We start from the raw sequence: 56143 nt of genomic DNA, 5'->3' as shown, positions 1-56143 counted from the left end.
AAAACCTGTTCCGTGGCCGCAGTCAGGACCTGGGTTTTCGTCAGTTGTTCGGCGGTCAGGTGATCGGTCAGTCCCTGTCGGCGGCCAGTCAGACGGTCGAAGCCGCGCGCCATGTGCATTCGATGCACGGTTATTTCCTGCGTCCCGGCGATTCCGCGTTGCCCGTGGTGTATCAGGTGGACCGGGTGCGCGACGGCGGCAGTTTCAGCACGCGCCGGGTGACGGCCATCCAGAAGGGCAATCCGATCTTCACCTGCAGCGCCTCGTTCCAGTACGACGAAAAAGGCTTCGAACACCAGGCCGAGATGCCGGTGGTGGTCGGCCCGGAAAACCTGCCGTCGGAGCTGGAACTGACTCAGCAGCGCGCCCACCTGATTCCCGAGCACATGCGTGAAAAACTGCTGTGCCCGAAACCGATCGAATTCCGACCGGTCACCGAGAAAGATCCCTACAACCCGCAGCCGTCCGATCCGATCAAGTACGTCTGGTTTCGTGCAGACGGTGCCTTGGCCGATACTCCGGCGCTGCACAAATACCTGCTGGCCTACGCCTCGGATTTCGGTCTGCTGACCACGTCGATGCAGCCTCACGGCAAATCGGTCTGGCAGAAAGATATGCAAGTCGCCAGCCTCGATCACGCCCTGTGGTTCCACGCGGACCTGCGTGCCGATGACTGGTTGCTCTACGCAATGGACAGCCCGTGGGCCGGCAATTCCCGTGGGTTCAGCCGTGGCAGCGTGTTCAACCGCGCCGGGCAACTGGTGGCGTCGGTCACCCAGGAAGGCCTGATTCGTCACCGCAAGGATTGGGCATGAGCCTGGCCGAGGTGCGGCACTGGGTGTTCGACATGGACGGCACCTTGACGGTGGCTGTGCATGATTTCGCGGCGATTCGCGTGGCATTGGCGATCCCGGCCGAAGACGACATTCTGACCCACCTCGCCACGCTGCCGGCCGATGAAGCCGCGGCCAAGCATGCGTGGTTGCTGGAGCATGAACGGGATCTGGCGCTGGGTTCGAAACCGGCGCCGGGTGCCGTCGAGTTGGTGCGTGAGTTGGCAGGGCGCGGTTATCGGCTGGGCATTCTCACGCGCAATGCGCGGGAACTGGCGCATGTGACGCTGGAGGCCATCGGCCTGGCGGACTGCTTCGCGGTGGAGGATGTGCTGGGGCGTGACGAAGCACCGCCCAAGCCGCATCCCGGTGGTTTGTTGAAACTGGCCGAGGCCTGGAAGGTGCCGGCGAGCGAGATGGTGATGGTCGGTGATTACCGGTTTGATCTGGATTGCGGTCGGGCGGCGGGCGCGCGGACGGTGTTGGTCAATCTGCCGGATAACCCGTGGCCGGAGTTGACCGATTGGCATGCGGCGGATTGTGGGGTGTTGCGGGAAATGTTGTTGGCTTGAGGGCCCTTTCGCAGGCAAGCCTCGCTCCTACAGGACGCGGGCATCTTTTGTAGGAGCGAGGCTTGCCCGCGAAGGCGTCCTTACTGACCAAACAGCACCTTCTGCCCCTCTGGCGACGTAAACATCCCATCCCCGTTATGCCCAACCCCGGGCACTTCGATCAGTTGCTGATTCAACTCTTTCGGATGGCTGCGCTTTAAAAAATCAAAAAAATTGCGCCCGCGAATCAACCGATAAGCACCCTGGGCTTGCGCTTCACAGCTTTTATCCAGCGCCGGGTGATTCGGGTCGATGTCCTGCTGCCCCAGTAGATAAACGATGTCACGCTGGACGTAGTTTTCCTCCAGCTGCGCGGGCGTTTGTCCTTCGGCATAAGCCGGCAGATCGGTCAGACCATACTTCCAGCGATTGAAGTCCGGGCAACGGGCGTGATTGAAAGCCACCGGCCGTCGCTCATCGAAATACGTGTAGGAAGACGGGTTGGCGATGACATAACGCACGTGCACGCCGGCGGCCTTGAGCTCCGGTTGACCGTGACTCAACAAGGCATAGCGCTGAACCACCTGAGCGCCGCCGGAGTGGCCGGCGATGACGACGTCCTTTACGTCCGGAAACTGTCGACGATCGCCGAGCCGGGCGATGATCTGGTCGAGGGCCGCGTACGAACTCAGCGCAAACGGAGCGATGGATACGCCGCCGGCCATCCAGTCATTGCCCTGCCAGCGCAACACGGTGTCGGCCACTGGATGGAGCGCCACGTCGGTTTCATTGAGAAATTGCGGAGCAATCACCAGCGTGTTTGCGCTTTGCCCGGCTTGCTCCGCCGCGCGTTCGGCGCTCTGGCGGTAAGTTTCAGCATTGCGCAACCGTCCATGGATGATAATCAGCACGCGTTCGATTTTCGCTGGCGCCGGGCTAATGCCCACCGCCATCTCACCTTCTTTCAACAACAGCCGTCCGGGGCTGATTTCCTTGACCCCATGCTCGGCAGCCTGGGTACTTGCACAGGTGAACAACAGAACCAACAGCCACTTATTCATCTATAGGGTTTTCGCCGCAAAGGTATCGCACTGGCCCACCTGGCCCTGCGCAAATCCGGTTTTGAACCAGCGCACCCTTTGCGCCGACGTGCCATGGGTAAACGAGTCCGGCACCACGCGACCCTGACCTTGCTGTTGCAAGCGGTCGTCGCCGATGGCGTTGGCGGCATTCAAGGCCTCTTCGATGTCGCCCGGTTCCAGCCAGTTCAGGCGCTGCTGCGCGTTGTTGGCCCATACACCGGCGAGGCAATCCGCCTGCAGTTCCTGGCGCACCAGCAAACCGCCGTCGCCTTCCATTTGCCGACCTTGCTGGCGGGCGGTCTGAATTTTCGCCGAGACACCGAGCAAGGTCTGAACATGGTGTCCGACTTCGTGAGCGATCACGTAGGCCTGAGCGAAATCACCTGCGGCAGAAAAGCGTTGCGACATCTCCTGGAAGAAAGCCATGTCCAGGTAGACCTTCTGGTCCGCCGGGCAATAGAACGGACCGGTCGCCGAAGTCGCCAGACCGCACGCCGAGTTCACCCGGTTGCTGAACAGCACCAGGGTCGGGTTCTTGTACTGCCGACCGGCCTGCTGAAAAATCTGGCCCCAGGTGTCTTCGGTGTCGCCGAGGATCGAGCGTACGAATTCCGCCCCTTCATCATTGGCCGGCGGTGCCTTGCGGGTTTGCGTCGAGGCCGGTGCCGATTGCTCGGTCATTTGACCGGTCAGCTGCCCGAGGATCTGCAACGGGTCCTGGCCGGTGATCCAGCCGATCCCGACAATCAGGATGATCGCCGTCAGGCTCAGGCCCTTGCCGCCACCAAAGCGCATCCCGCCGCCACCGCCGGCATCATCACCACGGGCATCGACCACGTTGTCGCTGCGTCGGCCTTTTTTCCATAGCATGTGGGAATCCTCTGATTGTCCGTGGGGATGAGTGTTGCTGGTGAGTGGGAGCGGCGCCAGTCCGATCGTCCGGCATTTCGCTTGCTGGCCGGTAGCTTGCAGGCAGTAGGAACATGGATACCCCATCGAATTCCCTCAGGGGACGGGTTTTTATCAAACAGTCGAGTGTCTGCGTCGCTCGAGCCGCGGGTTCCAGATTTCGCATTAACCGGTTCGTCTTCTAGAATCAGGGCAAATCGAATTCGGAACCTCCCATGGCCGGCAGTCAGATCGAACGTGTCTTCAATGTGCTCGAAAGCCTCACCCGTGATCCTCGCGGTCTGCCCATGCAGATGCTCGCGGAGCAACTGGACATCCCTAAAAGCGCCACCCACCGTTTGCTCGCGGAGCTGATTCGGCTGGGTTATGTGCGGCAGAATCCGGAGAATCAGCGGTATCACTTGTCAACCAAACTGGTGGCGATGGGTTTTCGTTACCTGGCGGGAAGCGGCGCCGATATCGTTCAGCCGGTGCTGGATCGTCTGGCCCGGGAAACCGGGGAACTGGTGCGTCTTGGGGTCATCGAAGGTGAGCGGCAGATCTGGATCGCCAAATCCCAGGGCGCCCGTTCGGGGTTGCGTTACGACCCGGACATGGGCCGGGACGCGCCGCTGTTTTATACGGCTTCGGGTCATGCGTGGCTGGCCTGCATGAGCGACGCCGAAGCCTTGTCGCTGGTGGAGCGCCAGGGGGGCGACCGGCCGAAAGACCTGGGACCGAACGCTCCGCGGTCCAACATTGAATTACTGGAGCGGCTGCGGCTGGCGCGGGAGCAGGGCTACGCCTGGGTCGAGGAAAGTTCGGCGGTGGGCACTTCAGCGATTGCGGCAGTGGTACGGCACCCCACCGATGGGCGAGTGATTGGCGTACTGAGCATTGCCGGTCCAAGCGCGCGGATGCCTGGGGCGCGACTTCATGAGTTGGCCCCGCTGTTGCTGAAATTTACCGACGAGTTGTCTGCAGCAAGCCTGGCGTCCGAGTTCTTCAATTAACGGTCATTGCAGTCAAGCAGCACGGCTGAAAATTGTGTTCGCTGTTCGCCCGGTTTTACGCTGTGGCTATGTCAGAATCTGGAACCAGGTTCTAAATTTAGATTGAATTCGCGAGGCACAAGGGCAATCCATGACCGTCAGCACTCCGCTCTCCGGCGTAAACCAACCCTTCAAAGGGATTTTGCTGATCGTCGTCGCGACCTTCCTGTTTTCCAGTCACGATGCCTTGTCGAAGTACCTCTCGGGGTTTTATCCGATCGTGATGGTGGTGTGGGCCCGCTACGTGGTTCACACCTTGTTGATGGCCGGGATTTTTCTGCCGCAGTCAGGGCTGCGCGTCCTACGCACTAAACGGCCGTGGCTGCAGTTGCTGAGGGCGTTGTGCCTGCTGGGCACCAGTCTGTTTTTTACCACCGGCTTGCAGTACATCCCGTTGGCCGAAGCCACGGCGGTCAACTTTCTTGCGCCGGTTCTGGTCACTGCATTGTCTGTGCCGCTGCTGCGTGAGCGCGTCACTCGTGGCCAATGGATCGCGGTGATTTGCGGATTTGTCGGTGTGTTGATCATCGTCCATCCCGGCGGCGATCTGTTTACGCCAGCGGTTCTGCTGCCGCTCTGCTCGGCGCTGTTTTTCTGCTTTTATCAATTACTCACCCGCAAGCTCAGTGAGATCGACAGCCCGACCACCAGTAACTTCTTTGCCGGCCTGTGCAACACCTTGGTGATGAGTGCGCTGGTACCGTTCTTCTGGCAAGTACCAAGCGTTGGGCATGGCTTGATGATGGTGGCGCTGGGGGCCTGCGGGATGACGGCGCATTTGTTTCTGACCCAGGCATTCCGCCACGCAGCCCCCGCGTTGCTGGCGCCGTTCGGCTACTGCCAGATTGTGTTTGCCGGTTTGTTGGGCTGGTTGCTGTTTTCTCACACGCCGACGTTGACCACGGTGATCGGGATCGCGGTGATTTGCTGCAGTGGGTTGGCAGCGGCGTGGCAACAGAGCCGTAAGTAGGAGGGCATAAAAAACTGTGGGAGCGAGCCTGCTCGCGATGGCGATGTATCAGTCAACATCAATGTTGAATGACAGTCCGCCATCGCGAGCAGGCTCGCTCCCACAGGGGTATTGCGTCAGAACTTTACTCGGTAACGGTCGGAATCTTGCGCGGCGCCATGAAGTACATCCAGATCAGTGCGATGAAGTACATCGCCGGAATCATCGTGAACAGCACGGTGTAGTTGTTGTTGGTGACCGTCAGAATATGGCCGACCAACTGGGTCATGAACATCCCGCCGATGGCGGCGCACATGCCGCCGAAACCGAACACCGTACTCATCATGTGTTTAGGCGTGTAGTCCATCACCAGGCTCCAGATGTTCGCGGTCCAGGCTTGATGCGCGCCGATGGCCAGGGAGATGGCAAACACCGCGACCCACAGACTGCTCGAACCGGCCGCCATGATCACGCCGATGATGCAGCAGGCGAACAGGAACATGGACATCAGTCGCGCCTTGATCGGGTTGATCCCGCGACCGATCAGGAACGAGGAAAGGATGCCGCCGCCGACGCTGCCGAAGTCGGCGGTGAGGTAGATGATGATCAGCGGAATACCCATCTGGGTCACGTTGATCCCCAGGTTGTATTGCTGATTGAGGAATGGTGGCAGCCAGTACAGGTAGAACCAGAACACCGGCGCCGTCATCGAGTAGGCGAGGGCGAAGGCCCAGGTGCCGCGCATGCGCAGGATTCGGGTGAACGGTACGCGTGCCTGTTCCGGTTCGACTTCCTTCTGGATGTAGTCCAGCTCCGACTGTTTAACGCTCGGGTGATCTTCCGGGTTGAAATACTTCAAGCCCCAGAACAGCAACCAGATACCACCCAGTGCCGACATGCACAGAAACGCGGCTTGCCAGCCCCACACGTGCAGGATCAGCGGCAGCAGCATCGGCGTGAACATCGCCCCGACGTTGGTGCCGGCGTTGAAGATGCCGGTCGCCACGGCGCGTTCGCCGGCCGGGAACCACAACCGCGTGGTTTTCACGCAGGCCGGGTAGTTGGCGGCTTCGGTCAGCCCGAGGATAAATCGGCAGACCATGAAACCGACCGCCGAAGTAGCCAGGCCATGGGCACCGGTCGCCAGGCTCCAGAGCAGCACCGCGCAGAAGAACACGCGCTTCACGCCGACCCTGTCGATCAACCGGCCTTGCAGCACGAAACCGATGGCGTAGCCCACCTGAAACCAGAAGTTGATGTTGGCGTAGTCCATCGCCGTCCAGCTCATTTCCTTGGCGAGGATGGGCTGCATGACGCCCAGTGCGGCGCGGTCGATGTAGTTCAGGGTGGTGGCGAAAAACACCAGCGCCAGCATGCCCCAACGGGTTTTACCGACGGCCATGGCGCCGCGGATCTTGTCGCCGATGCCGCCAGTGGCAGGAGTCATGGAGGAACGCTCCACGGGAGAGCTTTGGGAAGGAGTCATGTAGGCCACCGATTATTTTTATGTGGTGTTCTGGGTCTTGGGTCACCGAGACCGATGTGTGTGACCGGGCTCAATGTGTGGTCGATGGTGCGCAGTGGACGAAAAATCGTCAATTCGCCAAGGGCCATAGTGTTCGATAATCGCACGCAAAACTAACCGGATAGTACACTTTGAATTGCTGTGCAGGATCTTGCAGCCAATAATTCACGTCAAGAAAAACGTGGTCCCTGTAGGAGCAGAGCTTGCTCGCGAAGGCGATCTTCAGGACGCCATCGCCGGCAAGCCGTGCTCCTACAAAGAAGCGTGCGATGCCTCTAACAAGACAGCCTCCACCACCGGGAGTCGAAATATGCAGCGTTCCATTGCCACCGTGTCCTTGAGCGGTACCCTGCCGGAAAAACTCGAAGCCATTGCCGCCGCCGGTTTCGACGGGGTGGAGATTTTCGAAAACGACCTTCTCTACTACGACGGTAGCCCACGGGAAATCCGGCAGATGTGCGCCGATCTCGGGATCGCCATCACACTGTTTCAGCCGTTCCGGGATTTCGAAGGCTGCCGCCGCGACCGCCTGCCACGCAACCTGGAACGGGCCGAGCGCAAATTCGACCTGATGCAGGAGCTGGGCACCGATCTGGTGCTGGTGTGCAGCAACGCCTCGGCCGACGCCATCGGTGATGAACACATCCTCGTCGACGACTTGCGCCTGCTGGCCGAACACGCCGGTGCGCGCGGCCTGCGAATCGGTTACGAAGCGTTGGCCTGGGGTCGGCATGTGAACACGTATCAACAGGTGTGGAACATCGTTCGACAGGCTGACCACCCGAGCCTCGGTGTGTTGCTGGACAGTTTCCACACGCTGTCGCTCAAGGGCGATCCGAGTGCCATCGCCGAGATTCCCGGCGACAAGATCTTCTTCGTGCAAATGGCCGACGCGCCGATCCTGGCCATGGACGTGCTGGAGTGGAGCCGGCATTTCCGCTGTTTTCCGGGACAGGGCGAATTCGACTTGCCCGGGTTTCTCGCGCCGATCATCAAGAGTGGCTACACCGGGCCGTTGTCGCTGGAAATATTCAACGATGGCTTCCGCGCCGCGCCGCCACGGGCCAACGCCGCCGACGGTTTGCGTTCGTTGCTGTACCTGGAAGAGAAAACCCGCGAACGGCTGGCGCAGGAAACCCAACCAACGGCTTGCGCCGACATTTTGTTCGAGACACCCAAGGCCAGCGAATACAACGGCATCGAGTTTCTCGAATTCGCCGTGGACGAAAGCCTCGGCGCCAAGCTTTCTCATTGGCTGGAGCGGCTGGGTTTCGTCAAGGCCGGCCAGCACCGCTCCAAAAGCGTGAGCCTGATGCGTCAGGGCGATATCAACCTGATCCTCAACTCCGAGCCCTACTCGTTTGGTCACAGTTTTTTCGAGGCACACGGCCCGTCGCTGTGCGCCACCGCCGTGCGGGTCAAGGACAGCGCCAGCGCGCTGGCCCGGGCGGTGGCTTACAAAGGTCAGCCGTATCGCGGACTGGTCGGCCCCAATGAACTGGAACTGGCGGCGGTACGTGCGCCGGATGGCAGCCTGATTTATCTGGTGGACCAGGACGCCGACGTCTATGGCACCGACTTCAACCTGCAACCGGCCGCCGTGGCCAGCGGTGGACTCAAGCGCATCGACCACATGGCCATGGCATTGCCGGCCGACAGCCTCGACAGTTGGGTGCTGTTCTACAAGAGCCTGCTGGATTTCGAAGCCGACGACGAAGTGGTGCTGCCGGACCCCTACGGTCTGGTGAAGAGTCGGGCGCTGCGCAGTCGCGACAGTTCTATCCGCTTGCCGCTGAACATTTCCGAGAACCGCAACACCGCGATCTCACACGCACTGTCGAGTTATCGCGGCTCTGGCGTGCATCACATTGCGTTTGACTGCGACGATATCTTTGCCGAAGTCAGTCGCGCCAAGGAGGCGGGTGTTCCGCTGCTGGATATCCCGCTCAATTATTACGACGACCTGGCCGCGCGGTTCGATTTCGATGATGAATTCCTCAGTGAGCTCGCCTATTACAACGTGCTCTACGACCGTGATGCCCAGGGTGGCGAGCTGTTCCACGTTTATACGGAGCCGTTCGAAGGGAGGTTTTTCTTTGAAATCATCCAGCGCAAGAATGGCTACGCCGGTTACGGTGCGGCCAACGTGGCGGTGCGACTGGCGGCCATGGCCAAATCCCGCAGCGGTGCCATTCGTCAGGCCAAGTTGTAGGAATTTGGTAAACGCGAGGTTAAACCGCTGCCACGCGGCTTCCTTCACTGTGCGGCGCGGCTCATAATCGCCAGCCTGTGCAGTGATGGCCGTGAGCCCGCAATGACAATAACCCCAGAACTCTCCGTAGCGCCCGACGAACCCATGGCCGAGCCTCGCAAGAGTCGCAAGAACAACCCGGAAAAGACCCGCGAGAACATTCTGCAAGAAGCCATTGTCGAGTTCGTCCAGCAGGGGCTTTCCGGTGCTCGCGTCGATGCGATCGCCGAGCGCATTCACACCTCCAAACGCATGATCTATTACTACTTCGGCAGTAAGGAACAACTCTACATCGAGGTGCTGGAGAAACTCTACGGCGATATTCGCAGCACCGAAAACCGCTTGCACCTGGCCGAACTGGCGCCGGTGGAGGCGATTCGGCGGCTGGTGGAGTTCACCTTCGATCACCATGATCGCAATGTCGATTTTGTGCGTATCGTCAGCATCGAGAACATTCACAACGCGGAGTTCGTGAAGCGCTCCGATGCGATCAAGGCCATGAACAACACCATTCTTGATTCACTGGGTGTGATTTTGCGTCGGGGGGCTGAAGAAGGTGTGTTCCGGGCGGGGCTTGATCCGTTGGATGTGCATCTGCTGATCAGCTCGTTCTGCTTCTATCGCGTCTCGAACCGCCACACTTTCGGTGAGATTTTTCAGATCGACTTGCCGGACGAAAGCATCAAGCAGCGTCATCGGGAGATGATTTGCGAGTCGGTGTTGCGATACCTGCAGGCCTGACGCCTTCGCGGGCAAGCCTCGCTCCTACGGTTCACCAAAACCTGTAGGAGCGAGGCTTGCCCGCGAAGCTTTTCAACCATTCATGCTCTGAAAATGCGCCAGCATCCGCTGTGCATCCGGCACCACGCCGCTGAACAATTCAAACGCCTTCACCGCCTGAAACACCGCCATGTTGCCGCCATCCAGTGTCCGGCAACCCAGGGCGCGGGCGTTGCGCAGCAGTTCGGTTTCCAGCGGAAAGTAAACGATCTCTGCCACCCACAACTGTGCCCTAAGCAACTCCACCGGCACCGGCATTCCTGGCAGCTTTTTCATGCCCATGGGCGTGGTGTTGACCAGTCCGTCGGCCTGAGCCAGCGTGCTCTGCAGATCATGACCCGCCACCGCTCGGCCAGCGCCGAAATGCTGATTAAGGTTGTTTGCCAGCGCCTGAGCGCGACTGTTATCCACATCGAAAATGCTCAGCAGGCGTACGCCTTCGCTCAATAACGCGTGGGCCACGGCCGCACCGGCCCCGCCAGCGCCCATTTGTACGACACGCTCGACGGCAACGCCCTGCAAACCACGCCGAAAACCTTCGGCAAAGCCCAGGCAATCGGTGTTGTGGCCGATGCGTTTACCGTCCTTCAACACCACCGTATTCACCGCACCGATGCCGCGGGCTTCCGGTGACAATTCGTCGAGCAAAGGGATGATCGTCTGCTTGCACGGAAAGGTGATATTCAGGCCAGTGAAATTCATCTGCTCGGCCGCCATCAACAAGTCGGGCAAAGCATTGCTGTCGAGTTTGAGCTGGTCGAGGTCAATCAGCCGGTAGAGATAACGCAAACCCTGGGCATCGCCTTCATGCTCATGCAGTGCGGGCGTACGGGACGCCTGAATGCCGGCGCCGATCAGCCCGGCCAGTACAGCGTTGTTCTGAGTCACGGCGTTCACCCCTTCAAGCGCAGGCTGAAATGTTCAAGCGCCAGGCGATACCCGTGGCTGCCGAAACCGGCCATCACCGCGGTGGCGATGGCTGAAACGAAGGAGTGGTGGCGAAAGGGTTCGCGAGCGTGGACGTTCGACAGGTGGACTTCGATCACCGGCAGTTCGCAGGCGACCAGGGCATCGCGAATGGCGACCGAGGTGTGGGTCCAGGCGGCCGGGTTGATGACGATCCCGGCGCAACGGCCACGGGCGGCGTGAATCCAGTCGAGCAATTCGCCTTCATGGTTGGTCTGGCGAAATTCCACCGCCAGGCCGAACTCTTCGGCGGCACGTCCGCACAACGCTGAAATGTCTGCCAGGGTTTCGTGACCGTAAGTCGCCGGCTCACGGGTGCCCAGCAGGTTCAGGTTCGGGCCGTTGAGCACCAGAACGATAGGGGGCATCGGGGTCTCTCCACTTATTATTTTTGGCATGGGCTGAGGTTCAGCCTGTGGAGATAAATTGTACTAGATGGTTAATTTGGTCAATTGAAGTGGCGCTCAGTCGGGCTGTTGTGTGCGGTGATCGGACGGTTTCTTTTTTTTAGCGTGGTAAATGCTCAACCAGAAAATCGATAAACGCCCGTAGCCGAAGCGGTATATGGCGACTTTGCGGATAGAGCAGGGTGAACGGCCGCGAGCGTCCGCCATAAGGCTTGAGGATTTCCACCAGCGAGCCATCGGCCAGTTCATTTTCGACAATAAAACGATAGGTCTGGAAAAGGCCCGCGCCGTGTCTGGCCAGCGTCACGCCGCCCAGAACGTCGTCAGAACAACTGAAATTGCCCTCGGCCTGAATCTCGCGTTGCTCGCCATGATCGTTGAATAACCAGGCAATCCGCCGACCGCTGCTGGGCAAATCGTACTGGATGCATTCGTGCTGTTTGAGGTCGTCCAGGGTTTGCGGAGTGCCCGCCCGCTTCAGGTAATCAGGACTGGCAATCATCACCAGTTCCGCATCCTCAAGCTGGCGGGCGATCAGGCCGGAATCCGGAATCGCCCGCACGCGAATGGCCAGGTCATAGCCTTCGCCGACGAAATCAATATTGCGATTGCTGATGTGCGACTCGACTTTCACCTGCGGAAAGCGCTCCCGAAACGCCGGGAGCAACGGCAGGATCCGGTGATGGGCATACGTTGTGGGAATACTGATGCGCAAGGTGCCGGAAGGCTCCTGCTGCTGGCCCATCACTTCGCGTTGGGCCTCGACCAATTGCGCCAGCGCCTGACGACATTCTTCGTAATAGCGACGCCCGCTATCAGTCAGTTTGACGCTGCGAGTGGTGCGCGCGAACAACCGCACGCCCAGGCGTTCTTCCATGCGCGACACCGAACGGCTCACCGCTGCGGGTGTTACGCCAGCCACGAGTGCCGCGGCGGTAAAGCTGCCTGCTTCGGCGGCGAGGCAAAACAACTCAATGCTGCCGAGCTGAAGATCGTCGAATGTTCGCTGCATGATTGATTACACCGGGGATCAAATGAAGGGGTTGATGCAGTGTTTATCAAATTGGTGAAAGGATTGCTTACCATTTTTGCCCCTGATTGCCACTCCCGGGACGACTGCAAGCGCTAGCCTCAATTTCGGATGACTGAATGCAGGCCAGCACCGGTTATCGGATTGATCAAGGAATGACGAGTCATGAGACTCAATAACCTAACGGATGGGTTAGTATGAAATTGTTCAGCTACAAAGGGCTTTCAATGGTGATCATGCTGCGCGATGAACACTGCCCTCCGCACGCGCATGTGGACGCCGGAGCGTGGAGCGCACGCTTCAAGTTCTGCTTTTGGCACAACGGTGTAGAGCTGTGGGACGTGGTTCCTCATTCGAACCGGCCGCCTGTAGCCGTGCTGGAAGGTTTGCGTCACGCACTCCGACAGCCTGTTCATTTGCGTCGCGCCCGCACGATCTGGTGGGAAAAGCTGCAGACGGTCTGCCTCGATCATCAGATATGGGACTGGCGGACCAGCGAAGTCCTGGTGGTGAAAAGGATTGCGAGTACGACTGACATGATTTGCTCGGCTTGCTATGAGCCCGAGACGAACAAGACCTTGCTGGCGCTGTTTGGCGCTTCGGAGGGCGTGGAGATAAAACTATGAAAACGATAGAGGCAGGAGTACTGGCCGATCGGCCCGTGAGTGAGGCCGTGCTGGATGAAGCCATCCGGCGAGGGCAAGTGCGCCACAAAAGCGGTTTGCAGGCGACGGCCGTGACTTTTTTGGAACCGTGTCTGGCAGTCAGTTTCATTGATGGCAGTGGCGTACTGCTCCCCGTGGAGCACTATCCGGAATTCGATGATTTCGACGTCGAGGATTTCGCCGGCCTGAAAGTCGGCTTTTCCGGAACCGCCCTTTGCCATGAGGGCAAGGATCTGCAGGTTTCCATCGCCGGGATGATTTCTGCGAGCAAGCCGCTGATGGACATGGCCGCCTCGGTCATCGCTTCGCGCAATGGTCGCCAAAGCAGCGCCGCCAAGGCTGAGGCAGCGCGGGCCAATGGTCGCAAGGGTGGGCGTCCGCGTAAGCCGGATGTCCCCGTTTGAGCGCGCACAAAAAAGCCGTCGTTTTGACGGCTGTTTTTGTATCGGACGATTGCAATCAACGCCGGGTCAACAACACCCCGGACTCCATGTGGTGGGTCCACGGGAACTGGTCGAACATCGCGCATTGAGTAATGCGGTGGGTGTCGTGCAGTTGGGCGATGTTGGCCGCCAGGGTTTCCGGGTTGCAGGAAATGTACAGGATATTGTCGAAACGCCGGGTCAGCTCGCAGGTGTCCGGGTCCATGCCGGCGCGAGGTGGGTCGACGAAGACGCTACCGAACTCGTAGCTCTTGAGGTCGATGCCGTGCAGGCGACGGAACGGGCGTACTTCGTTCAGGGCTTCGGTCAGCTCTTCGGCGGACAGACGCACCAGCGTGACGTTATCCACCGCATTTTCGCTGAGGTTGCTCAGCGCCGCGTTGACCGAGGTCTTGCTGATCTCGGTGGCCAGCACTTTACGCACGCGGGTCGCGAGCGGCAGGGTGAAGTTACCGTTGCCGCAATACAGCTCCAGCAAATCGTCCGGGCGGTCGCCGAGGGCGTCGTAAGCCCAGTTGAGCATCTTCTGGTTCACGGTGCCGTTGGGCTGGGTGAACGCGCCTTCCGGCTGGCGGTAGCTGAAGGTGCGGCCGCCGACTTCGAGTTTTTCGACCACGTAATCATGGCCGATCACTTCGCGTTTGCCTTTCGAACGGCCGATCACGCTGACGTTCAGGTCTGCTGCCAGTTTCGTGGCAGCCGCGTGCCAGTGTTCGTCCAGCGGGCGGTGATAGCACAGGGTAATCATCGCATCGCCGGCCAGGGTGGTCAGGAACTCCACCTGAAACAGTTTGTGGCTCAGGGCTGCGCTCGCTTGCCACGCTGCTTTCAGCTTTGGCATCAACTCATTGATGCGCAGGCTGGCAATCGGAAACGCTTCGATCAGGATCGGCGTGCGTTTGTCATCCTGGGAAAACATCGCGTAATGACGCTCGCCGGCTTCACGCCACAGGCGGAATTCGGCACGCAGGCGGAAGTTTTTCAGCGGCGAATCGAACACGGCTGGCTCAGGTGCATCGAACGGGGCCAGCAGGTCACGCAGGCGCGAGACCTTTTCTTCGAGCTGAACGGTGTAAGCCTGGGAATCAAAAGTCATGCGTTGAACCAACCCAACTTGATCACGAACAGAATCGACAGAATCACTAGTGCCGGGTTCAGCTCACGGCCGCGACCGGACAGCAACTTGATTGCGGTCCAGGAAATGAAACCGAAGGCGATGCCGTTGGCGATGGAATAAGTGAACGGCATGGCCAGCGCAGTGATCACGACCGGTGCGGCAACGGTGATGTCGTCCCAGTCTATTTCGGCCAGGCCGGAAGTCATCAGTACCGCGACGAACAGCAGTGCCGGTGCCGTGGCGAACGCCGGAACGCTGGCGGCCAGCGGCGAGAAGAACAGCGCCAGCAGGAACAGAAACGCCACCACAATGGCCGTCAGGCCGGTGCGGCCACCGGCGCTCACGCCGGCTGCGGACTCGATGTAGCTGGTGGTCGTCGACGTACCCAGCAACGAACCGGCCATCGCCGCGGTGCTGTCGGCGATCAGGGCGCGGCCCATTTTCGGCATGTGGCCGTCCTTGCCCATCAGGCCGGCGCGCTTGGCGACGCCAATCAGGGTGCCGGAGTTGTCGAACAGGTCGACGAACAGGAAGGCGAAGATCACGCTGACCAGACCGATGTCCAGTGCACCCTTGATGTCCAGTTGCAGGAAGGTCGGCGCCAGCGATGGCGGCATCGACATCACGCCGCCGAACGGGGTGAAACCCAGGGCAATCGACGCGATCGTCACGACCAGAATCCCGATCAATACGGCACCGCGTACCGCAAGTGCTTCAAGGGCAACGATCAGGGCAAAACCAAGGGTGGCGAGGATCGGCGCCGGTTGTTTCAGGTCACCGAGGCCGACCATGGTCGCCGGATTGCTGACCACGATGCCGGCGTTGTGCAGGGCAATCAGCGCCAGGAACAGGCCGATACCGGCAGCAATCGCCGAACGCAGCGGCAGCGGGATGCTGTTGATGATCCATTCCCTGATGCGGAAGATCGACAGCAGGAAGAAGCACACTGCCGAGATGAACACCGCGCCCAGCGCCACTTGCCAGGTATGGCCCATGTGCAGGACCACGGTGTAGGTGAAGAACGCGTTCAGGCCCATGCCCGGCGCGAGGGCGATCGGATAGTTGGCGATCAGGCCCATGGTCGTGGAGCCGATGGCGGCTGCCAGGCAGGTCGCGACAAACACCGCGCCCTTGTCCATGCCGGTCTCGCCGAGGATGCTCGGGTTGACGAACAGAATGTAGGCCATGGCCAGGAAGGTCGTGACGCCCGCAAGAATCTCGGTCCGCACGTTGGTGTTGTGTGCCTTGAGTTGAAACAGCCTTTCCAGCATGTCTGCTCCCCGTGGCGCGCCCGGCGCCGTGAATGTATTGACCTCAACAGCAAAGCACAGACCGCTGCAGGCGCCTGGTAATTTTCTGTGGGTCGGAAAAAGCCGCGCATCATACCAGCCGCGTGGGGTTGTGGCTGCTTATGGTGGTGATCGTCGTCGATGTTTTGCGTTAAAGCCAAGTGCGCCATACTGCGCGCTGGTTTTTGGGGGACATGGGGATTGCATGAAAAAGCGTCTGGTTACCGTATTTGGAGCATTGATTGCCTTGTTGCTGGGGGCGCAAACCGCTTCGGCTGCCTCGGCAGCGCCGTTGAGCCAGGTCAAGGTGCTCAAGGTCGAGTCGCCGGCTTGTGGTTTTGAAGACATTGGCGAAGGGCAGGAGAAAACCCGCTGCGATCACAGCGGGCCGAACATCAAAATCTACGTGCTGGAAGTCGGCTACGGCCGCAGGGCGCAAGTCGGGCTGGACGGTTTTGAGGTGAACGGCACCCGGACCCCGGTGTGTGCGTTCGATAACGGCAACCTGACCGATTGCACCGTTGGCAGAAAAACTGTCGGCTATCTGTATGTCTTCGATCTGGCCGGCAAGCAGGAAGGCACCTTCACCTTCAGCAACACGTCCATCAACGCGCCGGGCAACACGATGTCGACGCAGCTTTACATCAAGTAACGGCCGGCTCGAACAAGTGTCAGGAAAGCTGACTACGCTTTAAAGATCATCCTGCGGAACGCGCCCATGACCTTTAGAGCTCTGATTACCCTCGCCGAGGGCATCGATGACCTGCAAACAGTGACGCTGATCGATGTGCTGCGCCGCGCCAAGGTTGAAGTGGTGGTGGCCAGCATCGAGGGGCGGCGCATGCTCACCTGTGCCCGCGGCACCCGAGTGACGGCCGATGCGATGCTGGTGGATTTGCTGGCCCAGCCGTTTGATTTGATCGCACTGCCCGGCGGTGCAGTCGGTGCGCAGCATCTGGCGGCCCATCAACCCTTGCAACAATTGATCAAGGATCAGGCGGCGGCAGGTCGTCTGTTCGCCGCCATCGCCGAAGCCCCGGCCGTGGCACTGCAAGCCTTTGGCGTCCTGCGTCAGCGGCGAATGACCTGCCTGCCTTCGGCCAGTCATCAGCTGTCTGGCTGCAACTTTGTCGATCAACCGGTGGTGGTCGATGGCAACTGCGTTACCGCTCAAGGTTCAGGGGGCGCTTTGGAGTTTGCCCTGACGCTGGTGGAACAACTTTGCGGCAAGGCGACTCGGGCGACGGTGGCGGGGGAATTGGTCGTTTAAACGGTGTCAAACCCTGGCTTCTTCCGCCGGCACATGCATGCGATCACGGTTGGCCAGCGACGGGAATAGCTTGATCCACACCCCCGTCACCACCAGCGTGCCGATGCCGCCCATGACCACCGCCGGCACGGTGCCAAACCAGTGGGCGGTGAGGCCGGATTCGAACTCGCCCAACTGATTCGAAGCGCCGATGAACAGGCCGTTCACCGCGCTGACCCGGCCGCGCATTTCATCCGGTGTTTCCAGCTGAACGAAGGACGCGCGGATCACCATGCTGATCATGTCTGCCGCGCCCAACACCACCAGCACGGCCAGTGAGAACCAGAACGAGGTCGAAAGACCGAACGCGATGGTCGCGACGCCAAACACGCCCACAGCGGTAAACATCACTCGACCGACCTTGCGATCCACCGAGAATCGCGCCAGCCAAAGCGACATCAGCAACGCACCGACTGCTGGAGCGGAACGCAGCAGGCCCAGCCCCCACGGCCCGGTCAGCAGAATGTCCTTGGCGAACACCGGCAGCAACGCCGTCGCGCCACCCAGCAGGACGGCAAACAGATCGAGGGAAATCGCGCCGAGAATGTCCGGACGGCTGCGAATGAAACGGATACCTGCCAGCAGCGAATCCAGGGTCGCCTTGCCTTTGTTCAGGGGCGTTTGCCGTGCGGGCAGGTTGAGCATCAACAGGCAGGCGATCACATAAAGGATCACGGTCGGCCCGTAGACCCACACGCTGCCGAAGGCATACAGCAAACCACCGAGGGCCGGGGCGACGATGGTTGCCGATTGTTGCGCCGACTGTGCGGCGGCGACAGCGCGGGGGAACAACGCAGAGGGAACGATGCTCGGCAGCAGCGCCTGGGTGGTCGGCATCTCGAAGGAGCGCGCGGCGCCGAGCAGAAACGCCAGGATGAAGATCATTTCCCGGGTGACGTGGCCGGTGGCGCCGCCAATCGCCAACGTCAGAGCAATCAACGCCTGCAGTGACTGACAGATGGCCGCGACTTTGCGGCGGTCATAGCGATCGGCGACATGCCCGGTGTGCAACATGAACAGCACCCGGGGGGCAAATTCCACCAGGCCGACCAGGCCCAGATCCAGCACGTTGCCGGTCAGCTGATAGAGGTTCCAGCCGATGGCGACAGTGAGCATCTGAAAGCCGCTGGCGGTAAACACCCGAGCCAGCCAGAACGCAATGAAAGGGCGGTGATGACGTAACAGCAAGGGCGCTTGGCTGGGCATCTGAGGCAGATCTTGAGCGAGGGAAGGCCCGAGATTATCACCAACCTGTAACCAGAAGTTGCAGGGTCGGGAAATTTAGTTAGCTAGACACCGATGTAGGCAATACACGGAGCCATTGTGGCGAGGGAGCTTGCTCCCGCTGGGCTGCGGAGCGGCCCTGACATCCGCTACCTCGATTGACAGTCACAACACTTAAGCCGTTTTTACGACTACTGCGTCCGGGCGCGGATCGGCCGGCGGGAGCAAGCTCCCTCGCCACATTGGATTGTTACAGTTCATGACCAAAGCCGTGAGGCAACCTGTCACGCGGCAAAAGACCACACCGTCCATCACCCAAAACCGGACTACTCTTTCAGCCATGCTTGATCCAGATCAAAACCTTTCTGGAATTGATCCGGCGGCCAGATGGCCAGATTCCCTACGTGTGATGTTGGTAAAAGAAGAACGAATTCAAATTCGCCACACTCCATATCCGTGGGGGCAGTGGGTGCAGGCCGCAAGCCTTCAGCCGGTATTACCTGACAGAGGAAGACTTATGTTCGGTTTGGAGGCGCTTGATCTCGCCCGAATTCAGTTCGCGTTCACCATCTCGTTCCACATCCTGTTCCCGGCCATCACCATCGGTCTGGCAAGTTACCTGGCGGTACTCGAAGGCCTGTGGCTGAAAACCCATAACGATACCTACCGCGACCTGTACCACTTCTGGTCGAAGATATTTGCCGTCAACTTCGGCATGGGCGTGGTCTCCGGGCTGGTCATGGCCTATCAGTTCGGCACCAACTGGAGCCGATTCTCGGACTTCGCCGGCTCCGTGACCGGGCCATTGCTGACCTACGAAGTACTGACGGCCTTCTTCCTCGAAGCCGGGTTCCTTGGGGTCATGCTGTTCGGCTGGAACAAGGTCGGGCGCAACCTGCACTTTTTCGCCACGGTCATGGTCGCCATCGGCACGCTGATCTCGACCTTCTGGATTCTCGCCTCCAACAGCTGGATGCAAACCCCGCAGGGTTACGAAATCATCAACGGCCAGGTCATTCCAACCGACTGGCTGGCCGTGATCTTCAACCCGTCGTTCCCGTACCGCTTGATGCACATGGCAACGGCTGCGTTCGTGGCGACGGCGTTCTTCGTCGGTTCTTCGGCGGCCTGGCATCTGCTGCGCGGCAAGGACAACCCGGCGATCCGCACCATGCTCTCGATGGCCATGTGGATGGCCCTGATCGTGGCGCCGATTCAGGCGGTCATCGGTGACTTCCACGGCCTCAACACGTTGAAGCACCAACCGGCGAAAATCGCGGCGATCGAAGGTCACTGGGAAAACCACGGCGATGAACCGACTCCGCTGATCCTCTTTGGCTGGCCGGACATGAAAGCCGAGAAGACTAAATTTGCCGTTGAAATCCCGTACCTGGGCAGCCTGATCCTCACGCACTCGCTCGACAAACAGCTGCCCGCGCTCAAGGAGTTCCCGCCTGAAGACCGGCCGAATTCGACCATCGTTTTCTGGTCGTTCCGGGTCATGGTCGGCCTGGGCATGCTGATGATCTTTACCGGTCTGTGGAGCCTGTGGCTGCGCAAGCGCGACAGGTTGTATACCTCGCGACCGTTCCTGTACCTGGCGTTGTGGATGGGCCCGTCCGGCCTGATCGCGATCCTCGCCGGTTGGTTTACCACTGAAATCGGCCGCCAGCCGTGGGTGGTCTACGGTTTGATGCGCACGGCAGACGCGTCGTCCAATCACAGCTTCATGCAGATGAGCATTACGCTGGTCCTGTTCGTCGTGGTCTATTTCGCGCTGTTCGGGGCCGGCTTGGGGTACATGATGCGTCTGGTGCGCAAAGGGCCGAAGATCGACGAAGGCGCGGAAACGCCCGATGGCGGTCCAGGCAAGAAACGTACGCCGGCCCGTCCGCTGTCCGCAGCCGACGATTCCGCCGATGCCGACCACGACCCCAGCCTGCAAAAGGAGATTTGAATCATGGGTATTGATCTTCCGCTGATCTGGGCCGTGATCATCATCTTCGGCATCATGATGTACGTGGTCATGGACGGTTTCGACCTGGGGATCGGGATTCTCTTTCCGTTCATCCCGGGCAAGACCGACCGTGACGTGATGATGAACACCGTCGCACCGGTGTGGGACGGCAATGAAACCTGGCTGGTACTGGGGGGCGCGGCGTTGTTCGGCGCCTTCCCGCTGGCGTATTCAGTGGTGCTCTCGGCGCTGTACCTGCCGCTGATTTTCATGCTGATCGGGCTGATCTTTCGCGGCGTGGCGTTCGAGTTCCGCTTCAAGGCCAAGGACGACAAGCGTCACCTTTGGGATAAAGCGTTCATCGGTGGCTCGATCGCCGCGACGTTCTTTCAGGGGGTGGCCCTGGGGGCGTTCATTGATGGATTGCCGGTGGTCAACCGTCAGTTCGCCGGTGGTTCACTGGACTGGCTGACGCCCTTTACGATGTTCTGCGGCGTCGCGCTGGTGGTGGCTTATGCGCTGCTCGGTTGCACCTGGCTGATCATGAAAACCGAAGGCAAGTTGCAGGAGCAGATGCATGACCTGGCGCGGCCGCTGGCCTTCGTGGTGTTGGCAGTGATCGGCATCGTCAGCATCTGGACGCCGCTGGCTCACCCCGAGATCGCCGCTCGCTGGTTCACGCTGCCGAATCTGTTCTGGTTCCTGCCGGTGCCGATTCTGGTGCTGGTGACCATGTACGGCCTGATTCGCGCCGTGGCCCGTAATGCGAACTACACGCCGTTCCTGCTGACCCTGGTGCTGATCTTCCTCGGCTACAGCGGACTGGGCATCAGCCTGTGGCCGAACATCGTGCCACCGTCGATCTCGATCTGGGACGCCGCCGCACCGCCGCAGAGTCAGGGTTTCATGCTGGTGGGAACGCTGTTCATCATTCCGTTTATCCTGGGTTACACCTTCTGGAGCTACTACGTGTTCCGCGGCAAGGTTACCCACGAAGATGGCTACCACTAGCGCACACGGCAATGGCGCAGGGCTGAGACCTGCGCCGTTTCAGAGGAGATCACGATGATGGCTGGCAAACATTCCTTGCAGGAAATCGAAGCCGCAGAGAAAAAACCGCTGTGGCAACGACTCGGCTGGCTGGCGATGATCTGGACCGGCAGCGTGGTGGCGCTGTTCATCGTCGCGAGCCTGATGCGCATGTTCATGAATGCAGCAGGCCTGTCGACGCACTGATTCGCAAGATCCCATCCCGATGCCTTGTGGCACGGATTTACAACCCTCCTGCGCTGGAGGGTTTTTTTTTGTCCGCAATTATTTTCGGGCTTTAAGGATCACGAACTTCGGCGTGGCCGCCACTTGTTCAACGCCGCGGAACAACCGCGCCAGCTTGCTGTGATACCCCAGATGACGATTGCCGACGATATACAGCGCGCCGCCCACCACCAGCGCTTCCCGGGCTTGCTGGAACATCCGCCAGGCCAGAAAGTCACCCACCACTTGCTGCTGATGAAACGGCGGGTTGCACAGCACCACGTCCAATGACTGTGGTTCCTGCCCGGCCAAACCGTCACCGGCACGCACAATCACGTCCCGATCACCCAGCGCTGCGCGCCAGTTTTCGGCGGCCGATTGCACAGCCATAAAAGACTCGTCCACCAGCGTGTAGTGCGCTTCGGGATTTTGCAGGGCACTGGCGATGGCCAGCACGCCGTTGCCGCAACCGAGGTCGGCGACCCGCGCCGCGCCAAGGTTCGTCGGCAAGTGCGGCAGAAACGCCCGCGTGCCGATGTCCAGGCCTTCCCGGCAAAACACGTTGGCGTGGTTGAGCAATTCGATGGGCGGCGTGTCGAGTCGATAACGGGTCGGGTAGGGGGACGTCGCGGGAGCCTTGTCTTCAGCCGTAGCGGTCAGCAGTCGAGCCTTCTTCACCGCCAATGATGCCTGCACCGGACCAATGTAGCGTTCCAGCAAATCCCCGGCGGCACGCGGCAGATGCTTGATCATGGCACCGGCAATCACTTGGGCGCCGGGTGCCAGCTGGTTTTGCAGGCGGATCAGTTGCTCCTCCAGCAAGGCCAGAGTTTTCGGTACCCGGATCAGCACCCGATCAAACGGGCCGGTGACTGCTTCGCTGGCAGGTACGCTCGGCACGGCATCAAATGCCTGGCCGTTGCGGATCAGATTCTTTTCCAGCCCCTGGAAGGCCAGGAACGAATCGCCGCTCGTGGTTACCTGAACCTTGCCGGCCAGGCTGGCGGCCAATGCGCCGAAGCTGTCATTGAGCACCAGCACACGGGTGTTCGCGGTCGGTTGCTGTTCGGCCAGATGATTGAGCAGGTATTCGTCGGCGGCATCAAACGCTTGCAGCGGTTCGTTCTGCTGTTCGGGCTGGCGGATCAGGTCGAGGCGGGCTAAGGGTGTTTCGAGCAAAGGCATGGGGCGGGCTCTGGGTAATCAACGGGTTTCCCGCGGCCAGGGGCGTTGTAGCGGGCGAGACCGTCCGAGTGTACTGCGTCGTGAAGATTCACACGTCAACACTCTGGAGGCGTCGCAGATGGTACGTTTTTTTCTTTTGGATTACTCGCAGGTTTTAATGATCAACGGATCGAAGCGCTGTCCAGGTAGCCGGCCTTGATGGCGGCGATGATTGCCGAGATCTTGTTGCAGACCCCGAGTTTCTCGATGCAGCTTTGCGTGTGGAAATGGACGGTACGGGCACTGAGGTTAAGAATCCTGGCGCTTTCCTCTGCTGTCTTGCCCGTTGCTGCGAGTTCCAATACGGCAATTTCGCGTGGTGATAGATGCGGGGGTGCCGGTCTCGCCGGTTTTTTGGGCAACGATTGTGCGACCAACCCATGGAGATGACTGCACATGAGCACTGAAAAGCCAACATTCTCATACACCTCCAATGCGCTGATTGGAGAGTGGCTCCTGGCCAGGCTCAGAATGCTGCACAAGCCACTCTTTTCGTCGTGAAACGATTGTGACCAGCCGTGCTCCAAACCTTGCGCTACAAGGGCCTCCCACAGTGAAGGAGCCTTGGAGAAAAGGTTTTCGCTCCATAGAATGGGCAACATGGAGTGATTGCAATGGGCTACCACCGGGTCTATTGAACGCAGATTCTTTCGTTCATATTCCTGGTTCCAGTCGGGCGGGTAATTGTTGTGCCGGATGGTATTGAACTGGTTGTTTTGCGTTTGATAAGTAGTTGAAAAGGCAAAAAATTTAAACCCGATATTTTTCGCAAATCCAAGTGCAACCCGGTAGGCGTTTTCTATATCCGTCGTTTTCGACAATTGGGTGAGTTGAAACTCCTTCCACCGCTCCATCATGTATCTCCATTTTCCAATCTTCTCTGGGGTGCTAATTGGATCCGAGATCCAGCACGCTACGAGTGTAGGATGAATCCTACATGCAGGGTGAGATTTTTTGGCTTTGCTAGCGCATTAAAACTAAGTATCCAGTTCTAATAAAAAAGCTCGAAGCATTAAAGAATGAATGTCGAGCTAAATACTATGGTCCGGGTTTTCAGTGTTTTAACTGGATGGTTATGAGAAAAAATGTGAAAAACTTAGTGTGAGAATTTGCTGTTTGATGATCCTTATTAAAGGCATTACAAACCGTCGGTGTTTAATTCGCATGTTTTGCGGGACACTGGAGCCACCTGTTCAATGGAGCGCCCCATGACCGCCAGCGCAGAAAAGTTCACACGCCAGACCCTGCTCGACGTCCAGCCATTGACCCCGAACCTGTTCACTCTGCGCACGACTCGGGATCCAGGCTTTCGTTTTCGTGCCGGGCAGTTCGCCCGGCTGGGGGTCACCAAGGCCGATGGCAGCACGGTGTGGCGTGCCTATTCCATGGTCTCCTCACCTTATGACGAGTTCCTCGAGTTCTTTTCCATTGTGGTGCCAGGGGGGGAGTTCACCAGTGAGCTGAGTCGGCTGGGCGTGGGCGATACCCTGCTGGTCGACCGTCAGGCCTTTGGTTACCTGACGCTTGACCGTTTTGCCGACGGACGTGATCTCTGGTTGTTATCCACAGGCACGGGCGTGGCGCCGTTTTTGTCGATCCTGCAGGACTTCGAGGTCTGGGAGAAATTCGAAAGAATCATCCTGGTCTACAGCGCGCGTGAAGCCCGAGAGTTGGCTTATCAGGAGTTGATCTCGGGGTTGGCGCAACGTGACTATCTGGCCGAGTACGCACACAAGCTGCAGTTCATCGCCACCGTCACGCGCGAGGAGCATCCGGGCGCCTTGAATGGCCGGATCACGACGCTGATAGACAACGGGGAACTTGAACGGGTGGCGGGTGTGGCACTGACGGCCGAGCATTCGCGGGTCATGCTCTGCGGCAACCCGCAGATGATCGATGACACGCGCAAACTGCTTAAACAGCGCGGCATGCATTTGAGCCTCAGCCGTCGCCCCGGGCACGTAGCGGTGGAAAACTACTGGTAAAAAAACGGCGCCCCAAAGGCGCCGTTCTTGAATGCATCACGTCACTCAGGCCGATTGTTCTGGGCCTTCAGCAGATCGCGAATCTCCTCCAGCAACTCTTCTTCCTTGGTTGGAACAGGCGGCAGTGTTGGCGCAACAGCCTCTTCGCGCTTCAAGCGGTTGATGGCTTTGACGCCCATGAAGATCGCGAACGCGACGATGATGAAGTCGATCATGCTCTGGATGAATTTGCCGTACGCCAGCACCACCGCGGGGATATCCCCATTGGCTGCCTTGAGCGTAATGGCCAGGTCACTGAAATCCACCCCACCGATCAACAGGCCGATTGGCGGCATCACCACGTCGCCGACAAACGACGAAACGATCTTGCCGAAGGCGGCGCCGATGATGATGCCGACGGCCATGTCGACCACATTGCCCTTGACCGCGAAGGCCTTGAACTCATTTATCACGCCCATAGGTTATTTCCTTGTTACAGATGAGGTTGGTAGCGCAGTGTAAATCAGTCAAAGGCTTCTCGCCCGAAACAACTGCTTACAGAGCGTGCCTGCAATCGACCGGGTCATCGGGAAAAAGTTTACAAAACGCCATCATGCCTGCGCGATTTCTCCGTACTATCCCATCATTCGAGGGCATGCTCTATTGGCGCCAACGCATTCTGCCCGTCACTCATTCACTGCTGGCTATCGCAAGTGAGGAGCGCTTGAAAGTTTGAAAGGGGAGCAGTGAATTTGATGTTGGCTTGTTGCAAGGAATAATATGGATGCAGGGATTTTACATTGTTAGTTCGATTGTATAGGGTGTTTTCGGATAAGTTGTGCATGCCACTAAATCGCCAGTAAGTTGATGTGCCAGGTTGAGCTATTGCTTGTGGGTATTATGTTGTACGTTCTCCTGTCGAGATATAAAAGGTTTGTACAGTTTTTGTTTTTTATTGATTGATACGATCCGGATCTGGATTGGACTGTCGATGCGCAAAGTTGTACAGATTCTGTAGGGCTGTCACTCGAAGGCTACGTTTCTGACAATCGAATAAGTTACGGCTGAAGTTTCATTGGGCAACTGCTTCGCGCCGATCCAGTCCAGCTGAGCTATCATCGCGTTTTTTGCCGGGAGTTCAGATGGCCAAGGCCAAACGCATGTACGGCTGCACCGAGTGCGGCTCGACGTTCCCCAAGTGGGCAGGCCAGTGCGGCGAGTGCGGGGCCTGGAATACCTTGACCGAAACCATGGTCGAAAGCGGCGGTGCTGCGGCCCCCAGCGGTCGCACCGGCTGGACCGGCCAACAGGCGCAGATCAAGACCCTGGCCGAAGTCAGCGTCGAAGAAATCCCACGCTTTTCCACCGCTTCCAGTGAGCTTGATCGAGTCTTGGGCGGTGGTCTGGTGGATGGCTCGGTGGTGCTGATCGGCGGTGACCCCGGCATCGGCAAATCAACCATCCTGTTGCAAACCTTGTGCAACCTCGCCAAAAGCATGCCGGCGCTGTATGTCACCGGCGAAGAGTCCCAGCAACAGGTGGCCATGCGCGCGCGGCGTCTGGGATTACCGCAGGATCAACTGCGCGTCATGACCGAAACCTGCATCGAAACCATCATCGCCACTGCCCGGGTCGAAAAGCCCAAGGTCATGGTGATCGACTCGATCCAAACGATCTTCACCGAACAACTGCAATCGGCACCGGGCGGCGTGTCCCAGGTTCGGGAGAGCGCGGCATTGCTGGTGCGCTACGCCAAGCAGAGCGGCACGGCGATTTTCCTGGTCGGCCACGTGACGAAAGAGGGCGCATTGGCCGGGCCGCGAGTGCTTGAGCACATGGTCGACACTGTGCTGTATTTCGAGGGCGAATCCGATGGTCGCTTGCGTTTGCTGCGGGCGGTGAAAAACCGTTTCGGCGCGGTCAACGAACTGGGCGTGTTCGGCATGACCGACAAGGGTCTGAAGGAAGTCTCCAATCCGTCAGCGATTTTTCTGACGCGTGCTCAGGAAGAAGTACCGGGCAGTGTGGTCATGGCGACGTGGGAAGGGACTCGACCGATGCTGGTAGAGGTTCAGGCTTTGGTGGATGACAGCCATCTGGCCAACCCGCGTCGGGTCACACTGGGGCTGGATCAGAATCGTCTGGCGATGTTGCTGGCGGTGCTGCACCGTCACGGCGGCATTCCGACACACGATCAGGACGTGTTTCTCAACGTGGTGGGTGGCGTGAAGGTGTTGGAAACCGCTTCCGACCTGGCGCTGATGGCGGCGGTCATGTCCAGTTTACGTAACCGGCCATTGCCCCATGATCTGCTGGTGTTCGGCGAAGTCGGTTTGTCTGGTGAGGTGCGCCCGGTGCCGAGCGGTCAGGAGCGTTTGAAAGAAGCCGCCAAGCACGGCTTCAAACGGGCCATCGTGCCAAAAGGCAATGCGCCGAAGGAGGCGCCACCGGGGTTGCAGATTATTGCCGTGACCCGTCTGGAACAGGCACTCGACGCGTTGTTCGAATAAACCAAATCCCTTTGTAGGAGCCGGCTTGCTGGCGATGGGCCTAGCGTTGTTCTTAAGGCCGCCTTCGCCAGCAAGCCGGCTCCTACAATGGTGTTCACACTTCTATAAGCGCGCCAAGCTCCCGCTCCAGCTCCTGCGGATCACCCAGATTGAGTTCAATCAACCGCCGCAGGCGTTCAATGGATTCCAGACTGATGTGTTTGCAGACGAACCCGAGCTGGCCGTGGTCATCGTGGGTCAACATCACATCCATCTTGATCTCGACGTCTTCGTTCAAATGAATATCAACCAGGAAATGCCAGTCTGGATTACCCAGCCATGGCTCTGGCTTCTCGATCAGCAGTCCCTTGAGGGACAAGTCGATCAGCTTCACAGGCCAGATAAATTCCCCTTGGCTCAGCTCGGTTCGGGCATCGAACGCAATTCGTTTGAAGCGGCGGCGATCGGCAGGGTGTTCGCTCATGGCGCAATCCTCTGAATGTCCGCTGACTATAGACCCGCATTGTCAAAGCCTGCCAGCCAGCACAAGCGTCTCGACCAATGTCGGGGTATGGCCTTTGCCGTCAGGAGAGCTAAACTCGGGGTGGCTGTCTTTCTTGTCCACCCTGGCTGGAATCATAAAATGAAAAATAATAATAGCCTGGCACGCCACCTACCCTGGCTGCTGCTGGCAATCGTGGGAGCGTGCGCCCTTGGCGTAGTGGCATTGCGCCGAGGCGAGGCGATCAACGCCTTGTGGATTGTGGTCGCTGCCGTGGCCATTTATCTGGTTGCGTACCGTTACTACAGTCTGTTCATCGCTAACAATGTGATGCAACTCGATTCGCGACGGGCCACCCCCGCCGTGCTCAACAACGATGGTCTGGACTACGTCCCTACCAACAAACACATTCTCTTCGGTCACCACTTCGCTGCCATCGCTGGCGCGGGGCCGCTGGTCGGTCCGGTATTGGCGGCGCAGATGGGCTATTTGCCTGGCACGCTGTGGCTGATTGCCGGCGTGGTGCTGGCCGGTGCGGTTCAGGACTTCATGGTTCTGTTCATGTCCACCCGCCGCAATGGCCGTTCACTCGGTGACATGGTCCGTGAAGAAATGGGCCGCATCCCCGGCACCATCGCGCTGTTTGGCTGCTTCCTGATCATGATCATCATCCTCGCGGTGCTGGCGCTGATCGTGGTCAAGGCCCTGGCCGAAAGCCCGTGGGGCATTTTCACGGTGATGGCGACCATCCCGATCGCGATGTTCATGGGCATCTACATGCGCTACATCCGCCCGGGCCGCATTGGCGAAATCTCCGTGGTCGGCGTATTGCTGCTGCTTGGGTCGATCTGGCTGGGCGGGCAGATTGCCGCCGATCCGGTGTGGGCCAAGGCGTTCAGTTTCACCGGCGTGCAGATTACCTGGATGCTGGTCGGTTACGGTTTCGTGGCCGCCTCGTTACCGGTCTGGCTGATTCTGGCGCCGCGTGACTACCTCTCCACGTTCCTGAAAATCGGTACCATCGTCGCGTTGGCGATCGGCATCCTGATCACCATGCCAGAGCTGAAAATGCCGGCATTGACCCAGTTCGTCGATGGCACCGGCCCGGTGTGGAAGGGCGGTCTGTTCCCGTTCCTGTTCATCACCATCGCCTGTGGCGCGGTCTCGGGTTTCCACGCGCTGATCTCCTCCGGCACCACGCCGAAACTGCTGGATAACGAGGTCAACGCCCGTTACATCGGTTACGGCGCCATGCTGATGGAATCCTTCGTGGCCATCATGGCGATGGTTGCCGCGTCGGTGATCGAGCCTGGCGTGTATTTCGCCATGAACAGCCCTGCTGCTGTCGTTGGCGGTGATGTGATGGCTGTGGCGCAAACGGTCAGCAGCTGGGGCTTTGCAATCACCCCGGAAGCGCTGCAAGCGGTGGCCAAGGACATCGGTGAAACCACCATTCTGGCTCGCGCCGGCGGTGCGCCAACCCTGGCGGTCGGTATCGCGCAAATCCTGCACAGTGTGTTGCCGGGTGAAAACACCATGGCGTTCTGGTACCACTTCGCGATCCTGTTCGAAGCGCTGTTCATCCTGACCGCAGTAGACGCCGGCACCCGTGCCGGACGCTTCATGCTCCAGGATTTGCTCGGCTCCTTCGTGCCGGCGCTGAAACGCACCGAATCCTGGACCGCCAACCTGATCGCCACCGCCGGTTGTGTGGCGATGTGGGGCTGGTTGCTGTATCAGGGCGTGATCGATCCGCTGGGCGGCATCAACACCTTGTGGCCGCTGTTCGGTATCTCCAATCAGATGCTGGCCGGTATCGCGCTGATGCTCGGCACCGTCGTGCTGATCAAAATGAAACGCCAACGCTACGTCTGGGTGACCATGCTGCCCGCTGTATGGCTGCTGATCTGCACCACCACGGCGGGCTTCATCAAGCTGTTCGACGCCAACCCGGCGATCGGCTTCCTGTCGCTGGCGAAGAAATACAGCGATGCGCTGGCCAACGGTCAGATCCTCGCCCCGGCCAAGGACATCACTCAGATGCAACACGTGATCTTCAACGCCTACACCAACGCAACGCTGACGGCGCTGTTCCTGTTCGTGGTCTTCAGTATCCTGTTCTATGCGCTCAAGGTCGGTATTTCCGCCTGGGGCACCAAGGAGCGTACGGATAAAGAAGCACCGTTCCAGGCGCTGCCGGATGCGTAAATCGAGGAATGCAGCATGTTCAATGACCTGAGTCGCCTCGGTAAATACCTCGGTCAGGCTGCGCGCCTGATGGTCGGCATGCCCGACTACGACAACTACGTCGAGCACATGCAGACCAAACACCCGGACAAACCGGTGATGAGCTACGAGATGTTCTTCCGGGAGCGTCAGGAAGCCCGTTACGGTGGCAAGGGTGGGCCGAAGTGCTGTTGACCCGGTTGTCGGGTTAACAGCTATTCCTGTGGGAGCTAGCCTGCTAGCGATGGCGGCTGAACATTCAACATCACTGTTGATTGACAGTCCGCCATCGCCAGCAGGCTAGCTCCCACATTTATTTTGTGTTGATACTTTAATTTTGTGAAACAGGAGACTCCAGTTGTCCTCTCCCATCCCTGTCACGATCCTCAGCGGCTTCCTCGGCGCCGGCAAGACCACGCTGCTGCGTCACCTGCTCAAAACCGAGCACGGCCTGAAAATCGCCGTGATCGAAAACGAATTCAGCGACGCCGGCATCGACACCCAACTGTTGGGTGATGAGCCGGTGCAAGTGATGACGCTGTCCAACGGCTGCGTCTGCTGCACCATCCACACCGACCTGACCAAGGCGCTGTACCTGTTGCTCGAGCGCCTGGACAGCGGTGAAATCGCCTTCGACCGTCTGGTGATCGAGTGCACCGGCCTGGCCGATCCGGCACCCGTGGCACAGACCTTTTTCATCGACGAAGAACTGCGCGAGCGGTACATCCTCGATGGCATCATTACCTTGGTCGACGCGGCGCACGCAGACACTCATCTGACCCAAACCATCGCCCAGGCACAGATCGGTTTCGCCGACCGCTTGCTGGTGAGCAAGCGCGATCTGGTGGACGAGCCAACCTTCACCGCGTTAAGCGAACGCCTGACCCGCATCAACCGTCGCGCGCCCATCCGCGTGGTCGACCACGGCAAGATCGACCTCGCCGAATTGCTTGACGTGCGTGGTTTCAATCTCAATGCCGACCTCGGTGGCGGCGTGAGTTTGCGCCCGGTCAGCAAGGCGCCTTCCATCGACCGCATTTCCAGCCTGGTGCTGCGCACTGACAAGCCGCTGGATATCGACAAGCTCAGCGAGTTCATGAACGAACTGCTGGAAGAGCATGGCAAGCAACTGCTGCGCTACAAAGGCGTGCTGAACATCCTTGGTGAGCCGCGGCGCATGGTGTTTCAGGGGGTTCTGAAGCTGTATGGATTCGACTGGGATACGGAGTGGGCGGACGGCGAGGCGCGTGAAAGCGTGATCGTATTTATTGCTGATGATTTGCCGGAAGAGAAGATTCGCGAAGGGTTTTCGCGGGTGGCAGCTGGTTAATATACCTGCGTCAGAGATTACGCCATCGCGAGCAAGCCCGCTCCCACAGGGGCTGTGGTGGTTACGGAATCCATAAACACCAGAGATCGCTGTAGGAGCGAGCTTACTCGCGAGGGTCTTTAACGAAAACGCGTGTTTACTGGCTAAACGCGGCGCTCTTGAGTCCATCGCGAGCAAGCTCGCTCCTACAAATTAGGGCTTGCCTGCGATGGCGATCTACCCGGCAGGCGTTCGCCAAACCGGTTGCTGCCTGATCCACTCAAAACCCGGACGAAAAAAAACCGGCCATCACTGGCCGGTTTTTTTATGACTGCGGTTCAGCGCTGCAATTAAGCGCCGTACACCGGCAGCTTCTTGCAGATGGCCTTGACCTTCTCACGAACGGCGTCGATCACCGCTTCGTTGTTCAGGTCAGCCAGGATGTCGCAGATCCAGCCGGCCAGCTCTTTGCACTCTGCTTCCTTGAAGCCGCGAGTGGTTACAGCCGGAGTACCGAAGCGCAGACCGGAAGTAACGAACGGGGAGCGTGGGTCGTTTGGCACGGAGTTCTTGTTCACGGTGATGAACGCTTTGCCCAGAGCGGCGTCAGCGTCTTTACCGGAGATTTCCTGCTTGATCAGCGACAGCAGGAACAGGTGGTTCTCTGTACCGCCGGAAACCACGTCAAAACCGCGCTCGATGAACACGCTGGCCATGGCCTGGGCGTTTTTCACCACTTGTTGCTGGTAGGCCTTGAACTCAGGCTGCAGCGCTTCCTTGAAGCAGATCGCCTTGGCGGCGATCACGTGCTCCAGCGGGCCACCCTGGGCGCCCGGGAATACCGCGGAGTTCAGCTTCTTCTCGATGTCGGCGTTGGCGCGAGCCAGGATCAAACCGCCACGTGGACCGCGCAGGGTCTTGTGGGTGGTGGTGGTCACGACGTCAGCGAAAGGCACCGGGTTCGGGTAGACGCCAGCGGCGACCAGACCGGCCACGTGGGCCATGTCGACGAACAGGTAGGCGCCCACCTTGTCAGCGATTTCGCGGAAGCGCGGGAAGTCCAGGATCTGCGAGTAGGCAGAGAAACCAGCCACGATCATTTTCGGCTTGTGCTCAACCGCCAGACGCTCGACTTCGTCGTAGTCGATCAGGCCATTGGCGTCGATGCCGTACTGAACGGCGTTGTACAGCTTGCCGGAGGAAGAAACGCTGGCACCGTGGGTCAAGTGACCGCCATGGGCCAGGCTCATGCCCAGGATAGTGTCGCCTGCTTGCAGCAAGGCCAGGTAAACGGCGCTGTTGGCTTGCGAACCGGCGTGCGGCTGAACGTTGGCGTAATCGGCGCCGAACAGCTCCTTGGCGCGGTCGATGGCCAGTTGCTCGACGATGTCGACGAACTCGCAACCACCGTAGTAGCGCTTGCCCGGGTAACCTTCGGCGTACTTGTTGGTCAGTACCGAGCCTTGAGCTTCCATCACCGCAGGGCTGGTGTAGTTTTCCGAAGCGATCAGCTCAATGTGCTCTTCCTGGCGCTGAGCTTCTTGCTCCATGGCGGCAAAGAGATCGGCGTCGTACTTGGCAATAGTCAAATCACGGCTGAACATGGCGGTCCTCAAGGATCGGGGCAGAAAAGGGGGGCATTCTAACCCAATGGGTTTTAGATGGCATATGAAAGGAGATCATGTCGCAGACAAGTGGGCTTCATGACGGGATCAGCGGTGAATGTGCCGGCCTGTGGCGAGGGAGCTTGCTCCCGCTGGGCAGCGAAGCGGCCCCAAAAATCTTGTGAGCGCTGCGCACTCAAGCGGGAGCAAGCTCCCTCGCTACAATAATTGCGCTTCAGTCGAACATGAAGAGCGCATCATTACTGAACTGCGCTTCAAACCGGCCCGCCGGCATCGGACGCCCGAACAGATACCCCTGAACCTCATCGCAGCCATGCTCACGCAGGAAGTCCAGCTGCTCATGGGTTTCCACGCCCTCGGCGATCACCGCCAGGTTCAGGCTGTGGGCCATGGCGATGATCGCCCGGGCAATCTGTGCGTCCTGCTCACCTGACGGCAATCCGTCGACAAAGGTGCGATCGATTTTCAGCACGTCGATCGGGAATTGCTTGAGGTAGTTCAGCGACGAGTAACCCGTGCCGAAGTCATCGACGGCAATGCTCAGCCCCAGATTTTTCAGCCCGGCGAGAATCTGCATCGCCTCGCTGACTTCGCGCATCAAAATACTTTCGGTCAGTTCCAGCTCCAGACACGCCGGCGGCAGGCCGGTTTCCTTGAGGATGGTGGCGATCCGCGTGCCGAGCTGGCCATCGGAGAACTGCCGCGCGGAGATGTTCACCGACACCTTCGGCACCCGCACCTTGGCCTGATGCCAGGTCTTGAGCTGACGGCAGGCCTCGCTGATCACCCAGTCGCCGACATCCACCACCAGCCCAAGCTCTTCGAGTACGGGAATGAAGTCCCCCGGCGGCACCAGCCCGCGACGCGGATGACGCCAGCGCAACAAGGCTTCGGCGCCGGTCAGGCGTTTGCCGTCGCCACTGAACTGCGGCTGGTAGTACAGAACGAATTCGTTTTGCTCCAGGGCATGGCGCAGGTCGCTTTCCAGCTCCAGGCGCTCCAGGGCGCTGGCGTTCATGTCGGCCTGATAAAACTGGAAGTTGTTCTTGCCGCGCTCCTTGGCGTGGTACATCGCGGTGTCGGCGTTCTTCATCAACTGACTGAGTTCGTTGCCGTCCTGCGGGCTCAGGGCGATGCCGATACTGGCGGTGACGAAAAACTCTCGGCCTTCGAGCACGAATGGTTTCACGAGGCTGGCGAGGATCTGCTCCGCCACGTGAATCGCCCGGTTCAGAGCGATTTCCCGGTTGATGCGCGGTTGCAGCAGCAAGGTGAATTCGTCGCCCCCCATGCGCGCGACGGTGTCGTCATCGTCGACGCAACCGAGCAGGCGCGTGGCCATTTCCTTGAGCATGCGATCGCCGGCGGCGTGGCCCAGGGAGTCGTTGATCGGTTTGAAACGGTCCAGGTCGAGGAACATCAGCACCACCCAGGATTTCTGCCGTTCCGCCGATTGCAGCGCGGTATGCAGGCGATCCTGGAACAGCGTGCGATTGGGCAGGTGGGTCAGGGCATCGTAATAGGCGAGGCGGTGAATCCGTTGTTCGCTGGCCTTACGCTCGCTGATGTCGCTGAAGAAGCACACGTAACTGGCCAGATCGCCTTCGTCGTCGAGCACCGCCGTGATGCCGACCCACGCCGGGTAATGCTCGCCATTGCGCCGCTTGAGCCAGACTTCGCCTTCCCAGGTGCTGTGCTGATTCAATTGCTTGAGCACATAGCGCAGATGCGCTTCCTGCTGCTCGTCGACGGTCAGCATGTTCGGCAACTGGTCGAGCACTTGCTCCACCGCATAGCCGCTCACGCGACTGAACGCTTCGTTGGCCTGGACAATATAGCCCGCCGGGTCGGTGATCAGGATCGCCGACGTCGAGTGTTCGAATACCGTAGCCGCCATGCGCAGGTCTTTCTCGGCGCGGCGTTGCTGGCTAATGTCGCGACCGACACCGAGCACGCCTTCGAAGGCGCCGTGCTCGTCCCAGACCAGCACCAGACGCAACTCGATAGGAATCTTGCGCCCGTCGGCCCGCAGGCAATCGAAGAGGAACAGCTGGGTTTGCACCTGGTTGCGCAGCAGCGCCAGTTGCTCGGGTTTGTCCAGCGCCTTGCTGACGCGGTCCATCAGGCCGTAGATGCCGGACAATTGCTGAGGATTGGCAATGGTCGTCTGCCAGCCGTTCTGGAAGATCCAGTCGGCGTCGTAGCCCAGCACGGCCTGCACCGACGGGCTGACATAGTTGAGCGAGAGCTTGCTGTCGGTGGAGAAGATCACGTCGCTGATGCTTTCGGCGAGCATCCGGTAACGCTGCTCGCTGTCGCGCAGGGACTCGCTGGCTTCGATCTGCTCGGTGATGTCCTTGGCCACACCGATGATCCGCGTGACCTGTTCATGCTTGTCCCGCGCCAGCGCCTGCTCACGAATGTCGAAACGCCGCCAGTTACCGTCCCGGTGACGGAAGCGCAGCTGGCATTGCAGCAATTGGGTGTAGCCCGCGTGACGCTGGGTCTGGCGCGAACGGTGGTAGTAGTCGGCATCTTCGGGGTGCAGGAGGATTTCCCAGAAGTACTCGCCCATCTGGTGCAGCTCGGTGCGGTCGTAGCCGAGCGTCTGGCCCAGGTGGTGGTTGCTGAAGATCATGCGCTGGCTGATCACGTCCTGCACGTACAGGTGATCCGGCACCGTGCGCACCACATCGGACCAGAACCCTTCACGCTCGAGCAGCGACAGTTCGATGAGTTTGCGGCTGGTGATGTCGCTGATGCTCAGGATCACCGCTTTATAGTCATCCTGGTTTTCCGGCAGGCGCAGCACCAGCCACAAGTGCTGGTCGCGGCCATTGGCGTCCGGGAGTTTTATCTCCAGCTCAAGCTGTTTCTGCTGGTTGAGCACCGCGTCGAGCACTTGATTGCCGATGGCGGTGCCGTCCAGCGGATTGCCCTCGATCAGCAGTTTCCAGGCTTGTTCGCAGGTGTTGACGTTGAGCAGTTGCAGGGCAACCTGGTTGACCTCGGTGATGCGCAGTTCCTGCAGCAATTGATGCCTTTGTTCGGCAGATTCCAGCCAGCCACGCAGTTGTTCGCTGCTGTGCAACCGGGCTTTGTCGAACGCATGCTTGAGTCCCGACACGTCAAGTACACACAGCGCGACGCCGGTGCCTTCGAAAATATCCTGGTAGCGTCGACGACCTTCAGTCACCTGGCGCTGACGGCGGCGCATGTTCAGCAAAGCAATCAGCGGCAGCAGGGAGAGCGCCAGCCCCAACAGGCACTTGCCGATGAACGCCGGCAACAGTTCTTCAATCACGCGTTTACGGTCGAACAAACCGCGCAATTGCCAGTCGCTGCTGCTCAGGGGAACCGTCAGCACGCTGTTGGCCACATCGTCTTCGGTCAGTTCGCTCGGCTTGGCCAAGGGCAGCGATTCATCGCGGCTGATGACCTGGTGATTGAAGCGGTTTTCCACCAGCCACATTGGGCGGATACCGGTTTCGTTCTGTTGGGTCAGTGACGAGAAAAAGGTCGGCTTCAAACGCAGGGCCCAGTAGCCACGAGTGCTGCCGCTGGCCTGATGCAGCAGCAAGTGCACCATCGAACCGTTATCGGCGTTGCTGAAATAGTGGGCCTGGGCACGGCTGTGACGAACCAGCTCGGCGAGGTAGTCAGCGTCTTCGCTGTCGGCGGCGCTGTCACTGAGGATTTTGCCGGAGGGACTCAACAACGCGAGGCTGAGCAGGTCGGGCAAGGATTTTTGCAGCTTGCGAAGCAGCTCCTGCTGTTCGTCGGCGCTTTGTGGCTGTTCGACGATCGGTAGCAGGTTGAGGGCGATCTGCGCGTTGAGCGACATGTTCAGGCTGACTTGCGCAGCCAGATCGGCGGTGTAGTCGATGGTGTACTGGCGCTGGTTTTTCTGGGTTTCATGCAGTTGATCCAGCAGTTGCCAGAACAGCAGGGCGAGCAGCAACAGCACGAGTGCCGCCAACGCACCCTTCAAGGTTCCGCGCAGGGGGGAGCCAGGCGCAACAGTCGGCGCACGGGGGATCAGGGGCGGAGTGACATTGGACAAACTGTAATCCTGCGGTTTGGCTGGACTGGCGCGACGTGCACTATAAGCCGGACGCCCGGAGGGCGGCTAGCATGCCTTGAGTTGTGGCAAAGTGCCAGTCCCTCCCGGCTGGACTGCCTCTCGTCATTCAGGTAGCTTTGCCTGTTACGCGGGAGCGTTCCAGCTCCTAGAATCAGGTTTTTTCAGCGCGCAGCATTGATACCTGTCAATCGTCGACGCGCACGGCCTGGCCGGGCATCGCCCGCGCTCCAATCATTCATCTGTCACTGACCCAAGGTTCTCCATGGCTCAATACGTCTTCACCATGCATCGGCTGGGCAAAGTTGTTCCGCCGAAGCGGGAAATCCTGAAAAACATTTCGCTGTCCTTTTTCCCAGGCGCCAAGATCGGCGTGCTCGGCCTTAACGGTTCGGGTAAATCCACGCTGCTGAAAATCATGGCTGGCGTCGACACCGAGTTCGAGGGCGAAGCCCGTCCGATGCCGGAGCTGAACATCGGCTACCTGCCGCAAGAGCCGATCCTGGACCCGACCAAAACCGTGCGTGAAGTGGTCGAGGAAGCGGTCAGCGTGATCAAGAACGCCCAGGCGCGCCTGGACGAGGTCTACGCGGCTTACGCTGATGAAGATGCCGACTTCGACAAACTGGCCGCCGAACAGGCCAAGCTCGAAGCCATCCTGCAAGCCAGCGACGGTCACAACCTGGATCGTCAACTGGAAGTTGCCGCCGATGCGCTGCGTCTGCCGGCCTGGGACGCCAAGGTCGAATTCCTCTCCGGTGGTGAAAAGCGTCGTGTGGCCCTTTGCCGCCTGCTGCTGTCCGCCCCCGACATGCTGCTGCTCGACGAACCGACCAACCACCTGGACGCCGACTCCGTCGCCTGGCTGGAGCATTTCCTCCACGACTTCCCGGGCACTGTTGTTGCGATCACGCACGACCGTTACTTCCTGGACAACGTCGCTGGCTGGATCCTTGAGCTCGACCGCGGCGCCGGTATCCCTTACGAGGGCAACTACTCCGGTTGGCTCGAAGCCAAGTCCGACCGTCTGGCGGCTGAATCCAAGTCGCAGTCGGCTCACGAAAAAGCCATGAAGGAAGAACTGGAGTGGGTGCGCAAAGGCGCCAAGGCCCGCCAGTCGAAATCCAAGGCTCGTCTGCAACGCTTCGAAGAAATGCAATCGCAGGAATTCCAGAAGCGTTCGGAAACCAACGAGATCTACATCCCGGCCGGTCCACGCCTGGGCGACAAGGTCATCGAGTTCAAGAACGTTTCCAAGGGCTACGGCGATCGCGTGTTGATCGACAACCTGTCGTTCTCTATGCCTAAAGGCGCCATCGTTGGCGTGATCGGCGGTAACGGCGCGGGTAAATCCACCCTGTTCCGCATGCTGATGGGCAAGGAACAACCGGATTCGGGCAGCATCGAAGTCGGGGAAACCGTGCAACTGGCCTGTGTCGATCAGAGCCGTGAAGATCTGGATGGCAGCAAGACCGTGTTCCAGCAAATCTCCGACGGTTCGGATCAGATCCGCATCGGCAACTACGAGATTCCGTCGCGTACCTACGTCGGTCGCTTCAACTTCAAGGGCGGCGATCAGCAGAAGTTCGTCAAGGACCTGTCCGGTGGTGAGCGCGGTCGCTTGCACCTGGCCCTGACCCTGAAGGAGGGCGGTAACGTCCTGCTGCTCGACGAACCGTCCAACGACCTCGACGTTGAAACCCTGCGTTCCCTGGAAGAAGCCCTGCTGGACTTCCCGGGCGCCGCCATTGTGATCTCTCACGATCGGTGGTTCCTTGACCGCGTCGCGACCCACATCCTGGCGTACGAAGACGACTCGCAAGCGGTGTTCTTCGAAGGCAACTACTCCGAGTACGAAGCCGATCGTAAAAAACGCCTCGGCGAAGCGGCTGCCCAGCCCCATCGGGTACGGCACAAGAAACTGGCCTGATTTCAGGTTGGTTGCATGAAAAACGGAGCCCTCGGGGGCTCCGTTTTTTTATGGGCTTCAGTTACACCGCGGCGCGACCATCGCTAGCAGGCTAGCTCCCACAGGGGTTATGTGATCGATACTAATCAACTGTGGGAGCTAGCCTGCTAGCGATGGCGGACTGAAGATCACTCGATCTCTACGCTCAGAACCTCGATCACCAAATCCCCCACCGGCCGCTTCCACACCACTTCATCGCCCACCTGTGCGCCCAGCAATGCCCGCCCCAGCGGCGAGCCCCAATTGATCAGCCCGCTCGCGGCATTCGCCTGATCCTCGCCCACCAACTGCACGCGTTGTTCGTTGCCCTGTTCATCGGCAAAGGTTACCCAGGCGCCGATCTGCACTTTGTTGGTCGAGGAGGCCGGTACGACTAACTGAGCGCTTTGCAGGCGCTGATTGAAATACCGCCAGTCGCGCTCAAGGTCGGCCTGGCGCTGTTTGTCCGCCAGTTCACCCTTCGCACTCTGTTCATTGAGCAGGTTTTGCACCTCGGCGACTTTCGCCTGAAGCTGCGCCAGGCCAGCAGGCGTGACGTAATTGGGCTGCGCGCTGACCTGCCGTTCGACTGGCTGATCGGCTTGTGCAGCAGCGTTATCTTCATTGACGAAGGCGCGACTCATGGTTTTCTCCCGTTATAGGGTTTGGGCCATGGTCACTGTCTTTTAGTTTCGGCGCATGTCTGGAAGCGACTCATTGCGAGCGAAACGCACGGGCTGCGCCCTGGTCTTTCTGTTGCTGCCAGGCTCTTTCACGCTCGTCCCAATGGTGGCTGCGATAGTCCTCGCGGTCTTCGCTTTCGCGCATGGCCTGGCATTGGCGGAAACCATCGCTCCATCCTTCGGCGTATTGCTTGTCCTTGAGATAACGCGGCACGTTCTTGCGAAACTCACCGGTGATCGCCCCGGCAGCTTGCCGGCCACTGCTGCAGCCGTCGTCGAAACCATCGGCGAAGGCCGGTGGATAACCCTTGGCGATCAGGTCTTCGTGGGTCGTCTCGCAGCCCGCGATCAACATCAACACAGCCACCACACCCACACAACGCCACATCTCGGACTCCCGGCCGTGCAACGGCCTATGGGAGAAGTCTAGGGGCGGATTCGTGAGGTGATTGTGAAAAGCCCGTGATTAATCCGTTGGGTGACGACTATCCCCCTGTGGGAGCTAGCCTGCTAGCGAAGGCGGTGTATCAGCCAACGTTGATGTCGACTGACACTCCGCCATCGCCGGCAAGCCGGTCTCGCTCCCACAGGGGAACCGCGGTGATGCTGAGTCAGTAGTGATACCACTTCACCTCAAGCATCACTTCGTTTTCCGGGGAGGCGAGGTGGCTGAATTCACGCTGGGCGCTCAGGCGCAAACCGAGGTTGCGCGACAATTCCCACTGCTGATTCAGACTCACGCTACGACGCACTTCGCCATTGGTGAAGAAATCGCCTTTGGCTTCAAGGCTGAAATTGCCCAGCGGGTTCTTCCACAGCACGCCGCTGTTGAAACCTGCCGCCGGCGCGATGAAACCGGCGAAGTCATTGTTGTGCTCAACGCGCACCGTGCCCAAGGCAAAACCGAGCATGTCCTCGCTCAACTGCCAGGTGCCGCCGCCACCGCCGTTGACGTGGCTGACCAAGGTTTCATCGTCATGTTTGCCCGGCACCCGCTCAAGGCCTCCCGTGACTTGCCACGACAGCGGTTGCAGCAGCTCGTTGCGCGGTGTCAGGGAGCGAATGGTCGCCAGATCCAGTTGCTGCAACTGCCATTGATTGCCTTCGTACTGGCGCAGTTTCATCTGCAGGATTTCAATCTGCGCGCCGAGGGGAAAGCTTTCCGAGTTGTCGTTGAGGTCGTGATAGGCCATGCGCAGGCCATATTCACCAAACGCCTTGTCGCCCCGGGTGCCGATGCCGGCCTGCCAGGTGCGGGATTCATGGCCGTCCTCTGGCAGGCCGGGTTGCGGAATGTCCAGCTCGGGGGGCGGGTTCTGGTTGATCGCCCGCAGCAATTCGAAACTGCGTTGCGCCCGTTGCGGGTCGCGCTCCTGGCCGTTGGCACGGTAGCGTTCGAGTCGGTAAGCCGCGTCGATGATCAGCGCCTGGCGCGCGCGTGGTAGCACCTTGAACGCAGGTTCCTGCAATTGTTTCTGGTCGGCGCTGACTTTCAGCACCCACTGCTGTTCTTCATCAGTCAGCGGCTCGGCGCGGCTCAGCAGCTCACGCTCGCGAGACGGACGGTATTGAATGGATTCCACCAGGCCTGCTTCTTTCACGGCTTTGACGGTGTCGGTTGGAATTGCGGTCAACGGGAATTGTTCGGTCAGTCGCAGGCTCGGGCGCGCTACCTGCAAGAGCTCCAGCAGGCGATAGGAGCAGTTTTCGTCGAAGAAGAAATAGTCGAACTGGATCTGCTTGAGCTCCCAGACATGCTCGACCATGCGTTCGGTTTCTTGCTGCGTCAGGTTCAGTCGGTATTCCCACAGGTCACGGTTCTCGAGGCTGCGATATTCCGAGAGTTTCTCCTGATACGGCACGAGCGCGAACAGGCCCGGATAGCCGCCCATCAAGCCTTTCCAGGCGTACAGGATGCTGTTGTCCGAGCCTTCGATGTAGGCGCCGAAGTTGATCGCGTAGCTGAGCAGCGCCGTCTTGTCGCTCTGCACACCCGCCTGATCGATGCGCAGCAGGGTGTGGCCGAACATCGATGACGGGCTGTTCAGATACGCCGCCGGGAAAATCATCACCGCGCTGTGGGGTGAGACATCCTTGAACCATTGCTTGAACTCGGCGCAGTCCAGGGGTGGCAGATCGGTCAGATTGAGTTGTGCTTTCAGCCAACGAGTACGCGCCGGGTAGACGCATTGTGCGTGTTGCTCACCGGCAGTGGCCGGGGCGTACAGCGCTTGCACGGTGGCGGCCAGTTCACGGTCGGGATGTTCATTGCCGTCGGGCGCCAGAAAGAACTTCCTGTCGCTGACATAGCTGCGCCAGCCGCCCAGCTTGGCGGTTTCGTAATGACCGAGGGAAATCCAGAAGGGGTCATTGGCCAGTTGCTGCAAACGTTGATTGTCGATGTGTGGCGCGGCGGACAGCGGGGCGCAGACACAGAGCGCCAACCAGGCAAGGCGTTTGAGCATAGTGGGCAACTTAGAAATTCGAGAATAAAGACCCAAAGAAAGGGGCAGGTCCAAAAAATAAAACCCGCTCCCCGAAAGGAACGGGCGGGTCGAGCTTAAGCTTGAGTGGCGTACTTGGCCAGACGCGGATCGCTCTTCAGAACGGCCAGGGTGTTGGTATGCACGTCGTCAGCGGTCACGTCAGCCTTGCTGAAGATCTGCTGGAAGTGCTCATGAGTGACGGCGGCGAAGTGCGCACGGTCTTCCGGCGCCACGCCCAGTACCACGGCGTAAGTGGTCAGCGCTTCGCCCTGACCCTTGGCCATGTCTTCGGACAGCTCGTTCATCATGCCATTCATGGCAATCCAGGATTTGCCGCCATAGGTCAGCGACGCATTAGTCGAGCAACCGTTGGTACCGGAGGTCATACCGAAGGTTGCGTTGCCGGAAGTGCCGTTGGTGGTGGATGCCAGGAAGTGAGCCGGGGTGCCACGCTGACCTTCGAACAGCATGTTGCCCCAGCCGCAATCCGGGCCGCCTGGCGCCTGAGCCATGGCATTGAGGGATACAGCGGTGAAGAGAGTACCGAGAAGAATCCGTTTCATAGCTTTGTTCTCTTTTATGTGCATACCAATGGACAAGGGGTCTGGCCCGATCTGGCGCCAGTGGGCCGGTTATTGTTCCAGCCGCGCAGTTTGGAGTTTAGGCACGTTCCAAGGGTTCCGTGACATTTTGCGAAATATTCGTTGAAAACGTTGATTTAGACCCGGTCCGCCTGGGGATAACCGTTTAGCTATGCTTTGGCTAAAGGCGCGCCTTGCCAGTGGGGTATGGGCAGCGCCAGAATGCCGCTATCTGCCCCGCCTGATGTAAGGAAGCCCGATGCCTGATCCTGTTGCTGCCAGCTTGCGTCTAGCGCCCGAAGCGCTGACCCGTCCGTTTTCCGCTGAACAGTTCAGCTTCTCTACCACCAATGATCTGGAGCCTTTCCGCGGTGTGCTTGGCCAGGAACGTGCGGTCGAAGCCTTGCAGTTCGGTGTGGCCATGCCACGCCCCGGTTACAACGTATTCGTCATGGGCGAGCCTGGCACCGGCCGGTTTTCGTTCGTCAAACGCTACCTGAAGGCCGAGGGCAAACGCCTGCAAACCCCGGCGGACTGGGTCTACGTCAACAATTTCGATGAGCCCCGCGAGCCTCGCGCCCTGGAGTTGCCCTCGGGCACCGCTGGCGCGTTCATCGGTGATATCAACGCGTTGATCGACAACCTGCTGGCGACTTTTCCGGCTGTGTTCGAACACCCGTCCTACCAGCAGAAGAAAAGCGCCATCGACCGCGCTTTCAACCAGCGCTACGACAAGGCGCTGGACATCATCGAGCGCCTGGCGCTGGAGAAAGAAGTCGCGCTTTACCGCGATGCCAGCAACATCGCCTTTACCCCGATGAGTGAAGGCAAGGCATTGGATGAAGCGGAATTCGCCCAGTTGCCGGAAGCCGATCGCGAGCGTTTTCACGAAGACATTTCCGGTCTGGAAGAGCGCTTGAACGAAGAGCTCGCCAGCCTGCCGCAATGGAAGCGTGAGTCGAGCAATCAACTGCGCCACCTCAACGAAGAAACCATCACCCTGGCTTTGCAGCCGTTGTTGTCGCCGCTGTCGGAGAAATACGCCGAGAACGCGGCGGTGTGCGGCTACCTGCAGGCGATGCAGGTTTATCTGCTGAAAACCGTGGTCGAGCAACTGGTGGACGACAGCAAAGCCGACGCCGTTGCCCGCAAGATGCTGGAAGAGCAATACGCGCCGAGTCTGGTGGTCGGTCATTCGTCCAGCGGCGGTGCGCCGGTGGTGTTCGAACCGCACCCGACTTACGAAAACCTGTTTGGCCGCATCGAATACAGCACCGATCAGGGCGCGCTCTACACGACTTATCGTCAACTGCGCCCGGGCGCGCTGCACCGCGCCAACGGCGGTTTCCTGATCCTTGAAGCGGAAAAAATGCTCAGCGAGCCATTCGTGTGGGATGCGCTCAAACGCGCCCTGCAATCGCGCAAGCTGAAAATGGAATCGCCGTTGGGTGAGCTGGGTCGCCTGGCCACCGTGACCCTGACACCGCAACACATTCCGTTGCAGGTCAAAGTCGTCATCATCGGCGCCCGGCAGCTGTATTACACGCTGCAAGACCTTGATCCGGACTTCCAGGAGATGTTCCGCGTCCTGGTGGATTTCGACGAAGACATCCCGATGGTCGACGAGAGCCTGGAACAGTTCGCCCAGCTACTGAAAACCCGCACCTCCGAGGAAGGCATGGCGCCGCTGACCGCCGACGCGGTGGCGCGCCTGGCGACGTACAGCGCGCGTCTGGCTGAGCATCAGGGACGTTTGTCGGCGCGGATCGGAGACCTGTTCCAACTGGTCAGCGAGGCGGATTTCATTCGTCAGCTGGCGGGCGACGAAATGACCGACGCCGGGCACATCGAGCGTGCGCTCAAGGCCAAGGCCACTCGCACCGGGCGCGTTTCGGCGCGAATTCTCGATGACATGCTGGCCGGGATCATCCTGATCGACACCGATGGCGCGGCGGTCGGCAAGTGCAACGGGCTGACGGTGCTGGAGGTCGGTGACTCGGCGTTCGGTGTGCCAGCGCGGATTTCCGCCACGGTCTATCCGGGCGGCAGCGGCATTGTCGACATCGAGCGCGAAGTTAACCTCGGCCAGCCGATTCACTCCAAAGGCGTGATGATCCTCACCGGGTATCTGGGCAGCCGTTACGCTCAGGAATTCCCGCTGGCGATTTCCGCAAGCATCGCGCTAGAGCAATCCTACGGTTACGTCGATGGCGACAGTGCGTCGCTGGGTGAGGCGTGCACGTTGATTTCGGCCTTGTCGAAAACGCCGCTCAAGCAGTGCTTTGCAATCACCGGTTCGATCAACCAGTTCGGTGAAGTGCAGGCGGTGGGCGGGGTCAACGAGAAGATCGAAGGCTTCTTCCGCCTCTGCGAAGCTCGCGGGCTGACCGGTGAGCAGGGGGCGATCATTCCTCAGGCCAACGTGGCCACGCTGATGCTGGACGAGAAGGTGTTGGCGGCGGTGCGTGCGGGGCAATTCCATGTCTACGCAGTGCGTCAGGCCGATGAGGCGTTGAGCCTGTTGGTCGGCGAGCCCGCCGGTGCGCCGGATGAGAATGGCGAGTTCCCTGAAGGCAGCGTGAATGCGCGGGTGGTGGAACGCTTGCGGGTGATTGCGGAAATGATCAGCGAAGAAGACCTGAAAGAAGCCGAGAAAGAAGCAGCGCAGGAAGCGCTGGTCGAAGCAAAACCGGCCTGACACAAACACCTGTAGGAGCCGAGCTTGCTCGCGATGACAGACTGACAATCAACATCTCTGTTGACTGAAAGTCCGCTATCGCGAGCAAGCTCGGCTCCTACGGGTTTTAGGGGTGATCAAAAGTGCCATCACTCTGACGTCAACATTCACACAATGACCATTCGGCGCCTTCTGGTCTCAGTTGACGTGCTGGTCAGACTTTTCTTCTATTCTGAGCTCAAGGACATCGACAGTAATCACTGGATCGAGACAGTTCTCCCGTGGGAGCTGAATACCGGATCTACCGAGGGTCGCCGCCATGTCGCGCAACCTCTGCCTCACCCGTCAATGCTTGGGTCTTGTGACTCGTATCGAATGCGCCATCAAGCCATTGGCTGGCGATACGGGCATGTGGACCTTGCTGTTTGCCGCCGGAATGGCCGGCGAACAACCATCAGCCATCAAGGCCCAGGGCCCGTTTCATGGCCCCTTCGTGGCTGAGTCTATCCTCGACACCATTGTTGAAAGCCTGACCCTGCACGGCTACGAGCTGGCCGACGATCCACAAATCTGGTGCCTGCACCTGCAAGCCCAGCTGCGGGAAATCAATGGCGGCCGTTGCCGCAACCTGGGCGGCTTCGAGTTTCGCCCCGACCATTGAGAGGGCTACTGGTCAAGGCTGGACGTATCAGCCTTGTCGAGCTTGACCTCGAAACCATATTGCACGGTGGTGAGATCGGTTCGCTGATAGGTTTCCAGACGAGTGGGCTGGCCATAGAAGTAATGCACACCGAATAACGCCGGGCCTTCTGCGCTCGCGTCGTGAATGACCGAAAGGATCTCCTTGAGGTAGTGACCGCTATCGTCCCTGGCGAAAAAGCGCCAGTCCTGGGCGGGAAACAGCTTCAGATCAACCACCAGCGCATTGCCTTTCAATTCCAGGCCTTTGGGCAGTTGATGGGCGTCGAGTGTCTGCTTGTCGACCGTCGCCAGGAACAGCGGCATGGAGCCCACCGCGTAGGCCGGCGTTTGCGCAAACAGGTTCAGATCGTAAGTGATGATGCCGCGCAGGGGATCGATCTGGTACGCCTCTGGCGGTAGCTCGATCGGCTCATCGCGTTTACCACTGCTGTCCTCGGTAAAGAAGCTGACCGGGCTGTCCCCAGGGTTGAAGGATGTACCCAACAGCTCATCGTTGAAACTTCGGGTGTGGTCGAACTCAATGCGCGCGGCGCTCGGGTCGTCCACCGATTGACGGATGCTGACGCTCTTTTTCAGTTGTTCCTCGCTCAGCGTCGCACCTTTGAGCCAGGTCGGGGCGTGATCGTCGTATACCACCACCGGCAAGGACAGTGGCTGGATGGTTTTCTCCGTGGTGTGCTGGTCGAAGCGACGGACTGTCAGGTCCAGGTCCTTGCGTGTGACCGTGGCCGCCGAGAAGTCGAGCAGGCTGACTTCAAGGGTCTCGATCGGCCCGTTGAAATAGACCTTGGAGTAATGGTTTTTTTGTTGCTTATCAAAGGCGCGCTGCTCTTCGTAGAGCTGTTTTTCGAAGGTTTCGCTCCAGGCTTTTTGTTGCTGCATTTTTGCGAGCTGATTTTGATAGAAGGCAATTTGTGCGGCGGTTTCGTTGATCGAACCGGAGCGCGAAAGAAATTGCCCGGTGGCGTCCCTGGCCTGGACGATCAGCGGGTTGAGTGGCGTTTCGCCGACCTCGGGTGCCAGCGGTGCGCTGTTGTTGAATTCGATCTCGGCGTAGTTGTTTGTCAGTTTCAGCAAGGTGACGCTGAGGTTGTCGTTGGTGCGGGTCTGGCCAACGTCCTTTTTCGTCAGGTCGAAACTATAAAGCCTGCGTGGCGCAATGACTTCTACCTTGCCTTGCAGGCTGACCGGCTGCGGCTGGTGCTTGTTTTCGACGTCCAGGCCATCGATGAACGGATAAGTCACTGTCAGGTCATCGGGATTGGTCAGATTGGAGCTCGACGGGCTTAGCTGAATGCCGGGGTCGGTTTCCGACCATTCTGGCTGGAACGCAATCACGCGTTTGTTGCTCAGTGTCACCGACTGCCATTCCAGGCCATGGGGAAAGAGAAACGCGGCCGGAATGTCGAAGTTGAAGGGGAACACCGGTTGCAGGTCGGTCAGGTAATCGGAGCTGGAATCCTTGTGCAGCACAATGAGGCCGTTGATGTACGTGTCGACCAGCGCCTGAGGCGTTGGATAGTGCTTAAGAACCGCAAGGACGTCTTCACCGTACTCGGTGGCCACGGGTTTGCTGTCGAGTTTGAGTTGTGCACGCTCGAGCAACAGCAGCGAGCCACCCAGTTCGGCCACGACATCCTTGAGTTTCGGGTCCTGAATGGCATCCAGAGCCTTCTCGAACTGCGCGGTTTTTTCCTCGAGGCTGACCTGGCGTTTGTCATCGCTGGGTGAGCAGCCGCTCAGCAGCAAAGCCAGACAAACCCCGGCGCTCATTAAAGGCAATCGCACATCCATTTCCCGTCTTCCTGTCCGATGTCGCTGAGCTGTCAATGGTTTGGACACTAGCAGAAAAACCTTGTGACACCCGTGCAGGTTGCGGATTTTTCGATGGTTTCTGGCTGCTTCTGGGGATAGACGGGCGGCTGGTATACTCGCGGCCATTTCCAGCCCAAACGTGTGAGATTCAATGGAACGCTTTATCGAAAATGCAATGTACGCCTCCCGCTGGCTTTTGGCGCCGATCTACTTCGGCGTGTCCCTCGGTCTGCTGGCATTGGCGCTGAAATTCTTCCAGGAAGTCTTCCACGTCATTCCCAACGTGTTCTCGATGGCTGAATCGGACTTGATCCTGGTGCTGCTGTCGCTGATCGACATGGCACTGGTGGGCGGTTTGCTGGTGATGGTGATGATTTCCGGTTACGAGAACTTCGTCTCTGAACTGGATATCGACGACAACAAGGAAAAGCTCAACTGGCTGGGCACCATGGATTCGTCTTCGTTGAAGATGAAGGTCGCGGCCTCCATCGTGGCGATTTCGTCGATCCATCTGTTGCGGATCTTCATGGACGCCAAGAACGTCGATCCAGAGCATTTGAAGTGGTACGTGATCATTCACATGACTTTCGTGGTATCGGCCTTTGCCATGGGGTATCTGGATAAGCTGACGAAACACTGATTACTGTTTTTTTGCAGTTGTACGCCGCCCGTCCGTTGCGAAACAGACGGGCGGTGTCGTTTATGGCTTGTACTTTGATGCGCTGAGGCCTATCCCTAAAAGGATGTTGTCTCGCCACTGTGTGAGGTGCGCTCCATGAACTTCGATGAGTTACGTGCTTATGCCATCGCAGGGAAAGTCGATGAGCTGAACCTGATCTCCATGGAAGGCGGGATCTACCTGTTGGAGGCGCGCATGCATGGTTCTGCGTACCCCTTGAATGATGCCCATGGCCAGGCCGTTCACCTGCGTTCGGTCGAGCATGCGCGTCAAGTACTTCATGCCTTTCCCACTCTGCCGTTCAACCTTGTGCACACTTCGGTTCATGATGAAATGTGCGGGCTGGTTGCGAATGCAGAGGAAAGTCTGAAGGTGCCGATCAACATCGGTACTGCCTGGCGACACTGACGCCTCTCATCAGCGCAACGACATCTGTGCTAGTCTGCTGGCCCTTTTGGTTCCGGGCGCTCCGGGACGCGCTGTGCACGCACGGCAAGTTCCAGGGCCGTCCGCACAGCGGAGCAGTGTCATGTCCGAAGTAAATCTGTCCACCGACGAAACCCGCGTCAGCTACGGTATTGGCCGTCAGCTGGGCGACCAACTGCGCGACAACCCGCCGCCGGGCGTTAGCCTGGACGCAATCCTCGCAGGCCTGACTGACGCGTTCGCCGGCAAGCCAAGCCGTGTAGGTCAGGAAGAAATGTCCGCGAGCTTCAAGGTTATCCGCGAAATCATGCAGGCCGAAGCCGCTGCCAAAGCTGAAGCGGCTGCTGGCGAAGGCCTGACGTTCCTGGCTGAAAACGCCAAGCGCGATGGCATCACTACCCTGGCTTCCGGTCTGCAATTCGAAGTGCTGACTGCCGGCGAAGGCGCCAAGCCATCCCGTGAAGACACCGTACGTACTCACTACCACGGCACTCTGATCGACGGCACTGTGTTCGACAGCTCCTACGATCGTGGTCAGCCAGCAGAATTCCCGGTTGGCGGCGTGATCGCTGGCTGGACCGAAGCCCTGCAACTGATGAACGCCGGCAGCAAATGGCGCCTGTACGTGCCGAGCGAACTGGCTTACGGCGCTCAAGGCGTTGGCAGCATTCCGCCGCACAGCGTATTGGTATTCGACGTCGAGTTGCTGGACGTTCTGTAAGCCTTGATCCTGTAGGAGCGAAGCTTGCTCGCGAATGCATCACCTCGGTTTCAGTCGGAACCGAGTCTCCTGCTTCGCGAGCAAGCTACGCTCCTACAGGGTTTTGTGGTGTTTCTCATACTTCGATCTTATGGTTCAGATCGCTTGTTGGGCGCAACGCCCGGGCATAGCAGAACAGAAACAGATTGCGTACCAGTTCCTTGAGCACCACCGGCTCGCTGGAACTCAGGCCGTTGACGTCCAGATCACCCTGATCCTGCAGCTCGTTCAAGGCTTCTTCTTCAAGCACCGCACAGACTTCCCCGGTTTCCCGATGCAGGATCCTGAGGTAAGGGTGTGGGCGGTCCAGCCAGGCGTCGATCAAATAAGTCATGGGTCTCATCTCCATTGATTGGTTTCAATGAGAATAATTCTTATTCATCAAATAGCAAGGGCCTATTGGCGGTTTCCGGTTTTTTCCGGGTAAAGATTGCGTAAGGTCAAAACGGCTGGCGTTTGGCTATTGCCAGGAAATGCTGGGTGAAGCGGGGGAGGGGGAAGCACCATCCCACGCAGGGCGCGGGATGGATTACGGCAGGTTCAGACTTTTCTGACGAACTCGGATTTGAGCTTCATCGGACCGATGCCGTCGATCTTGCAGTCGATGTCGTGGTCGCCATCGCACAGGCGGATATTCTTGACCTTGGTGCCAACCTTGACCACCAGCGACGTGCCTTTGACCTTGAGGTCCTTGATCACGGTGATGGTGTCGCCGTCCTGCAGGACGTTGCCTACCGAATCCTTTTTCACGGTGTCATCGGGCGCTGCTTCAGCTTCGCCGCCGACGGACCATTCGTGGGCGCACTCGGGGCAGATCAGCTGAGCGCCATCTTCGTAAGTGTATTCGGAATTGCATTTCGGGCAGGGTGGCAACGTGCTCACTAAGGCTCCTTGGATTCAGGATCGCTAAAAAGCGCACATTGTATAGGGTTTTAGGCGGGAGAGGTTTGCGGACCTGTAGGAGCCGGCTTGCTGGCGATGTATACACCTCGGTGTGTCAGGAACACCGAGGTGATGCAATCGCCAGCAAGCCGGCTCCTACAAGGGTGGATCAGTGCGTGCGGGCTACCGCAAACTCGCTCAGTTCCACCAATGCATCGCGATATTCGCTGGCAGGCAGCGCGTCGAGGCATTTGATCGCGCGGGCCACATAGTCGCGGGCCAGTTGCGCGGTGTACTCAAGGGACCCGGAAGCTTCCACGGCCTCGCGAATGCTTTCGAGGTCCTCGATGCCACCTTTCTGGATCGCCTTGCGCACCAGTGCCGCCTGTTCCGGCGTACCTTCGCGCATGGTGTAGATCAGTGGCAGGGTCGGCTTGCCTTCGGCCAGGTCGTCACCGACGTTCTTGCCCAGGGTTTCCGCATCGCCCTTGTAGTCCAGCAGGTCGTCGACCAGTTGGAAGGCCACCCCCAGATGGTCACCAAAGGTGCGCAGGGCTTCGGCCTGTTCCGGAGTGGCTTCGCAGAGGGCTGCGGCACTGTGGGTCGAAGCTTCGAAGAGCATCGCGGTCTTGCCGCGGATGACTTCCATGTAGGTTTCTTCGGTGGTGCTGGCGTCGCGGACCTTCGACAGCTGCAACACTTCGCCTTCGGCGATAATGCGCGTGGCCTGCGAAAGGATCTTCATTACCGGCATGGAGCCCAGTTCGACCATCATTTCGAAGGAACGCGAATACAGGAAGTCGCCCACCAGCACACTAGGGGCGTTGCCCCACATGGCGTTGGCGGTCGAGCGGCCACGGCGCATGCCGGACATGTCCACCACGTCGTCATGCAGCAGGGTGGCGGTGTGCAGGAACTCGATGGTCGCGGCCAGCAGACGCAGGTCGTCGCCTTCGCGGCCAAGGGCCTTGCCACACAGCAGCACCAATAAAGGACGCAGGCGTTTACCGCCAGCCGAGGTGATGTAGTCGCCGATTTTCGATACCAGCGGCACTCGGGAAGTCAGCTGCTTCTTGATGATGCCGTCGACGGCGCTAAAATCGTCCGCCACCGCGCGGTAGAAAGCTTGGGGTTGCATCAGCGACAGTTGCTCCAGAAGGGTTGCGCGGCATGCTAGGACCCACGTCGGCGGGTGTCAAGGCGCGATGGACGGCCTCTTGCATCGCCCCGGCAGCTTGCGTACAATCGCGCACCCTGAACTTCCTGGGCAGCACCTGCCTTACGCAATTGCAAACAGGCCTTCCAGCCCTATGCAGCCATGCCAGCCAATACCTCTTCTTATAAAGAGCTGGGTGAGCAGGATTATCGGAGAAATACCATGTCGTACGCAGTAATTGTTACTGGTGGCAAGCAATACAAGGTCGCCCCAGGTGAATACCTGAAGATCGAAAAACTGGAAATCGCTACTGGCGAATCCGTTACTTTTGATCGCGTTCTGTTGGTCGCCAATGGCGATGACGTGAACATCGGCGCTCCAGTTGTTGCCGGCGCTACCGTTGTGGCTGAAGTGATCTCCCAAGGTCGTCACGATAAAGTCCGCATCATCAAGTTCCGTCGTCGTAAGCACCACATGAAGCGTATGGGCCACCGCCAGTGGTACACCGAGATCAAAATCACCGGTATTCAGGCTTAATTTCAGCCTAATTCCTCACTAGGAGAATTGACTCATGGCACACAAAAAAGCTGGTGGTAGTACCCGTAACGGTCGCGACTCAGAAGCCAAACGCCTTGGCGTGAAGATGTATGGCGGCCAGGTTATCATTCCGGGCAACATCATCGTGCGTCAGCGCGGCACCCAATTCCACGCCGGTTACGGTGTTGGCATGGGTAAAGATCACACTCTGTTCGCTAAAATCGACGGCGTGATCAAGTTCGAAGTAAAAGGCGCTTTCAATCGCCGTTACGTGAGCATTGTCCCGAAGACTGAAGTCGTCGCGGCATAATTACGTAGATGCTGGAAAAGCCCTGTCTCGCGACGGGGCTTTTTCGTTTGTGGGGTGAGTCTCTTGCAAAGCTGTTTGTAATGGGCTCCAGCGCTGGATTTGCGGTCGTTGATTGAGGTCGCTGCGCTCATTTTTGCAAGAGTCTTATGTCTGGATTTTTTCGGCTCGTCCGTATGGCGAGAGGCGTTTTGTTATGAAGTTTGTTGATGAAGTATCGATTCGAGTAAAGGCCGGTGACGGCGGCAACGGTTGCATGAGCTTCCGTCGCGAGAAGTTCATCGAAAACGGTGGTCCGAACGGCGGTGATGGTGGTGATGGCGGCTCGGTCTACATGATCGCCGACGAAAACCTCAACACCCTGGTGGACTACCGTTACACCCGGCACTTCGATGCCGAGCGCGGTTCCAACGGCGGCAGCACCGACTGCACCGGCAAGAAAGGTGAAGAGCTGGTGCTGCGTGTTCCGGTCGGCACGACTGTCATCGACGCTGCCACCCAGGAAGTGATCGGCGACCTGACCAAGGCTGGCCAGAAACTGCTGGTGGCTCACGGCGGCTGGCACGGTCTGGGCAACACACGTTTCAAATCCAGTACCAACCGCGCTCCGCGTCAGACCACTCCGGGTAAGCCGGGTGAGGCGCGTGATCTGAAGCTGGAAATGAAGGTGTTGGCGGACGTCGGTCTGCTGGGCTTGCCGAATGCGGGCAAAAGTACCTTCATTCGTTCGGTATCGGCCGCCAAGCCGAAAGTCGCCGACTACCCGTTCACCACGCTGGTGCCGAACCTGGGCGTGGTCAGCGTCGATCGCTGGAAGAGCTTCGTGGTCGCGGACATCCCGGGTCTGATCGAAGGCGCTTCCGATGGCGCAGGCCTGGGGATTCGCTTCCTCAAGCACTTGTCGCGTACCCGTTTGCTGTTGCACCTCGTGGACATGGCGCCGCTCGACGACACCAGTGCCCCGGATGCTGCTGAAGTGATCGTCAGCGAACTGACCAAGTTCAGTCCGTCCCTGGCTGAGCGTGATCGTTGGCTGGTGCTGAACAAGTGCGACCAGATCCTCGAAGAAGAGCACGACGCTCGCGTCAAGGAAATCGTTGATCGCCTGGAGTGGACCGGTCCGGTTTACGTGATCTCCGCGATCTCCAAACTGGGCACCGAACGTCTGTGCCACGACATCATGCGTTACATGGAAGATCGTGCCGATCGCCTGGCGAACGACCCTGTTTACAAGGAAGAGCTGGCCGAGCTCGATCAGCGCATCGAAGACGAAGCCCGTGCTCAGCTGCAGGCTCTGGACGACCAGCGTGCCCTGCGTCGCAGCGGCGTGAAGTCGGTCCATGACATCGGCGACGATGATTGGGACGAAGAAGACGTGGATGATGAGGATGGTCCGGAAATCATTTACGTGCGCGACTGATTCGTTGCAGTAAACTTAAGCGCCGCTCAATCGAGCGGCGTTTTGGTATCTGGAAATCGATCGTTGGTCAGTAATAGCCACGATTAACGTCACGGGCAGTGCCAGGTCGCGCTGTCCTCAAGCTAAGGTTGAAGATGATGCGGAGCAAGGTGACAGGTGCGCAGCGTTGGGTCGTGAAAATCGGCAGCGCTTTGCTGACGGCGGACGGCAAGGGCCTGGATCGCGCGGCAATGGGTGTCTGGGTCGAACAGATGGTGGCCTTGCATGAAGCGGGCGTCGAACTGGTGCTGGTGTCCTCCGGGGCAGTGGCAGCGGGCATGAGCCGTCTGGGCTGGACCGTACGACCCAGTGCGATGCACGAGCTGCAGGCGGCTGCCGCCATCGGCCAGATGGGCCTGGTGCAAGCCTGGGAATCAAGCTTTGCCGAGTATGGTCGGCACACCGCGCAGATTCTCCTGACGCACGACGACCTGTCCGACCGCAAGCGCTACCTGAACGCCCGCAGCACCTTGCGTGCCTTGGTCGAGTTGAAAGTGATCCCGGTGATCAACGAAAACGACACTGTGGTGACGGATGAAATCCGTTTCGGCGACAACGATACGCTGGCGGCGCTGGTGGCCAACCTGGTCGAGGCTGACTTGCTGGTGATCCTCACGGATCGTGATGGCATGTTCGACGCCGATCCGCGCAATAACCCTGGCGCCCAGCTGATTTACGAAGCGCGCGCCGATGATCCGGCGCTGGATGCGGTGGCGGGCGGTACGGGCGGAGCTTTGGGGCGTGGTGGCATGCAGACCAAGTTGCGCGCTGCGCGGCTGGCGGCGCGTTCCGGTGCGCACACCATCATCGTGGGTGGACGCATTGAGCGGGTGCTGGATCGCCTGAAGGCGGGCGAGCGCATTGGCACCTTGCTATCGCCTGAGCGCGGCATGCTGGCGGCGCGCAAGCAGTGGCTGGCCGGGCATCTGCAAACCCGTGGCACGCTGGTGCTGGATGCGGGGGCAGTGACGGCGTTGTCCCAAGACAATAAAAGTTTGCTGCCTGTTGGCGTCAAGCTGGTTCAGGGCAGCTTCCGTCGCGGTGAAATGGTGGTGTGCGTGGCGCCGGACGGTCGAGAAATTGCCCGCGGCCTGGCCAACTACAGCGCACTTGAGGCGCAAAAAATCATCGGTCAGTCGTCTGAAGCGATTGTCGGTCTGTTGGGTTACATGGCGGAGCCGGAACTGGTTCACCGCGATAACCTGATCCTGGTCTGAAGGAATACCTGAATGCGTGTGGCAAAAGGATTGTTGGGTCTGCTGTTGGCAATGCCGCTGCTGGCCTCGGCCGAGGAAATTGGCCAGGTATCGACGGTGTTCAAGTTCGTCGGCCCGAATGACCGTATCGTGGTCGAAGCATTTGATGATCCGAAGGTCGAGGGCGTGACCTGTTACCTGTCCCGGGCCAAGACCGGGGGTGTGAAGGGTGGCCTGGGTTTGGCTGAGGATCGCGCTGAAGCGTCCATCGCTTGTCGTCAGGTGGGGCCGATCAACTTCAAAGGCGAGTTGAAGGATGGCGAGGAAGTGTTCAAGGAGCGTACATCGCTGGTGTTCAAGACCATGCAGGTGGTGCGCTTCCTCGACAAGAGGCGCAATACGCTGGTGTATCTGGTCTATAGCGATCGTTTGATTGAAGGCAGTCCGCAGAATGCGGTGACGGCGATTCCGATTTTGCCGTGGACGCACGCTCAATAACCTAACGACGATCCCAATGTGGGAGCGAGCCTGCTCGCGAATAGCGGACTGTCAGCCAACAGAGATGTTGAATGTTAGTCACTCATCGCGAGCAGACGAACGTCGCCCGGCTCTTCCCATATTTTTTTTTGCGGTGTTTTCACTAAATCGCAGGCAATAAAAAACCGACCCTGGGGTCGGTTTTTCAACAAGCTTATCGCTTATGCGGCAACAGCAAGGTTCAGAGCCTTGACGTGACCGTTCAGGCGGCTCTTATGACGAGCAGCCTTGTTCTTGTGGATGATGCCTTTATCGGCCATACGGTCGATAACTGGCACGGCCAGAACGTAAGCAGCTTGAGCTTTTTCAGCGTCTTTTGC

General features: G+C 59.1%; 53 protein-coding genes (2 of these 53 cut by a window edge). 29 read left to right on the top strand and 24 right to left on the bottom strand.

The genetic code is table 11. The features are described from left to right. Nucleotides 1-815: the 3' portion of an acyl-CoA thioesterase II gene (tesB, locus tag KJF94_RS22735; protein ID WP_214378968.1), read on the top strand. The gene continues 55 nt to the left of window position 1, outside the view; only the last 815 of its 870 coding nucleotides appear in the window; the start codon falls outside the window, past its left edge; its stop codon occupies nucleotides 813-815. After that, complete coding sequence (locus KJF94_RS22730) at nucleotides 812-1405, top strand: HAD family hydrolase (protein WP_214378966.1); 594 nt, start codon at nucleotides 812-814, stop codon at nucleotides 1403-1405. Before tesB ends, KJF94_RS22730 begins: the two co-directional genes overlap by 4 nt. A gap of 80 nt (nucleotides 1406-1485) precedes the next feature. Here the strand turns inward: KJF94_RS22730 and KJF94_RS22725 are convergent, their stop codons facing one another. Both KJF94_RS22725 and ypfJ read right to left on the bottom strand, forming a co-directional pair. Further along, entirely contained in the window at nucleotides 1486-2445 is a 960-nt protein-coding gene (locus KJF94_RS22725) for an alpha/beta hydrolase (RefSeq protein ID WP_214378964.1), read from the bottom strand. Further along, on the bottom strand, nucleotides 2446-3336 hold the full coding sequence (gene ypfJ, locus KJF94_RS22720; RefSeq protein WP_214378962.1) for a KPN_02809 family neutral zinc metallopeptidase: 891 nt from the start codon (nucleotides 3334-3336) through the stop codon (nucleotides 2446-2448). It lies immediately after the preceding gene. Between the two features lie 254 nt (nucleotides 3337-3590). Between ypfJ and KJF94_RS22715 the strand changes: the two genes are divergently transcribed. Then, complete coding sequence (locus KJF94_RS22715) at nucleotides 3591-4367, top strand: IclR family transcriptional regulator (RefSeq protein WP_214378960.1); 777 nt, start codon at nucleotides 3591-3593, stop codon at nucleotides 4365-4367. A 130-nt stretch (nucleotides 4368-4497) separates the two neighbouring features. Further along, nucleotides 4498-5376, top strand: a complete 879-nt coding sequence (locus tag KJF94_RS22710) for a DMT family transporter (protein WP_214378958.1) — start codon at nucleotides 4498-4500, stop codon at nucleotides 5374-5376. A gap of 124 nt (nucleotides 5377-5500) precedes the next feature. Here the strand turns inward: KJF94_RS22710 and KJF94_RS22705 are convergent, their stop codons facing one another. Then, nucleotides 5501-6802: an MFS transporter gene (locus KJF94_RS22705; RefSeq protein ID WP_250548191.1), complete on the bottom strand. Its 1302-nt coding sequence runs from the start codon at nucleotides 6800-6802 to the stop codon at nucleotides 5501-5503. 388 nt (nucleotides 6803-7190) lie between these two features. Here KJF94_RS22705 and quiC point away from each other — a divergent pair, with 388 nt between their 5' ends. Both quiC and KJF94_RS22695 read left to right on the top strand, forming a co-directional pair. After that, a complete protein-coding gene (quiC, locus tag KJF94_RS22700; RefSeq protein WP_214378954.1) occupies nucleotides 7191-9092 on the top strand; it encodes a 3-dehydroshikimate dehydratase QuiC in 1902 nt (633 codons plus the stop codon). Nucleotides 9093-9194: 102 nt separating this feature from the next. After that, nucleotides 9195-9872, top strand: a complete 678-nt coding sequence (locus tag KJF94_RS22695; RefSeq protein WP_214378952.1) for a TetR/AcrR family transcriptional regulator — start codon at nucleotides 9195-9197, stop codon at nucleotides 9870-9872. A gap of 72 nt (nucleotides 9873-9944) precedes the next feature. On the opposite strand, the gene KJF94_RS22690 is transcribed toward KJF94_RS22695, so the two are convergent. From KJF94_RS22690 to KJF94_RS22680, 3 genes are all read right to left on the bottom strand, one after another. Then, the gene (locus tag KJF94_RS22690; protein ID WP_214378950.1) at nucleotides 9945-10799 is read right to left on the bottom strand and encodes a shikimate dehydrogenase; all 855 of its coding nucleotides are present in this window, start codon (nucleotides 10797-10799) and stop codon (nucleotides 9945-9947) included. A 5-nt stretch (nucleotides 10800-10804) separates the two neighbouring features. Then, nucleotides 10805-11245: a type II 3-dehydroquinate dehydratase gene (aroQ, locus tag KJF94_RS22685; RefSeq protein WP_214378948.1), complete on the bottom strand. Its 441-nt coding sequence runs from the start codon at nucleotides 11243-11245 to the stop codon at nucleotides 10805-10807. 139 nt (nucleotides 11246-11384) lie between these two features. Continuing rightward, nucleotides 11385-12296, bottom strand: coding sequence for a LysR family transcriptional regulator (locus tag KJF94_RS22680; protein WP_214378946.1), 912 nt, complete (start codon nucleotides 12294-12296; stop codon nucleotides 11385-11387). Between the two features lie 215 nt (nucleotides 12297-12511). On the opposite strand from KJF94_RS22680, the gene KJF94_RS22675 reads away from it, so the two are divergent. Both KJF94_RS22675 and KJF94_RS22670 read left to right on the top strand, forming a co-directional pair. Further along, nucleotides 12512-12940 carry a DUF4160 domain-containing protein gene (locus KJF94_RS22675; RefSeq protein ID WP_214378945.1) on the top strand — a complete coding sequence of 143 codons (429 nt, stop codon included), beginning with the start codon at nucleotides 12512-12514 and terminating at the stop codon, nucleotides 12938-12940. After that, complete coding sequence (locus KJF94_RS22670) at nucleotides 12937-13383, top strand: DUF2442 domain-containing protein (RefSeq protein ID WP_214378944.1); 447 nt, start codon at nucleotides 12937-12939, stop codon at nucleotides 13381-13383. The genes KJF94_RS22675 and KJF94_RS22670 overlap by 4 nt, the downstream gene beginning before the upstream one ends. A gap of 55 nt (nucleotides 13384-13438) precedes the next feature. On the opposite strand, the gene trmA is transcribed toward KJF94_RS22670, so the two are convergent. Continuing rightward, the gene (gene trmA, locus KJF94_RS22665; protein ID WP_214378942.1) at nucleotides 13439-14518 is read right to left on the bottom strand and encodes a tRNA (uridine(54)-C5)-methyltransferase TrmA; all 1080 of its coding nucleotides are present in this window, start codon (nucleotides 14516-14518) and stop codon (nucleotides 13439-13441) included. Further along, nucleotides 14515-15810: an NCS2 family permease gene (locus KJF94_RS22660; RefSeq protein ID WP_214378940.1), complete on the bottom strand. Its 1296-nt coding sequence runs from the start codon at nucleotides 15808-15810 to the stop codon at nucleotides 14515-14517. Before KJF94_RS22660 ends, trmA begins: the two co-directional genes overlap by 4 nt. Before the next feature lie 223 nt (nucleotides 15811-16033). Here KJF94_RS22660 and KJF94_RS22655 point away from each other — a divergent pair, with 223 nt between their 5' ends. Both KJF94_RS22655 and KJF94_RS22650 read left to right on the top strand, forming a co-directional pair. Then, nucleotides 16034-16480, top strand: coding sequence for a DUF4879 domain-containing protein (locus KJF94_RS22655; protein WP_214378938.1), 447 nt, complete (start codon nucleotides 16034-16036; stop codon nucleotides 16478-16480). Nucleotides 16481-16546: 66 nt separating this feature from the next. Then, the gene (locus tag KJF94_RS22650; RefSeq protein WP_214378936.1) at nucleotides 16547-17098 is read left to right on the top strand and encodes a DJ-1 family glyoxalase III; all 552 of its coding nucleotides are present in this window, start codon (nucleotides 16547-16549) and stop codon (nucleotides 17096-17098) included. 6 nt (nucleotides 17099-17104) lie between these two features. On the opposite strand, the gene KJF94_RS22645 is transcribed toward KJF94_RS22650, so the two are convergent. Then, the gene (locus KJF94_RS22645; RefSeq protein WP_214378935.1) at nucleotides 17105-18343 is read right to left on the bottom strand and encodes an MFS transporter; all 1239 of its coding nucleotides are present in this window, start codon (nucleotides 18341-18343) and stop codon (nucleotides 17105-17107) included. A 535-nt stretch (nucleotides 18344-18878) separates the two neighbouring features. On the opposite strand from KJF94_RS22645, the gene KJF94_RS22640 reads away from it, so the two are divergent. The 3 genes from KJF94_RS22640 to KJF94_RS22630 are packed head-to-tail and all read left to right on the top strand — an operon-like array spanning nucleotide 18879 to nucleotide 21554. Further along, a complete protein-coding gene (locus KJF94_RS22640; protein WP_214378933.1) occupies nucleotides 18879-20318 on the top strand; it encodes a cytochrome ubiquinol oxidase subunit I in 1440 nt (479 codons plus the stop codon). A 3-nt stretch (nucleotides 20319-20321) separates the two neighbouring features. After that, nucleotides 20322-21329 (top strand): cytochrome d ubiquinol oxidase subunit II, encoded by a 1008-nt coding sequence (cydB, locus tag KJF94_RS22635; RefSeq protein WP_214378931.1) that lies wholly within the window; start codon nucleotides 20322-20324, stop codon nucleotides 21327-21329. Between the two features lie 57 nt (nucleotides 21330-21386). Then, nucleotides 21387-21554, top strand: coding sequence for a DUF2474 domain-containing protein (locus KJF94_RS22630; RefSeq protein WP_064680606.1), 168 nt, complete (start codon nucleotides 21387-21389; stop codon nucleotides 21552-21554). Nucleotides 21555-21632: 78 nt separating this feature from the next. On the opposite strand, the gene KJF94_RS22625 is transcribed toward KJF94_RS22630, so the two are convergent. Together KJF94_RS22625 and KJF94_RS22620 are read right to left on the bottom strand one after the other, a co-directional pair. Continuing rightward, nucleotides 21633-22757 carry a methyltransferase gene (locus KJF94_RS22625; protein WP_214378928.1) on the bottom strand — a complete coding sequence of 375 codons (1125 nt, stop codon included), beginning with the start codon at nucleotides 22755-22757 and terminating at the stop codon, nucleotides 21633-21635. A gap of 161 nt (nucleotides 22758-22918) precedes the next feature. Continuing rightward, on the bottom strand, nucleotides 22919-23650 hold the full coding sequence (locus tag KJF94_RS22620; RefSeq protein ID WP_214384941.1) for a helix-turn-helix transcriptional regulator: 732 nt from the start codon (nucleotides 23648-23650) through the stop codon (nucleotides 22919-22921). Between the two features lie 354 nt (nucleotides 23651-24004). Here KJF94_RS22620 and KJF94_RS22615 point away from each other — a divergent pair, with 354 nt between their 5' ends. Further along, nucleotides 24005-24781 carry a ferredoxin--NADP reductase gene (locus tag KJF94_RS22615; RefSeq protein ID WP_214378926.1) on the top strand — a complete coding sequence of 259 codons (777 nt, stop codon included), beginning with the start codon at nucleotides 24005-24007 and terminating at the stop codon, nucleotides 24779-24781. Nucleotides 24782-24822: 41 nt separating this feature from the next. Here the strand turns inward: KJF94_RS22615 and mscL are convergent, their stop codons facing one another. Continuing rightward, nucleotides 24823-25239 (bottom strand): large-conductance mechanosensitive channel protein MscL, encoded by a 417-nt coding sequence (mscL, locus tag KJF94_RS22610; RefSeq protein WP_214378924.1) that lies wholly within the window; start codon nucleotides 25237-25239, stop codon nucleotides 24823-24825. Between the two features lie 663 nt (nucleotides 25240-25902). On the opposite strand from mscL, the gene radA reads away from it, so the two are divergent. After that, a complete protein-coding gene (gene radA / locus KJF94_RS22605; protein WP_008040321.1) occupies nucleotides 25903-27270 on the top strand; it encodes a DNA repair protein RadA in 1368 nt (455 codons plus the stop codon). 94 nt (nucleotides 27271-27364) lie between these two features. Here the strand turns inward: radA and KJF94_RS22600 are convergent, their stop codons facing one another. After that, the gene (locus KJF94_RS22600) at nucleotides 27365-27733 is read right to left on the bottom strand and encodes a PilZ domain-containing protein (protein ID WP_214378922.1); all 369 of its coding nucleotides are present in this window, start codon (nucleotides 27731-27733) and stop codon (nucleotides 27365-27367) included. A 159-nt stretch (nucleotides 27734-27892) separates the two neighbouring features. Here KJF94_RS22600 and KJF94_RS22595 point away from each other — a divergent pair, with 159 nt between their 5' ends. The 3 genes from KJF94_RS22595 to yjiA all read left to right on the top strand — a co-directional run bounded on the left by KJF94_RS22595 (nucleotide 27893) and on the right by yjiA (nucleotide 31307). Then, complete coding sequence (locus KJF94_RS22595; RefSeq protein WP_214378920.1) at nucleotides 27893-29959, top strand: carbon starvation CstA family protein; 2067 nt, start codon at nucleotides 27893-27895, stop codon at nucleotides 29957-29959. A gap of 15 nt (nucleotides 29960-29974) precedes the next feature. Beyond that, nucleotides 29975-30172, top strand: coding sequence for a YbdD/YjiX family protein (locus KJF94_RS22590; protein WP_007895266.1), 198 nt, complete (start codon nucleotides 29975-29977; stop codon nucleotides 30170-30172). Between the two features lie 163 nt (nucleotides 30173-30335). Then, complete coding sequence (yjiA, locus tag KJF94_RS22585; protein WP_214378918.1) at nucleotides 30336-31307, top strand: GTPase; 972 nt, start codon at nucleotides 30336-30338, stop codon at nucleotides 31305-31307. 329 nt (nucleotides 31308-31636) lie between these two features. Here the strand turns inward: yjiA and glyA are convergent, their stop codons facing one another. Then, nucleotides 31637-32890 carry a serine hydroxymethyltransferase gene (gene glyA / locus KJF94_RS22580; protein ID WP_017340875.1) on the bottom strand — a complete coding sequence of 418 codons (1254 nt, stop codon included), beginning with the start codon at nucleotides 32888-32890 and terminating at the stop codon, nucleotides 31637-31639. A gap of 235 nt (nucleotides 32891-33125) precedes the next feature. Further along, nucleotides 33126-36974 (bottom strand): sensor domain-containing protein, encoded by a 3849-nt coding sequence (locus KJF94_RS22575; RefSeq protein ID WP_214378916.1) that lies wholly within the window; start codon nucleotides 36972-36974, stop codon nucleotides 33126-33128. A 283-nt stretch (nucleotides 36975-37257) separates the two neighbouring features. On the opposite strand from KJF94_RS22575, the gene ettA reads away from it, so the two are divergent. Beyond that, nucleotides 37258-38922 carry an energy-dependent translational throttle protein EttA gene (gene ettA / locus KJF94_RS22570; RefSeq protein ID WP_214378914.1) on the top strand — a complete coding sequence of 555 codons (1665 nt, stop codon included), beginning with the start codon at nucleotides 37258-37260 and terminating at the stop codon, nucleotides 38920-38922. Nucleotides 38923-39089: 167 nt separating this feature from the next. On the opposite strand, the gene KJF94_RS22565 is transcribed toward ettA, so the two are convergent. From KJF94_RS22565 to KJF94_RS22550, 4 genes are all read right to left on the bottom strand, one after another. Continuing rightward, nucleotides 39090-39584, bottom strand: a complete 495-nt coding sequence (locus tag KJF94_RS22565) for a GreA/GreB family elongation factor (RefSeq protein ID WP_214378912.1) — start codon at nucleotides 39582-39584, stop codon at nucleotides 39090-39092. A gap of 70 nt (nucleotides 39585-39654) precedes the next feature. Beyond that, nucleotides 39655-40011, bottom strand: a complete 357-nt coding sequence (locus tag KJF94_RS22560) for a hypothetical protein (RefSeq protein WP_214378910.1) — start codon at nucleotides 40009-40011, stop codon at nucleotides 39655-39657. Nucleotides 40012-40234: 223 nt separating this feature from the next. Further along, entirely contained in the window at nucleotides 40235-42088 is a 1854-nt protein-coding gene (locus KJF94_RS22555) for an Lnb N-terminal periplasmic domain-containing protein (RefSeq protein WP_214378908.1), read from the bottom strand. 95 nt (nucleotides 42089-42183) lie between these two features. Continuing rightward, a complete protein-coding gene (locus KJF94_RS22550; protein WP_017340868.1) occupies nucleotides 42184-42672 on the bottom strand; it encodes a DUF3015 domain-containing protein in 489 nt (162 codons plus the stop codon). A gap of 277 nt (nucleotides 42673-42949) precedes the next feature. Between KJF94_RS22550 and KJF94_RS22545 the strand changes: the two genes are divergently transcribed. Together KJF94_RS22545 and KJF94_RS22540 are read left to right on the top strand one after the other, a co-directional pair. Further along, entirely contained in the window at nucleotides 42950-45388 is a 2439-nt protein-coding gene (locus KJF94_RS22545) for a Lon protease family protein (RefSeq protein ID WP_214378906.1), read from the top strand. A 298-nt stretch (nucleotides 45389-45686) separates the two neighbouring features. Beyond that, the gene (locus KJF94_RS22540) at nucleotides 45687-46028 is read left to right on the top strand and encodes a PA4575 family protein (RefSeq protein WP_017340866.1); all 342 of its coding nucleotides are present in this window, start codon (nucleotides 45687-45689) and stop codon (nucleotides 46026-46028) included. A gap of 5 nt (nucleotides 46029-46033) precedes the next feature. Here KJF94_RS22540 and KJF94_RS22535 read toward each other — a convergent pair whose 3' ends face one another. Beyond that, a complete protein-coding gene (locus KJF94_RS22535) occupies nucleotides 46034-47863 on the bottom strand; it encodes a hypothetical protein (RefSeq protein WP_214378904.1) in 1830 nt (609 codons plus the stop codon). A 172-nt stretch (nucleotides 47864-48035) separates the two neighbouring features. Between KJF94_RS22535 and KJF94_RS22530 the strand changes: the two genes are divergently transcribed. From KJF94_RS22530 to bamJ, 3 genes are all read left to right on the top strand, one after another. After that, entirely contained in the window at nucleotides 48036-48524 is a 489-nt protein-coding gene (locus KJF94_RS22530; RefSeq protein WP_214378902.1) for a TIGR00645 family protein, read from the top strand. A gap of 135 nt (nucleotides 48525-48659) precedes the next feature. Next, nucleotides 48660-48971, top strand: coding sequence for a DUF6482 family protein (locus tag KJF94_RS22525; protein WP_214378900.1), 312 nt, complete (start codon nucleotides 48660-48662; stop codon nucleotides 48969-48971). A 121-nt stretch (nucleotides 48972-49092) separates the two neighbouring features. Beyond that, nucleotides 49093-49710, top strand: coding sequence for a BamJ family beta-barrel-assembly machinery protein (gene bamJ / locus KJF94_RS22520; RefSeq protein ID WP_214378898.1), 618 nt, complete (start codon nucleotides 49093-49095; stop codon nucleotides 49708-49710). A gap of 115 nt (nucleotides 49711-49825) precedes the next feature. On the opposite strand, the gene KJF94_RS22515 is transcribed toward bamJ, so the two are convergent. From KJF94_RS22515 to KJF94_RS22505, 3 genes are all read right to left on the bottom strand, one after another. After that, nucleotides 49826-50083 carry a PA4570 family protein gene (locus KJF94_RS22515; protein WP_084319505.1) on the bottom strand — a complete coding sequence of 86 codons (258 nt, stop codon included), beginning with the start codon at nucleotides 50081-50083 and terminating at the stop codon, nucleotides 49826-49828. A gap of 206 nt (nucleotides 50084-50289) precedes the next feature. Continuing rightward, nucleotides 50290-50631, bottom strand: coding sequence for a zinc ribbon domain-containing protein YjdM (locus tag KJF94_RS22510; RefSeq protein ID WP_214378896.1), 342 nt, complete (start codon nucleotides 50629-50631; stop codon nucleotides 50290-50292). A gap of 169 nt (nucleotides 50632-50800) precedes the next feature. Next, a complete protein-coding gene (locus KJF94_RS22505; RefSeq protein WP_017340860.1) occupies nucleotides 50801-51769 on the bottom strand; it encodes a polyprenyl synthetase family protein in 969 nt (322 codons plus the stop codon). A 240-nt stretch (nucleotides 51770-52009) separates the two neighbouring features. Between KJF94_RS22505 and rplU the strand changes: the two genes are divergently transcribed. The 5 genes from rplU (at nucleotide 52010) to KJF94_RS22480 (ending at nucleotide 55784) form a co-directional block, all read left to right on the top strand. Next, on the top strand, nucleotides 52010-52324 hold the full coding sequence (gene rplU, locus KJF94_RS22500; protein ID WP_003176051.1) for a 50S ribosomal protein L21: 315 nt from the start codon (nucleotides 52010-52012) through the stop codon (nucleotides 52322-52324). A gap of 34 nt (nucleotides 52325-52358) precedes the next feature. Then, nucleotides 52359-52634: a 50S ribosomal protein L27 gene (gene rpmA / locus KJF94_RS22495; protein WP_003215862.1), complete on the top strand. Its 276-nt coding sequence runs from the start codon at nucleotides 52359-52361 to the stop codon at nucleotides 52632-52634. Nucleotides 52635-52827: 193 nt separating this feature from the next. After that, nucleotides 52828-54051 (top strand): Obg family GTPase CgtA, encoded by a 1224-nt coding sequence (gene cgtA / locus KJF94_RS22490; protein ID WP_214378894.1) that lies wholly within the window; start codon nucleotides 52828-52830, stop codon nucleotides 54049-54051. 137 nt (nucleotides 54052-54188) lie between these two features. Next, nucleotides 54189-55307, top strand: coding sequence for a glutamate 5-kinase (proB, locus tag KJF94_RS22485; RefSeq protein WP_214384940.1), 1119 nt, complete (start codon nucleotides 54189-54191; stop codon nucleotides 55305-55307). Nucleotides 55308-55319: 12 nt separating this feature from the next. Continuing rightward, complete coding sequence (locus tag KJF94_RS22480) at nucleotides 55320-55784, top strand: CreA family protein (RefSeq protein ID WP_214378892.1); 465 nt, start codon at nucleotides 55320-55322, stop codon at nucleotides 55782-55784. Between the two features lie 200 nt (nucleotides 55785-55984). On the opposite strand, the gene rpsT is transcribed toward KJF94_RS22480, so the two are convergent. Continuing rightward, nucleotides 55985-56143, bottom strand: the 3' portion of a protein-coding gene (gene rpsT, locus KJF94_RS22475; RefSeq protein ID WP_008154937.1) for a 30S ribosomal protein S20. It continues 120 nt past the right edge of the window; the window shows 159 of its 279 coding nt (coding positions 121-279); the start codon falls outside the window, past its right edge — the gene reads right to left on this strand; its stop codon occupies nucleotides 55985-55987.

It is taken from the genome of Pseudomonas hormoni, assembly GCF_018502625.1.
GTDB classification, from domain to species: Bacteria; Pseudomonadota; Gammaproteobacteria; order Pseudomonadales; family Pseudomonadaceae; genus Aquipseudomonas; species Aquipseudomonas hormoni.
Note: the sequence above shows the minus strand (reverse complement) of the source record. Positions and strands in the feature narration are given on the sequence as shown.

Excerpts from the sequence above, each read along its gene's own strand:
- KJF94_RS22730 (WP_214378966.1), top strand. The coding sequence starts at position 812 with ATGAGCCTGGCCGAGGTGCGGCACTGGGTGTTCGACATGGACGGCACC.
- KJF94_RS22725 (WP_214378964.1), bottom strand. The coding sequence starts at position 2,445 with ATGAATAAGTGGCTGTTGGTTCTGTTGTTCACCTGTGCAAGTACCCAG.
- ypfJ (WP_214378962.1), bottom strand. The coding sequence starts at position 3,336 with ATGCTATGGAAAAAAGGCCGACGCAGCGACAACGTGGTCGATGCCCGT.
- KJF94_RS22715 (WP_214378960.1), top strand. The coding sequence starts at position 3,591 with ATGGCCGGCAGTCAGATCGAACGTGTCTTCAATGTGCTCGAAAGCCTC.
- KJF94_RS22710 (WP_214378958.1), top strand. The coding sequence starts at position 4,498 with ATGACCGTCAGCACTCCGCTCTCCGGCGTAAACCAACCCTTCAAAGGG.
- KJF94_RS22705 (WP_250548191.1), bottom strand. The coding sequence starts at position 6,802 with ATGACTCCTGCCACTGGCGGCATCGGCGACAAGATCCGCGGCGCCATG.
- quiC (WP_214378954.1), top strand. The coding sequence starts at position 7,191 with ATGCAGCGTTCCATTGCCACCGTGTCCTTGAGCGGTACCCTGCCGGAA.
- KJF94_RS22695 (WP_214378952.1), top strand. The coding sequence starts at position 9,195 with ATGACAATAACCCCAGAACTCTCCGTAGCGCCCGACGAACCCATGGCC.
- aroQ (WP_214378948.1), bottom strand. The coding sequence starts at position 11,245 with ATGCCCCCTATCGTTCTGGTGCTCAACGGCCCGAACCTGAACCTGCTG.
- KJF94_RS22680 (WP_214378946.1), bottom strand. The coding sequence starts at position 12,296 with ATGCAGCGAACATTCGACGATCTTCAGCTCGGCAGCATTGAGTTGTTT.
- KJF94_RS22675 (WP_214378945.1), top strand. The coding sequence starts at position 12,512 with ATGAAATTGTTCAGCTACAAAGGGCTTTCAATGGTGATCATGCTGCGC.
- KJF94_RS22670 (WP_214378944.1), top strand. The coding sequence starts at position 12,937 with ATGAAAACGATAGAGGCAGGAGTACTGGCCGATCGGCCCGTGAGTGAG.
- trmA (WP_214378942.1), bottom strand. The coding sequence starts at position 14,518 with ATGACTTTTGATTCCCAGGCTTACACCGTTCAGCTCGAAGAAAAGGTC.
- KJF94_RS22660 (WP_214378940.1), bottom strand. The coding sequence starts at position 15,810 with ATGCTGGAAAGGCTGTTTCAACTCAAGGCACACAACACCAACGTGCGG.
- KJF94_RS22655 (WP_214378938.1), top strand. The coding sequence starts at position 16,034 with ATGAAAAAGCGTCTGGTTACCGTATTTGGAGCATTGATTGCCTTGTTG.
- KJF94_RS22650 (WP_214378936.1), top strand. The coding sequence starts at position 16,547 with ATGACCTTTAGAGCTCTGATTACCCTCGCCGAGGGCATCGATGACCTG.
- KJF94_RS22645 (WP_214378935.1), bottom strand. The coding sequence starts at position 18,343 with ATGCCCAGCCAAGCGCCCTTGCTGTTACGTCATCACCGCCCTTTCATT.
- KJF94_RS22640 (WP_214378933.1), top strand. The coding sequence starts at position 18,879 with ATGTTCGGTTTGGAGGCGCTTGATCTCGCCCGAATTCAGTTCGCGTTC.
- cydB (WP_214378931.1), top strand. The coding sequence starts at position 20,322 with ATGGGTATTGATCTTCCGCTGATCTGGGCCGTGATCATCATCTTCGGC.
- KJF94_RS22630 (WP_064680606.1), top strand. The coding sequence starts at position 21,387 with ATGGCTGGCAAACATTCCTTGCAGGAAATCGAAGCCGCAGAGAAAAAA.
- KJF94_RS22625 (WP_214378928.1), bottom strand. The coding sequence starts at position 22,757 with ATGCCTTTGCTCGAAACACCCTTAGCCCGCCTCGACCTGATCCGCCAG.
- KJF94_RS22620 (WP_214384941.1), bottom strand. The coding sequence starts at position 23,650 with ATGGAGCGGTGGAAGGAGTTTCAACTCACCCAATTGTCGAAAACGACG.
- KJF94_RS22615 (WP_214378926.1), top strand. The coding sequence starts at position 24,005 with ATGACCGCCAGCGCAGAAAAGTTCACACGCCAGACCCTGCTCGACGTC.
- mscL (WP_214378924.1), bottom strand. The coding sequence starts at position 25,239 with ATGGGCGTGATAAATGAGTTCAAGGCCTTCGCGGTCAAGGGCAATGTG.
- radA (WP_008040321.1), top strand. The coding sequence starts at position 25,903 with ATGGCCAAGGCCAAACGCATGTACGGCTGCACCGAGTGCGGCTCGACG.
- KJF94_RS22600 (WP_214378922.1), bottom strand. The coding sequence starts at position 27,733 with ATGAGCGAACACCCTGCCGATCGCCGCCGCTTCAAACGAATTGCGTTC.
- KJF94_RS22595 (WP_214378920.1), top strand. The coding sequence starts at position 27,893 with ATGAAAAATAATAATAGCCTGGCACGCCACCTACCCTGGCTGCTGCTG.
- KJF94_RS22590 (WP_007895266.1), top strand. The coding sequence starts at position 29,975 with ATGTTCAATGACCTGAGTCGCCTCGGTAAATACCTCGGTCAGGCTGCG.
- glyA (WP_017340875.1), bottom strand. The coding sequence starts at position 32,890 with ATGTTCAGCCGTGATTTGACTATTGCCAAGTACGACGCCGATCTCTTT.
- ettA (WP_214378914.1), top strand. The coding sequence starts at position 37,258 with ATGGCTCAATACGTCTTCACCATGCATCGGCTGGGCAAAGTTGTTCCG.
- KJF94_RS22565 (WP_214378912.1), bottom strand. The coding sequence starts at position 39,584 with ATGAGTCGCGCCTTCGTCAATGAAGATAACGCTGCTGCACAAGCCGAT.
- KJF94_RS22560 (WP_214378910.1), bottom strand. The coding sequence starts at position 40,011 with ATGTGGCGTTGTGTGGGTGTGGTGGCTGTGTTGATGTTGATCGCGGGC.
- KJF94_RS22555 (WP_214378908.1), bottom strand. The coding sequence starts at position 42,088 with ATGCTCAAACGCCTTGCCTGGTTGGCGCTCTGTGTCTGCGCCCCGCTG.
- KJF94_RS22550 (WP_017340868.1), bottom strand. The coding sequence starts at position 42,672 with ATGAAACGGATTCTTCTCGGTACTCTCTTCACCGCTGTATCCCTCAAT.
- KJF94_RS22545 (WP_214378906.1), top strand. The coding sequence starts at position 42,950 with ATGCCTGATCCTGTTGCTGCCAGCTTGCGTCTAGCGCCCGAAGCGCTG.
- KJF94_RS22540 (WP_017340866.1), top strand. The coding sequence starts at position 45,687 with ATGTCGCGCAACCTCTGCCTCACCCGTCAATGCTTGGGTCTTGTGACT.
- KJF94_RS22535 (WP_214378904.1), bottom strand. The coding sequence starts at position 47,863 with ATGGATGTGCGATTGCCTTTAATGAGCGCCGGGGTTTGTCTGGCTTTG.
- KJF94_RS22530 (WP_214378902.1), top strand. The coding sequence starts at position 48,036 with ATGGAACGCTTTATCGAAAATGCAATGTACGCCTCCCGCTGGCTTTTG.
- KJF94_RS22525 (WP_214378900.1), top strand. The coding sequence starts at position 48,660 with ATGAACTTCGATGAGTTACGTGCTTATGCCATCGCAGGGAAAGTCGAT.
- bamJ (WP_214378898.1), top strand. The coding sequence starts at position 49,093 with ATGTCCGAAGTAAATCTGTCCACCGACGAAACCCGCGTCAGCTACGGT.
- KJF94_RS22515 (WP_084319505.1), bottom strand. The coding sequence starts at position 50,083 with ATGACTTATTTGATCGACGCCTGGCTGGACCGCCCACACCCTTACCTC.
- KJF94_RS22505 (WP_017340860.1), bottom strand. The coding sequence starts at position 51,769 with ATGCAACCCCAAGCTTTCTACCGCGCGGTGGCGGACGATTTTAGCGCC.
- rplU (WP_003176051.1), top strand. The coding sequence starts at position 52,010 with ATGTCGTACGCAGTAATTGTTACTGGTGGCAAGCAATACAAGGTCGCC.
- rpmA (WP_003215862.1), top strand. The coding sequence starts at position 52,359 with ATGGCACACAAAAAAGCTGGTGGTAGTACCCGTAACGGTCGCGACTCA.
- cgtA (WP_214378894.1), top strand. The coding sequence starts at position 52,828 with ATGAAGTTTGTTGATGAAGTATCGATTCGAGTAAAGGCCGGTGACGGC.
- proB (WP_214384940.1), top strand. The coding sequence starts at position 54,189 with ATGCGGAGCAAGGTGACAGGTGCGCAGCGTTGGGTCGTGAAAATCGGC.
- KJF94_RS22480 (WP_214378892.1), top strand. The coding sequence starts at position 55,320 with ATGCGTGTGGCAAAAGGATTGTTGGGTCTGCTGTTGGCAATGCCGCTG.